Raw genomic sequence first — 57,671 nt, 5'->3', positions numbered from 1 at the left:
ACATGGAAACAACTGGCCTGGGAAAAGCAGGCCGGCTGGAAATGCGTGGCACGGAACAGCAGGTCCGCCGCGGGCGGGCGGTAGAAGCTGAAACTGCGCTCGCCCTGCGCGTCCAGCGCCACGAACGCCAGCGCGGTCTTGGCCGCATCGGTGCGGGCAATGAAGTCGGTGCCGACCCCCTGCTGCTGCAGGCTGTCGGCGAGGAAATCACCAAACATGTCGCGGCCCAGCATGCCGACGAACTGGGTATCCACGCCCAGCCGCGCGGCGGCCACCGCAACGTTGGCCGGGGCACCACCGGCGTACTGCAGGAACGCCCGCGGCTGCTCCGGGGAAGCCGGCGGTTGAGCTAGTAGATCGATCAAAATCTCGCCGAAACAAACAATGCTGCCCATCCCTGGCTCAGCCTCCCTGGGGTGTGTTGGCGGGCAGGCGGGCGCCTGACAGGCCGAAGAAGATGATGTAGCCGTAGCACAGCAGCGGCAGGATGAAGCTCGGCTGCAGGCCGATATGGTCGGCCAGCACGCCCTGCAGGTACGGCACCAGCGCGCCACCGACGATGGCCATGATCAGCAGGCTGGACGCCTTGTTGGTCAGCGGCCCCAGGCGTTCGATGCCCAGCGCGAAGATGGTCGGGAACATGATGGAATTGAACAGGCCGATGGCCACCACCGAGTACAGCGCGACCTGCCCGGAACTGGCCATGGTGGTACCCAGCAGCAGCACGTTGACGGTAGCGAACAGGGCCAGCATGTGCCGTGGCGAATAGCGCGCCAACAGCGCCGAACCGGCGAAGCGGCCGATCATGGCCATGGTCCAGTAGGCCGACACATAGTGCGTGGCTTCCTTCTCGCTGAAGCCACCGATGGTCGGCATCGACAGGTAGTTCACCAGGAAGCTGCCGATGGACACTTCGGCACCGACATAGAAGAAGATGCCCAGCACGGCGAACAGCAGGTGGCGGTGGCGCAGCGCGGCGCCATACCCCACCTTGTGGCCGTCATCCACCTTTTCGGTGTTCTCGCTCAGCGTCGGCAGGCGGAACAGGTAGACGAACAGCGCCAGCAGCACCAGCGCGATCGCCAGCCCGATGTACGGACCCTGCACCGACTGCGCTTCGGCCGCACGGTAAGCCGCCTGCTCGGCCAGCGGCAACAGCTCGATCTCATCGGCGCTCTTGACCGTGTTGGCCAGGATCAGCATGCCGCCGAAGATCGGTGCGATCGCCGTGCCCAGCGAGTTCAGGGCCTGTGCCAGCGTCAACCGGCTGGAGCTGGTCTCCACCGGTCCCAGCAGCGCAACGTACGGATTGGCCGCTACCTGCAGCACGGTGATGCCGCTGGCCAGCACGAACAACGCGCCCAGGAAGGCTTCGTACTGGCGCAGTTCGGCGGCGGGCCAGAAGCCCAGCGCGCCCACGCCGGCAATCAGCAGCCCGGCAACGATGCCTTTCTTGTAGCCCAGGTGCGCGACCAGCCGACCGGCCGGCATCGACATCAGGAAGTAGGCGCCGAAGAACGTGAACTGCACCAGCATCGCGCGCGCATAGTTCAGCTCGAACACCGCTTTCAGGTGCGGGATCAGGATGTCGTTGAGGCAGGTCAGGAAGCCCCACATGAAGAAGATCGTGGTGGCCACCGCCAGCGCGACGCGATTGTTGACCGTCGGTGCGCCACTTCCGGGCGTGGGATTCAGGCGGGGCGTTGATGAGATCGGCATGCGGGGTCGCGCCTCAATGCGCGTAGGTTCAATGGGGAAGGAAGTCAGGTCGGGCGTGCTGCGCTGCTTTCGCGGATACGCAGTTGCAGCGGGGCAACGGTCTGCCGTGGCGGCGCATCGGGCGATTGCACGCGTTGCAGCAGCAGTTCGGCGGCTTGCCGTCCGCGTGCGCGCGGATCCACGGTCAGCGTGGTCAGCGGCGGCACCGCAACGGCGGATTCTGGAATGTCATCGAAGCCGGTGACGGCGAAATCGCCACCCGGGCGGATCCCGCGCGAGGTCAGGCCCAGCATCAGCCCCAGCGCGACGGTATCGTTGTAGCAGACCGCCGCACTCGGGCGCAGGCCATCGGCAAACAGCTCGTCCACCCGCGTGGCCGCTTCCAGGCGGTTGGGCGCCGATTCGATCAGCCACTGCGGCGACACCGCCAGCCCGGCCTCGGCCAACGCCTGCTGGTAACCGGCGCGTCGCTGCGCGCAGGAACTGGACGCGGCGTGGCCGCCGAAGAAGGCAATATCGCGGTGGCCGCGTTCGATCAGGTGGCGGGTGGCCAGGTAGGCCCCCTGCTGGTTGTCCAGCGACAGGAAATCCCAGTCGGCGCCGTCCATCGTACGGTTGAACAGCAGCACGTTGGCGGTCGGACCCAGGGCCTGGCGCACCTCGGTCGCATCGCTGCCTTCGGCCGGCGACAGGATCATCCCGGCAGGCGTGTGCTCCATCAGCGTGCCCAGCACCGCCTGCTGGCGTTGCGGCGATTCGCCGGTGCTGCCCAGCAGCGTCACGTAACCCTGCTCACCCAGCGCCTCGTCCACCCCGGCGGCAAACTCGGCGAAGAACGGGTTGGACAGGTCGTTGATCACCAGCGCCACGCTGGATGACGTGCGCCGGCGCAGGTTGGCCGCCGCGCGGTTGTAGACGTAGCGCTGGCGCCGCAGTTCCGCTTCCACCCGCGCACGCGTATCGACGTTCACCAGCGGGCTGCCGCGCAGCACCAGCGACACGGTCGCCCGCGATACGCCGATCGCATTGGCGATGTCGGTCACCGTGACCGCGCGGTCTCCCCCCTTGCGCGGCGGCTTCGTGCTGGTGGCGTCATTCATGCTGGGATGTACCCTGCGCTGGGGGAAGTGCCTGAATCATAACGGGCGCAGCCCGCCGTGCCACTGGCAACCGTCGCGCATATCCGGCAATGGATCATTGCAGCACGCTGCCCGGGGCGGCGCAGAACGACACCGGCAGGTCCTGCGTGGCGGTGCCCCAGCCCTGTTCCGGCGCCTGCGAACCCAGCGTCCACTGGATGCTGGCGCCATCGCGCAACGTCTCCCAGTCCAGCCATACCGCGGCCTGCGCCTTCCCATCCACGCGCACGTCCTGCACGTACTGCAGGGTGCGGCCATCGGCGCCCGGCGCACGCAGCGTCAGCTGCCGGCCATTGCCCAATGCGACATCCACCTTGGCGAAGCGCGGCGCGTGCAGCAGGAACTGGCCGCTGCCCGGCACCGCCGGGTACAGGCCCAGCGCACTGAACAGGTACCAGGCCGACATCGTGCCCAGGTCGTCGTTGCCGGTAACGCCATTGGGCGCATTGGTGAACAACTGCTGCGCGGCCCGCACCACCGCGGCGGTCTTCCACGGCTGGCCGATCAGCGTATACATCCACGGCGCATGCAGGTCCGGCTCGTTGTTCGGGTTGTAGCGGTACTGGTTGTAATAGCTGTACGGCCCGACCACCCATTCGCGGCGCGCGGCCTGCAGCGGATCGGCCAGCAGCGCATCCATCGCGAAGAACGTATCCAGGCGCTTGCCGGCCTGCTCGCGGCCATGCATCGCTTCCACCAGCCCGGGCACGTCCTGCTGCACCAGCCACTGGTACTGCCAGGCGGTGCCTTCGTGGAAACCATGGTGCGAGCGCGGGCTGTAATGGCCGTCGGACGGGGTATACCACTGCTCGCCCTCGGTGCGTGGACGCGGGAAGCCGGTGAACCCGGTCTCCGCATCGCGCACCGAAGCGTCCCACACGTTGCGCCAGTTGCGGCCGCGCTGGCGCAGCACCGCCGCGTCATCGGCGTGGCCCAGGCCATCGGCCATCTGTGCCAGCGCGCAGTCGGCCAGCGCGTATTCCAGTGTCGCCGAACCGCCATGGTGCGGGTCCACGTCCATGCCCTTCGATGGGAACGCGCGGTCGTACACCACGTAGCCCTTGTCCAGGTAGGTGGGGTTGCCCGAACGGCCGGCAGCCCGCGAGTTGAGCGGCGGCACGTCGAAGGCATTGCGGCGCAACGCCGACCACGCCTCGCCCTCGCGTCCCTGCAGCGCACCGAAGCGCCACAGGTCGGCCATGAACGGCGTTACCGGATCGCCGGTCATGATGTTGGTCTCGAAGTTGGCATAGCCCCAGCGCGGCAACCAGCCACCCTGCGCATCGATAGCCAGCAGGGTGCGGCCGATATCGCGCGCCACCTGCGGACGGGTCAGCGCCAGCCACTGGTTCTGCGCGCGGTAGGTATCCCACAGCGAGAAATACTCGTAGTAGGTCCAGCCGTCGGCGCGGTGGATCGCATCGTCGTAACCGCGGTAGCGGCCATCGGCATCGCTGCCGGTCAGCGGCTGCAGCAGCGCGTGGTACAGCGCGGTATACAGCACGGTGCGATCATCCTTGCTGCCACCCTGCAGCTTCACCGTGGACAGTTCCTCGCGCCAGGCGTCCTGGGCCAGGCCGCGCATGCGGTCGAAGCCAAGCAGCTTGTCGCCCTGCATGCCCTCGCTGCGCAGGTTGTTGCGCGCACCTTCGGCATCCACGTGCGAGATCGCACTGGTGGCGGTCACGGCGCGGCCATCGGCCAGGTCGAAACTCAACCAGGCCCCGTTGGGCTTGGTTTCGCCCTCCATGCTGTGGCGCGCGCCAGGCAGGCCACGTTCTTCGCCCCAGGTACCGAATGCCTTGAACGGGCGGTCGAACTCGATGCGGAACCAGCTGGTGTACTGGTGGCCACCACAGAAACTCTTGGTGACCAGCTTGCCTTCCACGGCACGGTCGCCCACCACGTCCACCACGCTGCCGATCACCGAATGGCGTTCGTTGGCCTGACCGACATTGACCAGCACGTGCCCTTCCTGCTGCCCGGCCGCGAAGGTATAGCGTTCGGCGGCGGCGCGGGTACGCGCGGTGGCCTCGGCATCGATGCCGCCGTAGCCGGTCAGGCGCACGCGGTAGTAACCGGCCTGGCCGATCTCGCCATCGTGGGTATAGGCCGATGCATAGACCTTGTGGTCGAACGCCTTCGAACTGGCGGTGTCGAAATCCCCGCCCGGCCCGATGGTCCCCGTCACCGGCAGCACCGACACCTGCCCGCCCTGCTCCCAGCAGCCCGCGCCGGACAGGAACGAATGGCCGAAGCCGCGGATCTTCTCATCGTCGTAGCGCCAGCCGGCGTAATGGCTGCCGATGGGGCTCACCTGCACCAGGCCGAACGGGGCGGAGGCACCCGGGAACGTGTTGCCGTCATCCTTGCTGCCGATGAACGTATTGACCTCGCGCTCCAGCGTGGCCGGCGCGGCATGCAGGACGGGCACCACGGCCAGCGCGAACAGGCAGGCCAGCCTGGCCAGCGGCGTGGTGGCGCGCAGGGATGAACAGCGTCGAAAGGTCACGTTCGCAGGCTCCTTGGCGGGCGGTGAGGCAGCGGCAACCAGCGCGCGGGCGTCCCACGGCAGCAACGCGCCATGCGACCCCAAATCGCTGTTTCAGCTGATTTAGATCGATTGAAGTAAACATGAACGTTCAGGCCGATGCATTCTGCGCCGCAACATGGCGATGCCGGTCGAGGCAGCGCCATTCACAAACCCTTCATATTGCGGAGCAGCATGCCAGTTGCGCCCGGGCGTGCTAAAAAATGCGCGCCAATCGTTTAGATCGATCCAACTTCAAACGGTCACGATTGCCGGGTTCGGAGCCAGACGGTGTAGCCACCAGGCGCTCTGTCCCCCTGCCCCACGCTGGAGTTGTCGGCTTCATCCATTAGATCGATTCAAGTATTCCGCATCAGCCAACAGTTCGATCCAGGAGAGGGAGAGAATGAACTACATGTCATACAAGCACGGGCGCCATACCTTGTCGGCGGCCATCGCGTTTGCCCTGGCGACCAGCGTGGCGCCGGCCAGCGTCTTCGCACAGGACGCCACCCCGCCCACCACCGCCACCACCCCCGATGCGTCCACGCCCGCCTCGCCCAGTGCCACCACGCTGGACAGCGTCAACGTCACCGGCTACCGCTACGCCATCGAAAAGAGCCTGCAGCAGAAGCGCGATGCCAATGCCGTGGTGGAAGTCATCACCGCCGAAGACGTCGGCAAGTTCCCCGACAAGAACGTCGCCGATGCGCTGCAGCGCGTGCCCGGCGTGGTGATCACCCGCGACGGCGGCGAAGGCAAGAATGTCAGCGTGCGCGGCCTCGATGCCGACCTCACCCTGACCCAGTTGAATGGCAACTACATCGCCACTTCGGAAAGCAACGACGAAGCCACGCGTTCGTTCAATTACACCCTGCTGCCATCGAACATGCTGGAGAGCGCGGAGCTGTTCAAGTCGCCCGAAGCGCGGATCGACGAGGGCGGCATCGGCGGCACGGTGATCCTGCACACCCGGCGTCCGCTGGACATGGAAGCCAACTCCGGCTTCGTCAACATCGAAGGCGTGTCCTCCGACACCAGCGATGGCGTGGACCCGCAGATGTCGGCGATGTATGCCTGGCACAGCAAGGACGAACGCTTCGGCGTGCTGATCGGCGCGACCAAGCAGAAGCGCACCAACCGCAGCATGGAAGTCACCGTCGACGACTACCAGTGGTATGGCGCCGGCACCCAGGCGGTGGATGCCTACGGCAACACGCTGGGGCAGGACGGCATCCACTACTGGTGGGGCGAATCCGGCTTCAACAACCAGACCGGCGACAACTACAGCGAATTCTTCATGCCCACGTCGGTGAACTTCGGCGTGCGCGAAGAGGAGCGCGAGCGCACCGGCGGCCAGTTGACCTTCCAGTTCAAGCCGGTCGACAACGTCACCATCACCGCCAACTACTTCCGCTTCGAACTGCAGGGCGACTACACCCTCAACCAGGCCAAGATCCCGGAATGGAACATCGCCCGCTACAACGGCGATGGCAACTGGGCCGGTGGCCGCCTTGTCAACGGCATGGACTTCGATTCCAGCGGCAGCATCGTCACCGGCGCACAGTATGAAAAACTGGCCGGCAAGGCCTATTACTGCAGCGAAGACCAGGCCGCCGCCGCTGGCCTGCCCCCGGGCGGCTGGGGACCGGATGACTGCACCATCCCCACCCCGCAGCTGAGCGGCGCCTACAGCCGCGAAAAGGCCCTGTCGCAGACCGGCGACCTGACCGTGGACTGGGAAATCAGCCCGCTGTCCAAGGTCACCTTCAAGGGCGGCCGCACCTGGTCCGAAGGCGGCCCGTCGATCAACTTCCGCATGTCGGCCAAGCCACGCCGGCAGGTGGATGGCGTGTGGCAGGCCGGCAACAACTACAGCGCGTGGGACCTGACCGGCACGCCGTCGGCCACCTTCTCGCCGGACCTGCAGGACCAGTTGATGGCCGGCATCGCCGAGATCGATACCGGCTCCACCGACTCGTCGTGGACCGAAACCAGCATCGAACAGAACTACTTCCAGGCCGACTTCACCCGCCTGTTCGAAAGCGGCTTCATCGACTCGTTCCAGTTCGGCGTGAAGTACCGCGACGGCAAGGTCCACCGCAATACCGGCAACACCTACTGGGCCTGCCAGGGTGCTGACCCGAACGACTACGAGGCGCGCTACCAGGCCGGCAACTGCGCCGACCCGGAAAAGAGCGTGGCCCAGCCGGGCTTCTTCCTGTCCAACCCGATCGACAACATCGCCGGCGGTTTCAACGCCAACGTGCTGCCCGGCATCAACTACCCCGCCTACCTGGCCTACCTCAACGATCGCTATGGCGGCATGCAGAAGCGCATCGAGCCGGACTTCGTCTACGACGTCAACGAAAAGATCTACTCGACCTACTTCCAGGCCAACTTCCGCACCGAACGGGTGCGCGGCAACCTGGGCGTGCGCCTGGTACAGACCAAGCAGCACGCGTCCTCCAGCGATTCGGTCGAGCGCTTCATGGACTACTTCGTCGATGGCCCGGACGGCAATCCGCTGGCCTGTCCGCCCGGGGCACCGCCGGCCGGCACGGTCTGCGAATCCGGCTTCGTGCGCCAGGACGTGCGCGAGAAGACCTACACGCAGTCCTCGCTGGACAAGACCTACACCGACGTACTGCCCAGCTTCAACATCGCCTGGGACATCACCGACAAGCTGGTCCTGCGTGGCGCGGCATCGAAGGTGATCGCACGTCCGGGCTACACCAGCATCGCCTACCCGGGCGGCCTGGACTACATCAGCGAGGAATACAGCAACGACCGCCGCGTGGCCGGTGGCACCACCACCCCGGGCTGGTACGGATCGGGCAGCAACAAGGAACTTGAGCCGTTCGAAGCGCTGCAGTACGACCTCGGCCTGGAGTATTACTTCCAGCCGGGCGCAGTGGCCGGCGTGGCCCTGTTCCGCAAGGACGTGGACAACTTCACCGTACCGGTGGTGGCCGACCAGCAGATGACCGTCGGCGGCGAAACCGTGACGGTGCAGAACTACTCCACCCAGGCCAATGGCCGTGACGGCGTGTCGCAGGGCGTGGAAGTCTACGGCCAGTACACGTTCGATTTCGGGCTGGGCCTGCAGGCCAACTACACCTACAACGACACCAACCTGGCTTCGATCGTGCTCAATGGCGAAAACATCGGCGCCTCGCCGCTGGTCGGCAGCGCGAAGAACCAGGCCAACGTGACCGTGTTCTACGAGAACGAAAAGTTTCTGGCGCGCGCCTCGTACAACCGTCGCGGTGAAGTGGTGGGCGGGCTGAACAACGGCATGACCCAGTACACCGAGCCCTACGACCAGCTGGACCTCAACGCCGCGTACAACCTGACCGAGTCCCTGACGCTGACCGCCTCGGTGCTCAATGCCACCAAGTCCGAGCAGCGCATCCACCTGGGCGGCGACACCAAGGCCCGGCTGCTGTCCAACATCTACAGCGGCCGGCAGCTGTACTTCGGCCTGAACTACAAGTTCTGACGGTAGAGCGGGGCCATGCCCCGCTGTTGTTGCGCGCTGTGCGCGGGTGACGGGCATGGCCCGTCACTACCGGGTTCGGTGGGCACGGTAGAGCGGGGCCATGCCCCGCTGCTGTTGCGCGCCGTGCGTGGGTGACGGGCATGGCCCGTCACTACCGGGTTCGGTGGGCATGGTAGAGCGGGGCCATGCCCCGCCGCTGTTGCGCGCTGCGCGCGGGTGACGGGCATGGCCCGTCACTACCGGGTTCGGGGGGCGTGGTAGAGCGGGGCCATGCCCCGCTGCTGTTGCGCGCTGCGCGCGGGTGACGGGCATGGCCCGTCACTACCGGGATCGGTGGGCATGGTAGAGCGGGGCCATGCCCCGCTGCTGTTGCGCGCTGCGCGCGGGTGACGGGCATGGCCCGTCACTACCAAGGCTGATGCTGCGTGGTGACGGGCATGGCCCGTCACTACCGGGGACCGTCGTTACCTGGGCTGTGCGGCCTGCAGGGTGTAACGCGTGCTGGCGTTGAACACCGCGCCGTCCGGCTGGGTCGCACGCACTTCCACCTTGTGCTCGCCCGTGGCCAGGTCGGTCGGCAATGCACCACGCCACAGGTGCGGCGACGCGGTGGCTTCCGGCGAACGGTCATAGCCACGCAGTTCGGTGGCGATATCGTCTGCGACATTCTCCACCAGCAGCCGCGGGTCCGCCTGCCGCACCTGCTTCATCGGCTGCCAGGCCGCGCCGTCGACGCGGTACTCCACGCGGGTCGCGTCCTCGCCCATGTAGACATTGGCGAACACGCCCCATGCCGGGTACGCGCCCTGGCGCAGCACCTTCGGGGCATGCAGGCCGATCTGCTCGCTTTCCGGCGCGCCGGCCACGCGGTACTGAAGGCGGTAGGTACCGTTGCCCGCCACGTCCAGCAGCGCATAGCCCTTCGGCGTACCATCGCTCATTGTACTGTCCGGCACGCCGCGGCCATCCTTCACCCCGGACCAGAACGCGCCACAGTTGGCGCCCACGTTGTATTCGTGCAGCGGCTGGTCACCGTGCCAGCCGTCTGCCGCCGCATGGTAGTAATGCTGCTGGGCATGGCTGTGGCCGCTCAGCACCAGCACGTTGCGGAAATCCTTGAGCAGGGCGAACAGCCGTTCGCGGTCGGCACGGCGGAAGGTCTCGCGTCCCGGCGCCGCATCGAACAGCGGGATATGCATGCCGAGCACCAGCAGGCGATCACGGCGCAGGCCCTTCAGGTACTGCTCGATGAAGGCGAACTGGTCCTCGCGCAGGCCACCGATGTACCTGGGCATGGCGGTCGGCTCGTACACCACGTCATCGAGGAACAGGAAGCTGGCACCCCCCTCTTCCACCGCATAGGTATCCGGCCCGTAGACCGCGCGCCAGCTGTCCAGCGAATGGGCATCGCTGGCCGCGTCGAAATCCAGGTCATGGTTGCCCGGCACATGGAACCAGGGCACGCCCAGTTGGGTGGTGACCTTGTTGATCGCCGGATACAGCGCCAGGTCATCGTTGACGATATCGCCCAGCGTGACGCCCAGCCGTGCCTTGGTCCTGCCCACCAGCGGCCGCACGATGGACGTGTCGTAATAGCCGATATCGCCCAGTGTCGCGGTCTGCGGATCGGTGAACAGCAGCATCTGGAAACCGCGGCGGTTGTCGCGGCGTTCCGGTGCCAGCGCGAAATCATAGGCGTTGGCCGGCGTGGTGGTCGGCGCGATGCCGGCATACCTGAGCGCGGGCGACCCTTGCGGAACGTAATGGCGCCAGAAGGCCGGCAATCCATCGGCGGCGGCGGGAATCTGGAAGCCCTCCGGCTTGATCACGAACACCGTGTCGCCCTCCTCCACCTGCAGCCGATAGCTGCCATCGGCGCTGGTACGGGTGATCGTGCGGCCGTTGGACACCTGCACGCCGCCCATTCCGGGATCGGTGGGGCCGCGGCCGGGCTTGCGATCGCGCTCCTGGTAGACCTTGCCGCTGATCGTCACCGGCGCGGCCCATGCAGGCACGCTGGTCAGCATCAGGCAACACAGCCAGGCGGCAGGCAATTTCATCGACACGGTTCCCCGGGAAAAGTCGCGATAGTGTAGCGCCGAGCCGTGCTTGGCGGATTTCAATTCTGCCGCTGCGCTCGCCGGGCATGGCCCGGCGCTACTTCACATCGGGCATGGCCCGGCGCTACTCCACATCGGGCATGGCCCGGCGCTACTCCACATCAGGCATGGCCCGGCGCTACCGTTCCCGCGGCACATCACCGGTGCCGCGATTCCAGCAGCGTGCGCACGTCCTGCAGCGACAACCCGCGCGCGCGCAGCAGCACCAGCAGGTGGAACACCAGGTCCGATGCTTCGCCCAGCAGTTCCTCGTCGCCCTGTGCAACGGCCGCAAGCGCGGTTTCCACGCCCTCCTCGCCCACCTTCTGCGCGATGCGGCGGATGCCGCCTTCGAACAACGAGGTGGTGTAGCTGCCTGCTGGACGCTGCGCCTCGCGCGTGGCCACCAGTTGGTCCAGTTGGCCGATGAAATCCTTCGCGGCCTGCGGAAAGCAGCTTTCCGCGCCGGTGTGGCAGGTCGGTCCCGCCGGGCGCGCCCGCACCAGCAGCGTGTCGGCATCGCAATCCACGGCGATCGACTGCACCGCCAGCACGTTGCCCGACTGTTCGCCCTTGGTCCACAGCCGCTGCCTGCCACGGCTGAAGAAGGTCATGTGGCCGGTCTCCAGCGTCGCCTGCAGCGAGGCGGCATTGACGTAGCCCAGCATCAGCACCTGCAGGCTGTCCACGTCCTGCACCACGGCCGGCAGCAGGCCATCCCCCTTGGTCCAGTCCAGCGTATCCAACGCTGCCTGGCTGGGCAGCACTTCAATAGACATCCCGCACCTCGATCTGTTGTTCGCGCAGGTAGCGCTTCAATTCCGGGATGGCGATGGTCCCGCTGTGGAACACGCTGGCCGCCAGCGCACCGTCCACGTCAGCCTGGTCGAAGACCTGCGCGAAGTGTTCAGGGCTGCCGGCACCGCCAGAGGCAATCAGCGGCACCTGGCAGGCGGCCCGTGCATGCCGCAACTGCTCCACGTCATAGCCACGGCGCACGCCATCGCTGTCCATGCAGTTGAGCACGATCTCACCGGCACCGCGGCGCTGTACCTCGCACACCCAGTCCAGCGTGCGCCGTGCCACCGCCTGGGTCTTGGCCGGGTCGCCGGTGAAACGGCGCACGCGCCATTGGCCGTCGGCCTCGCGCACCGAATCGATGCCGACCACCACGCACTGCACGCCGAACGCATCGGCCAGTTCGGTAATCAGCTCCGGCCGGCCCAATGCCGGGGAGTTGATCGAAATCTTGTCCGCGCCGGCATGCAGCACCCGCCGCGCGGTCTCCACGTCGCTGATGCCGCCGGCCACGCAGAACGGGATGTCGATCAGCCGCGCGATGCGTTCGATCCAGCCCACGTCCACGCTGCGCCCGTCCGGGCTGGCGCCGATGTCATAGAACACCAGCTCGTCCGCGCCCTGTTCACGGTAGCGCAGCGCCAGCTCGGCGATGTCGCCCATGTCCACGTGGTCGCGGAAGCGAACGCCCTTGACCACGCGCCCATCGCGCACGTCCAGGCAGGGAATGATGCGGCGGCTCAGCATGCCAGTGCTCCGGCCAGGTCCATGCGCTGCTCCAGCAGTGCCTTGCCCAGCACCGCGCCGCTGCAGCCGGCAGCCCGGGCGGCGGCAACGTCGGCAACGTCGCGGATGCCGCCGGATGCCTGGATCGCCACGCCGGGCAGCAACGCGGCCAGGTGGCGATAGAGCGCCAGGTTGGGGCCGGCCAGCATGCCGTCGCGGGCGATGTCGGTACACAGCAGGTGGCGCATGCCGGCCGCCGCATAGCGTTGCGCCAGCACGTCCAAGGTGACGCCTGCGTCCTCGGTCCAACCGTGGATGGGCAACTGCCACTGGCCCGCCTCGTCCTGGCGTGCGTCCAGCGCGATGGTGATGCGTTCGGCACCGAACTCGGCCAGCCAGCCGATCACCGCCCCGGGCTCGCGCACCGCCAGCGAACCGACCACCACCCGGCTGGCGCCGGCATCAAGGATGCGCGCCACGTCATCGCGGCCGCGCACCCCACCGCCGGTCTGCACCTGCAACCCGGCCTGCGCGCGGATCTGCGCCAGCAACGGGGCCAGCGTGTAGCCGCCCGCCCGCGCCGCATCCAGGTCGACCAGGTGCATCCAGCGTGCACCCTGCGCGGCAAACGCCTGCGCGCGCGGCAGCGGATCATCGCCGTAGCGGGTTTCCTGGGCATAGTCGCCCTGGCGCAGGCGCACCACGCGGCCCTCGCGGATGTCTAGGGCGGGATAGACGATGAAACTCATGCGGCGGTGTCCTGCAGGAAGTTGCGCAACAGCAACGCACCGGTATCACCGGAGCGCTCGGGATGGAACTGGGCGCCGAAGTAGCGGCCGTGTTCGACCACTGCACTGAACAGGCCGCCATGGTCGCAGGCCGCCACCGTGTGGGCATTCAATGGCGCGGCATAGCTGTGCACGAAGTACGCACTGGCGCGCTCGGGCAGCCCCCTCAGCAGCGGCGAGGGATGCAACGGCAACAGCCGGTTCCAGCCCATGTGCGGTACCCGGATACCGGTGGCCGGCACCAGCTTGCGCACCGTGCCGGGTACCAGGCCCAGCGCTTCCACCCCGCCCTCTTCGGAACGTTCGAACAACAACTGCATGCCCAGGCAGATGCCCAGCAACGGTACCTGCAACTGGCGCAGTGGCTCGAACAGCCCCTGTGCGTGCAGGCGCTGCATGGCCGGGACCGCCGCGCCGACGCCGGGCAGGATCACCCGCGTCGCACCGTCCAGTCCGGCCGCATCGCGCACCAGCCTTACCTGCGCACCCAAACGCTCCAGCGCAAAACGCACCGAGCCCAGGTTGGCACCACCGGCATCGATCAGGGCGACGTCGGTCACAGCGCCCCCTTGGTGCTGGGCAGCTCGTTGCCCTGCCGCGCAACCGCAGTACGCAGCGCACGGGCCAGTGCCTTGAAGCAGGCTTCCACCTTGTGGTGGTCGTTGTCGCCGCGCACCTGCAGGTTGAGGTTCAGGCCTGCGGCATCACACAGCGAACGGAAGAAATGCGGCACCAGTTCGGTCGGCAGGTCGCCGACGCGCTCGCGCTTGAACTCGCCGTCGAACACGAAATACGGCCGGCCGCTGAAATCCAGCGCGGCACTGGCCAGGCTTTCGTCCATCGGCAGGGTGAAGCCATAGCGGCCGATGCCACGCTTGTCGCCCAGTGCTTCGCGCAGCGCCTGCCCCAGCGCCAGGCCGGTGTCTTCGATGGTGTGGTGTTCGTCGATATGCAGGTCGCCTTCGGCATGGATGCGTACCGAGATGCCGCCGTGCTTGCCGATCTGCTCCAGCATGTGGTCGAAGAAGGGCAGCCCGGTGTGGATCCGTGGCTCGGCTGCCGCGTCCAGGTCCAGCTCGACGCGGATGCGCGTTTCCCTGGTATTGCGCTGGACCACCGCCGTGCGCGGTGCATCGGCCAGCGCGTGGGCGATGGCCGGCCAGTCCCAGTCACCGCCGAACTCCTCGGTGCGCAGCTGGAAGCCGCGGATATTGAGGTTGTCGGCGAACTGGATGTCGGTAGCGCGGTCGCCCACCATCGCCGAACGCGCCCAGTCGATGCTGCGGTCCTGCAGGTAGGCCGTCACCAGGCCGATGCCGGGCTTGCGCGTCGGCAGGTTTTCATGCGGCCAGCTGCGGTCGACCAGCACGTCACGGAACACGATGCCCTGGCTTTCGAAGACGTGCATCATCAGCGCGTGCGGCGCATCGAAGACGGCCTGCGGGTAGGCGTCGCTGCCCAGCCCGTCCTGGTTGCTGACGATCACGAACTGCCAGCCCGCGTCGCGCAGCTTGATCAGGGCCGGAATCACCTCCGGCACGAAGCGCAGTTTCTCGTACGCATCGATCTGGTGGTCGGCCGGCTCCTCGATCAGGGTGCCATCGCGGTCGATGAAAAGAATGGGGGTCATGCGGCGGCCCTCCGGGCCGAAAGCGCGGCAAGCACGCGTTGGTTTTCCGTGGGGCTGCCGATGCTGATGCGCAGCGCGTCGCCAAGCTGCGGCGCGGCGCGCTGGTCGCGCACCACCACCCCGGCCGCCAGCAGCGCATCGAATGCTGCTTGGGCATCCTCGAAACGTACCAGCAGGTAGTTGCCCGCAGACGGGTAGACACGGCGCACGCCTGGCAGGTCCGGCAGCCGTGCGGCCAGTCGCTCGCGTTCAACCGCCACCTCGGCGATCCGCGCGCGGGTCTGTTCCAGCACGGCCGGCTGCAATGCGGCCAGGGCCAGTTCGGCGCAGGGCTGCGGCACCGGATACGGCGCCTGGCAACGACGCAGCGCAGCGATGACCTGCGGCGCGGCCAGCAGGCTGCCGATGCGCGCGGCGGCCAGCGCATGCGCCTTGGACAGCGTGCGCAGCACGGCCAGGTTCGGATGGTCGGCCAGCAGCGCGGTGGCCGACGCCTGCGTGCTGTATTCGATGTAGGCCTCGTCCACCACCACCAGCGCCTGCCCGGCCAATGCCCGTGCGGCACGCACGATGTCGCTGGTTGCGATTTCGCTGCCGGCCGGGTTGGACGGCGAGCACAGGAACACCAGCCGTGCGCCCTGCCCGCGTGCGGTGGCGATCACCGCATCGATGTCGGCCTGCAGCCCATTCGGGCCATCCACCAGCGGCACTTCCAGCAACGGCGCACCCTGCAGCCGCGCGCACACCGCATACATGCCGAACACCGGCGGAGTGGCCAGCACCGCATCCTGGCCGGGCCGGCAGAACGCGCGCACCAGCAGGTCGATGGCCTCGTCGCTGCCGCGGCCAACCAGCACCTGCGCCGGCGATACCCCGTACAGCGCGGCCAGCGCCTGCACCAGCGCCGCCGGCTGCGGATCCGGATAGCGGCGGCTGCTGCCGCGCGCATCAGCCGGATTCGGCCATGCCGATTCATTCGCGTTCAACCACACCTCGCCCTGCTGCGCGCTGCTGCGTGCGGAGCTGTAGCCGGCGAAGGACTGCAGGTCCGGGCGCAGCAGTTCCAGCACGTCCTGCACCTTGGCGTCGTTCATGCCACCGCCTCCATGCGCACGGCCACGGCGCGCTCGTGCGCATCCAGGCCTTCGGCGCTGGCAAGCACGCGCGCACAGCCGCCGATGCCGGCGATGCCTTCGGCGCTGGCACTCTGCACGCTGATCGTGTTCTGGAAACTGGATACGCTGACACCGCTCCATGCACGCGCCGCACCTGCGGTGGGCAGCACGTGGTTGGTCCCGCTGCAGTAGTCGCCCAGTGCCTCGGGGGTGTAATCGCCCAGGAAGACCGAGCCGGCGGCCTGCACCTGGCCCAGCCAGGCACGCGGCTCGCGCAGTGCCAGGATCAGGTGCTCGGGCGCATAGCGGTTGCTGATGTCGAACGCCTCCTGCAGCCGGCCGACCAGGATCAGGCGCGAAGCCGACAGCGCCTGGCGGGCGATGGCCTGCCGCGGCAACAGCGCGACCTGGCGCTCCACTTCGGCCTCGACCGCCTGCAACAGCGCCGGGTCATCGGTCAGCAGCAGCACCTGCGAATCCGGGCCATGTTCGGCCTGCGACAGCAGGTCGGCGGCAACGAAGGTGGGGTTGGCACCGGCATCGGCGATGACCAGCACCTCCGACGGTCCGGCCGGCATGTCGATGGCCGCCACGCCGTCCTGCGCCACCTGCTGCTTGGCTTCGGTGACGAAGCTGTTGCCCGGCCCGAACAGTTTGTCGCAGGCCGGCACGCTGGCCGTGCCGTATGCCATCGCCGCGATGGCCTGTGCACCGCCCAGCTTGAAGACACGTTGCACGCCAGTCAGCCGCGCGGCCACCAGCACCGCGGGATCGGCCGTGCCATCGGCACGTGGCGGAGTGCACAGGATCACCTGAGGGCATCCGGCCAGCCCGGCCGGCACACCCAGCATCAACGCAGTGGACGGCAACGGCGCGCTGCCGGCCGGGACATACAGCCCCACCCGGCCGATCGGGCGGATCACCCGTTCGCACTGCACGCCCGGCGCGGTTTCCACCGCGTAGCCCTGGCTCATGCCCGCCTCGTGGAAGCGCGTGATGCGTGCAGCCGCCTCTTCCATGGCCGTGCGCAGTTCGGCGGAGACGGCTTTGTCGGCTGCCTCGAATTCCGCGGCGGACACTTCGATATCGTCCAGCTGCACGCCGTCGAAACGCGCGGTGATCTCGCGCAGGCCCGCATCGCCCTGCGCACGCACCTGCGCGACCAGGGTGGCCACCGCTTCGCGCGTCCGTACGGCGACGGCCTGCACCGGGCGCAGCAACGCCTCGCTGCGTGCCGGTTCATCCAGTTGTGACCAGGTAAGACGATTCATGCCAGCGACCGCTCCACGCTCAAGACCATCAACTGCTGGGCGCCGGCGCGCTCCAGCTCTTCCATCCGCTGCCAGGTCAGCGGGCCCGGGCACATCGTCTGCAACCGCAGCGCACCCTCGTCGGCCGGCAGCCGCACCAGCGGTTCGGCGTCGGCCAGCAGTTTCTCCAGTGCGGGCACGTTGGCCTGCTCGGCGCGGAACATCAGCAGCTTGCGGTCCTGCACCTGCACCACGCCATCCAGGCGGCGCAGCAGCATCGCCATCAGCGCGCCGCGCGCATCGTCCGGGCTGCGCACCGCACCGGCCAGCACCGCCTCGCTGTCCAGCAGCGTTTCCACCGGCTTGAGCTGGTTCGCACGCAGCGTGGCGCCGCTGGATACCAGGTCGCAGATGAGGTCTGCAGTGCCAAGGCGCGGGGCGATCTCCACCGAACCGGACAGTTCCACCACCTGCGCATCGATCGCGCGCGCGGCCAGCCAGTCCTTCAGGATGGCCGGGTAGCTGGTGGCGATGCGGGTACCGGACAGCTGCGCCGGTCCCTGCCACTCCCATTCGTCGGGCACCGCCAGCATCAGGCGGCACTGGCCGAAGCCCAGCCCGCGCAGCGCATGGAACGCCGGCGCCAGGCCTGCCTGCACGCGTGCGGCACCCTGCTCGTCCAGTTCGTTGCGGCCGACGATGCCCAGGTCGCAGACGCCATCGGCGATCAGCCCCGGGATGTCATCGTCGCGCACCAGCAGCAGGTCCACCGGCAGCGATTCGCCGTAGCAGAACAGCTTGTCGCGGCTCTCGCGCCAGCTCAGGCCACAGGCGCTGAGCAGGGCGCGGGCCGGCTCGGCCAACCGCCCGTTCTTCTGGATGGCGATACGCAGCCGGTCGCGTGCCGGGGCTGCCTGGATTGCACTCATGGGGAAAGTCTCTTGGGAATTCGGTCGATGCGTGTGGGTCAACGCGCTGCAGTGCGGGCAATGGCCGCTGCATAGCCGCGATGACCGTGTTCCAGCGTGCGCGCCACCCGTCCGGTGGTGGTCACGCTGACGCCGGTGCGCTCGTGGATTTCACGGTACGGCACGCCCTGCTGCAGCAATGGCACCACTTTCCAGCGGTCGGCCATGGCTTCCAGCTCGGCCGGCGTGCACAGGTCACGCAGGAACGCACCGACCTCGGCCGGGTCGCGCAGGGCGGCAAAGGCCTTGGCCAATGCGGCCAGGTCGGCCTGGGTGTCTTTCTGGTCGGGGGCAGGACGGGCTTTCATGGGGGTCGCAATCGGTATTAATGTAATAGCGCGTTAGTACATTAGCGCAAACATCAACCCAGGTCAAACCGGGGAAACGAAAACGCCCACCGGATGGGTGGGCGTTCTACGTGCTACATGCGTGCGTAGCGCCGAGCCATGCTCGGCGGAATGCCTGACGGCCGCTGCGCTCGCCGAGCATGGCTCGGCGCTACAAAGGCGGACGGCTCGGCGGATGCCCGGCAGCCCCTGCGCCCTATGTACGTAGCGCCGAGCCATGCTCGGCGGAATGCCTGGCGGCCCCTGCGCTCTATGTGCGTAGCGCCGAGCCATGCTCGGCGGAATATCTGGCGACCGCTGCGCTCGCCGAGCATGGCTCGGCGCTACAAAGGCGGACGGCTCGGCGCTACCGGGCCAGGGCGTCAGATCACGCCATCGCGCGGGCCTGCTCCAGTTCCACCTGCAGGGTGGTGGCCAGCTCGTCGCGGGCTACTTCGAACTGCTGTTCGCGCAGCAGGTCCTTCACCGCCACCACGCCGCGCGCCAGTTCGTCCTCGCCCGCCAGCACCACGAAGCGGATGCCTGCCTTCGCCGCGTACTGGAACTGCTTGCCGATCTTCTTCGCTTCCATCTGCACTTCGGTGTTGATGCCACCGGCGCGCAACCGGCGTGCGATGTCCAGCGAATGCGCCATGCCCTGCTCGTCCATCAGTGCCACCAACGCGTGCACGCTGCTGGCCTCGATGCCCTCGATCAGGCCAGCCTCGCGCAGCTGCCAGAACAACCGGGTCAGGCCGATGGAAATGCCCACGCCCGGAAGCCGCGACTTGCTGTAATGGCTGGCCAGGTCTTCGTAGCGGCCACCGGAGCAGATCGAGCCGATCTGCGGGTGGTCGGTCAGCATCGTTTCGTACACGGTGCCGGTGTAGTAATCCAGGCCACGCGCGATGGAGAAATTCAGGCAGTACGCAGATTCGGGCACGCCCAGTGCCTTCACCAGCTGCAGCACCTCGCGCAGCTCGGCCACGCCGGTACGCAGGGTCTCCGTCGCGGCCACGTCGGCTTCCAGCACGGCCAGCTGCGCCAGCGCATCATCGTGCCCGGTCGAACGCACCGCCACGAAGGCCAGGATCCGTTCCACCTGCGCGGCCGGAATATCGAAGCCCTCGCCCACCAGCGTGTCGCGCACGTAGTCGGCGCCGCGCTTGTCCAGCTTGTCCACCTCGCGCAGCACGGCCAGCTGCCGCTCGCCCTCGGCCACGCCCAGGGTTTCAAAGAAGCCGCGCATCAGCTTGCGGTTGTTCAGCTGCACGGCGAAATCGCCGATGCGCAGCTCGGAGAACACGGCATGGATGACCGCCAGCACTTCGGCGTCATAACGGATGCTCAGCGCATCCTTGCCGATCACATCGATGTCGCACTGGTAGAACTCGCGGAAGCGGCCGCGCTGGGCGCGCTCGCCACGGTACACGCGCTGCATCTGGTAACGGCGGAAAGGGAACGTCAGGTCGTGTTCGTGCTCGGCCACGTAACGTGCCAGCGGCACGGTCAGGTCGAAGCGCAACGCCAGTTCCGGCAGCGCCTTGTCGGCGGCTTCGGCGGCGTTGGCCAGCGCACCGGTGGACTGCACGAAATACACCTGGCGCTCGGTCTCGCCACCGGATTTGGTCAGCAGCACGTCGGACAGCTCGAACACCGGGGTTTCCACCGGCAGGAACCCGAACCGCTCGTAATTGCGGCGGATGACGTCCAGCATGCGCTGGAACGCGATCTGCTCGCGCGGCAGCAGTTCCATGATGCCGGGCGGGGTTCGGGGCTTGATCACGAGGGGGCTCCTGCAGAAAACGGGGGAAGGGCAAGGGGCGATAGTGTAGCGGTACGGCCCACCCGTGCGCCCGCGCCAGGGCATTCCAGCGGCATGACGTATCATGGACACCTCTCCTGCTGCGCCCGCCCCCACCCCATGTCGCGGTTTGATTCCGGCCCTGCCGATGCCCCCCCTGCTGCCGCCACCGGCTGCGCGACCCTGGATTGCATGCACTGCTCGGTGCGGCACCTGGCCGTATGTTCGGCGCTGTCACCGGACGAAGGGCTGGCCCTGGAAGCGGTCACCGTCTCCCAGCAGGTGGCCATGGGCAGCACGCTGGCACGCAGCGGCGAGCCGCGCCAACATGTATATACCTTGACCCAGGGCGCGTTGCGGCTGGTGCGGACCTTGTCCGACGGTCGCCGCCAGATCAATGGTTTCGTGCTGCCGGGCGATTACCTGGGCCTGAGCGGCAGCGACCACCACCGCCACGACGTGGAAGCCATCGCCGACAGCCGCGTGTGCCGGGTATCGCTGCCGCACATGCGTGAGCTGCGCCAGCGTTTCCCGCACCTGGAACGCAAGCTGCTGCAGCGGGCCTGCCAGGAGCTGGATACGGCGCAGGATGCGGCATTGGCGCTGGCACGCCTGCAGCCGATGGAAAAGGTCGCCGATTTCCTGCTGCGCCTGGCCGAACGCGAAGCGCGGCTGGGGGGCGAGGCATTGCGGGTGATGCTGCCGATGGGGCGTGGTGATATCGCCGACCATCTTGGCCTGACGATGGAGACGGTCAGCCGTACATTCACCCGGTTGCGGCAGCAGGGGTTGATCGCCCTGCCCCATTTGAACGTGGTGGAGATCGTGGATGAGCCGGGGTTGAGGGTGTTGGCGGAGGGGTGATCGGGGGGGTGGATTGACGGTGACGGGCATGGCCCGTCACTACCGAAGCGGCGCTGTCGCCCCCTGGTAGAGCGGGTCCATGACCCGCTGCCTTTCGCGCGCGGCGCGGTGACGGGCATGGCCCGTCACTACCGAAACGGCGCTGTCGCCCCCCCGGTAGAGCGGGTCCATGACCCGCTGCTTTTCGCGCGCCGGGGTCACCGACGCAATATCTCGCGCAGTGCGGGGTAATCCGCGGGCAGCGGTTCGGCGTGGGCTGGGCGCTGCAACAGGGCGGCCAGCGCGGGCGGGACGTCCAGCGGTTGGTCGATCAGCGGCTCCACCACGGATTCGAACTTGGCCGGGTGCGCGGTCGCCACCACCGCCCAGTCGCCGCGGGTGCCCTGCGCGCGCAGGTCGTCCAGCACTTTCACTGCCGTGGCCGTGTGCGGGCAGAACACGTCGCCGCTTCCCGCGAATGCGCTGGCGATGGTCGCGCGGATCGCTACGTCGTCCACTGCGCTTGCCGTGAACGCTTCGCGCAGCGCGGCGTCATCGCCGGCATACAGCCAACGCAGGCGCTCGAAATTGCTGGGCGCGCCCACGTCCATCGCGTTGGCGGTGGTCGCCACGCTGGGGGCTGGCTGGTAATCCGCGCCGGCGAAATAGCGCGGCAGCACATCGTTGGCATTGGTGGCCAAGGCGATGCGGCCGATCGGCAGGCCGATGGCGCGCGCCAGGATCGCCGCCATCGCATTGCCCAGGTTGCCGGTGGGAATGACCAGGTTGAGCGCGCTGCCTCCAGCCTGCTGGTGCTGGAGCGCGGCATGCGCGTAATAGCTCATCTGCGGCAGCAGCCGCCCCAGGCTGATGCTGTTGGCCGAACTCAGCGGAACCTCAGCCTGCAGCGCAACGTCACCCAGCGCCTGCTTGGCCATCGCTTGGCAGTCATCGAACGATCCGGCCACGCGGAACGCCTGCACGTTGTCGCCGAAACAGCCCAGCTGATGCGCCTGGCGCGGCGAGACGCGGCCATCGGGATACAGCACCACCACGCGCAGGCCGGGTTGGCCATGGAAGGCTGCCGCCACGGCTGCGCCGGTATCGCCGGAGGTGGCCACCACGATGGTCAGTGGCCGTGCCTGTCCCGCACGCAGGCGGGCCAGCGCCGCGGCAAGGAAGCGCGCACCCACGTCCTTGAATGCCGCGGTGGGTCCATGGAACAGCTCCAGCACGTGGTCGCCACGGCGCGCCAAGGGCCGCAACGGCACCGGGAAATCGAAGGCTTCCTGGCAGATCGCCGGTAACGCTTCGGCCAGCGCGTCGCCTTCGAAGAACGGTGCCAGCACCTGCGCGGCGGTCTGCGCCAGGGTGGGCGTGGGCGACCATTGGCGTGCGTCGGGCAGGCGTTCGGGCACATACAGTCCGCCATCGGGGGCCAGGCCTGCGGCGATGGCCGCGCTCAGGGAAACCGGTGCGGACTGCCCACGGGTGGAAACAAAGTGCATCACTACATCCTTTGAAGACAGGAAAGTCACAGCAGCACCGCAGCCGGCGCTGCCAGCGAAGACACCCATGCCTGGCTGCCCAGGCCGGCCGCATCGAACGCGGCCTGCACCGGCGCGGCGGCAGCCTGCGCGCTGGCCTGGTCCTCGAACCAGGCAAACACGCTGGGGCCGGCGCCGGAAATGCTGGCCCCCATCGCCCCGGCCGCCAGCGCGGCATCACGCGCCGCATCGAAGCCTGCAATCAATGGCGCACGCCTCGGCTCCACCAGCACGTCACGCAACCCGGCCCGCACCAGCGACGCATCGCCCTGGAAGCAGCCGGCCAGCACCAGCGCAAGGTTGGCGCTCTGTGGCACGAAATCGCCCAGCGCATAGCTGCCCTGCAAAGCGGCGCGCGCGCGGCGGGTTTCCAGCACCGCATCGGGGTGCACCAGCAGGCTGTGCCAGCGGGCCGGCACCGGAATCGGCACCAGCCGGTCGGCCGTGCTCAGCACCAGCCCACCCAGCAGCATCGGCCCCAGGTTGTCGCCATGGCGGCCGCCACTTGCCACCATCTCGCCCTCCAGCGCGAAGGGATACAGCGCGTGCCGGTCCAGCGGCGCATCCAGCAGCGCATTGGCCGCCACAAGCGCGGCCACGCAGGATGCCGCCGATCCGCCCATGCCCGATCCCAACGGAATGCCCTTGTCGATCTCCAGCGCGAAACCGAACGGCAATTCCAGCGCCTGGCACAGCGCCAGCAACGCGGCACCGGCGGTATTGAGCGCGGCCTCGCGCGGCAGCGGCAGGTCGGTGCCACGGATCGCCTCGATGCGCACCTCGCGTTCGGCGATGCGCCGCACCGCCACCGTATCGCCAATCCCGGCGATGGCATGGCCCAGGATATCGAAGCCCACGCCGACATTACCCACCGACGCCGGTGCAAACGCACGTGCAATCACAGCCGCGCTCCTTCTCCGGCGGCCACGCGCAGCAGGTCGGCGAACACGCCTGCCGCGGTCACCTCCGGACCGGCACCCGGCCCCTGCACCACCAGCGGGTTGTCGCAGTAACGCCGGGTACGGAACTGCACCACGTTGTCGGTCAGTTTCAGGTTCGCGAAGGCATGGTCGGCCGGCACTTCCACCAACCCCACTGAGGCATGCCCCGGCGACAGCGCGGCGACATAGCGCAGCACCGCACCGCGCCCCTGCGCCTGCCGCAGGCGCTGCAGCAGGGCATCGTCGTTGTCGCCAAGGCGTGCCATGAACGCATCCACGCTGCCGGCACGCAGTGCTTCGGGCACCAGGCTTTCCACCTGCACCTGTTCCAGGCTAAGCGCATGGCCGGCCTCGCGGGCGAGGATGACCAGCTTGCGGGCCACGTCGATACCGGACAGGTCATCGCGTGGATCCGGCTCGGTATAGCCCATGCCGCGCGCCTGCTTCACCAGCGAAGAGAACGACTGGCTGCCATCGAAGCGATTGAACAGCCACGCCAGCGTGCCGGAGAAAATGCCTTCGATGGACAGCACCTCATCGCCGGTGTCGACCAGGTCGCGCAGCGTGGTGATCACCGGCAGGCCCGCGCCCACGGTGGCCTCGTAGCGGAAACGCGCTCCGCTGGCTGCCGCTGCCGCACGTATCTGCTGGTAACGCGGCAGCGGCCCGGAGCCGGCCTGTTTGTTCGGGGTCACCACGTGGATACCCGCCGCCAGCCAGCCGGCGTAGCGCTCGGCCACTTCGGCGCTGCCACTGCAGTCGATCACCACCGCATGCGGCAGGTGCGCGGCCAGCAGGTGCGTGGTGAAGCTGTCCAGGTCGCTGTCCACCGAAGCGGCGCGTACTGCATCGCGCCAGTCGCCCTGCACCGCACGCGGCGCCAGGTGCATGCCACGGCGCGAGGCCACCGCACGCAGCCGCAGGTCGATGTTGGCCTTGCCCAGCAGGTGCGGTTGCGCGGCCTGCAACTGGTCCAGCAGCGCCGCACCCACGTTTCCCGGCCCGATCACGCCCACCGCGAAGGTCTGCGGCGACAGCCAGAAACCGGCATGGGCGGCGCGCAGCGCGCGGGTGGCGTCCGCACTGTCGATGGCCACCGAGATGTTGCGCTCCGACGAACCCTGCGCGATCGCCAGGATGTTGACCTGCGCGCGCCCCAGCGCCTCGAACAGGCGCGCGGCCACGCCGGGCTGGCCGGCCATGCCGTCGCCCACCGCGGCCAGCACGCTCACCCCGCCGGTCAGCTGCACGCGCTGCACCTGGCCCACCGCCAGCTCATGGGCGAAGGCCTGCAACAATGCGTCGCGACCGCGCTCGGCTTCATTGCCACGCACCACGCAGCAGATCGAATGCTCCGACGAGCCCTGCGAGATCATCACCACCGATACCTGCGCCTGGCGCAGCGCGGCGAACACCCGCTCGGCCGTGCCCGGCACGCCGATCAGGCCGGTACCTTCCAGGTTCAGTACCGCCAGCTCCGCACTCAGGGTCAGGCCCTTGATCGGCCCGCGCACGGAGCGCTCGGCGGTGATGCGGGTGCCGGGATGGTCGGGCTGGAACGTGTTGCGGATCAGGATCGGCAAGCCGCGCTGGATGGCCGGCGACATCGTCTGCGGATGCACCACCTTCGCACCGAAATACGCCAGCTCGCAGGCTTCGTCGTAACTCAATGCTTCCAGTTGCACGGCCTCGGGCACCAGCCGCGGGTCGGCCGACAACACCCCGTCCACGTCGGTCCATATCTGCAGTTCTTCGGCGTTGAACAGCGCGGCGAAGATCGCCCCGGAATAATCGCTGCCGTTGCGGCCAAGCGTGGTGACACGGCCCTGGCGGTCGCGGGCGATGAAGCCGGTGGCCACCACCCTCGCCTGCGGGTTCAACTGCCGCCACGCTTCAAGCCCCCGCGCGCTGGCTTCCCAGTCCACGTTGACGCCCAGCTCGCCATGCTCCACCACCAGCACATCGCGTGCATCCAGGGTCGCGCACTCCACCCCGCTGGCGATGAAATGCTGGCCCAGCAGGTGCGCCGAACAGACCTCGCCCAGCCCCTGCACGCGGTCCAGCGCCTCGGCGGGCAATCCGCCGATGACCGCCAGCGCACCCAGCAATTCGGCCAGTTCCTCGAAACGCGCGTCCAGCCACTCCACGCTGGCGCCGGCATGCTCGCCGAGCAGCGAGGCGGCGGCACCGCGATGGCGTGCGCGCAGTCCATGCCATGCCTCCTGCCACAGCGGGGAGCCGGCCGCGGCCAGCCTGGCCAGCTCGATCAGGGCATCGGTGACGCCCTTCATCGCCGATACCACGGTGACCTGCACTGCCTCCGGACGCGCCAGCAGCAGGCGGGCCACGTGGCGGTAGCGCTCGGCATCGGCAACGGAGGTGCCACCGAACTTGTGCACCACCACGCGCGGCACGACGGCGGCGCCAGGCAAGGCAGGATCGGCGGGAGATACAACGGCGGCAATGGACATGGTGACCTCGGTGGGAGGCCCCGCATCGCGTCAGTGGAAGGTTTCCCCGCCACCTGGTTCGGTGCGGGGCCGTGGTTTTCGTGAGTTACGCGAAGACGACGGACCGCACCCGGCGGGTGGTGACGGTGGTGGTAATGGTGGTAATGGTCGTGTTGCCGCCTGCGATCGGCCGCGCGCCCGCATGCGCCGCTGGGGCGGTGTGGGCAGTGGCGAAGGCGGAGGAGGCAAGGACCATGCGGTTAGAAAACACTGCCGCGCATGACGCTGTCAAGTGCTGCATCGCAAAAAAACATCACGGGAATAGTTGCATCAGCGACCATGCCGCAACCCCGGGCGTTTGGTCTCCGTAATGCCTGACGTTTGCCTTCCGTAGCGCCGGGCCATGCCCGGCGGGAAACCAAAAACGCCGCGCTGCGCGCTCGCCGGGCATGGCCCGGCGCTACCCCCCACCGGCCATCATCCGACGTGTCCATCACCGGTCATGCACCATCCGACGCGTACGGCACCGGCCACCATCCGGCGCGTACGGCGCCGCCATGCATCATCCGGCGTGTTCGGCAATGGCCGCCGGCGCACGATGTGCATGTGCGCACAGCAATACGCCCGCCACCAGGCAGACGATGGCCAGCGCTTCCAGCAGGGTCGGCCAGCGGCGCTGCCAACCGAAGCCATATAACAGCGCAAACAGGGTCTCGAACACGATCATCTGCCCGGTCAGGGTCAACGGCAGCAGCCGGCTGGCGCGGTTCCAACACGCATTGCCGAGCAGCGAGGCGAGCACCGCCACACCGCCACTGATACCCCAGAACAGGCCCCACTGCCCGCCACTGTGGGCGCTGTCGTTGAACAGGAACGCCGTAGGCACCAACAGCAACGCCAATGCCCCGGTCACTACGCCGGTCAGCAACGACCAGTCATGCGCGGACAGATCCGGGCGGCGCGCCAGCCAGCGGCTGTTGCCCACCGAATATGCCGCCCAGGACAGCAACGCCCCGAACGCACACAGCAGCCCCAGCACGCGCTGCCGCCATGGCGTGGCAACGTGTTCGGAGGCCAGCGATTCGTAACCCACCAGCCCCACGCCCAGCAGGCACAGCAGCAGCGCGGGCAACAATGGGCGCAACGGCACCGCGCCGGCATCGCGTACGCCGACCAGCGTCACCACCACGGGAATCAGGCCAACGATCAACGAGGCCGCCGCGCCACCGGCCCATTGCACCGCCGTCGCCAGCAACAGGAAGTACACCAGGTTGCCGGCCAGGCTGAGCCACAGCAGGCCCCGCCATTCGGCCGCGCCCAGGCGCGGTGCCAGCCGCTTCCAGCGCGGCCACAGCAATGCCAGCGCGACGGCACCATAGATCAGGTAGCGTCCTGCCGACAGCTGCACGGCATTGAAGGCGATCAACACCGCCGGGGCCAGGAACACCACGCCCCACAATGCGCCGGCCAGCACGCCGTTGCCGATCCCCACGCCCATCGAACGATTCATCACGCACCTATGCGTACAGACAGGGCGCGAAGTCTAGGCGGTTGCCATGCCCTTCGTCTTGACCCGGACTACGATTGCCGCTGGCGCCAAGTCGTTGGCGTGCGGCCGGTTTCGCGGCGCAGTGCGCGGGTCAGCGCGCTTTGTTCGGAATAGCCTGCGGCCTGCGCGATATGGCTGATCGGCAACGACGTGGTGCGCAGCAGGTGGCGCGCCCAGCGTAGCCGCAGCGCGCTCAGCCATGCCTGCGGCGGCATGCCGAACTCGCGCAGGAAGCGCGCGTGCAGGTGGCTGCTGCTCAGGCCGGCGATGCGTGCCATGCGTTCGACTGTCCAGGTCTCGCCGGGCGCGGCCTGCATGCGTGCACACAGTGCCTGCAGGCGCGCGCCGCTGCCATCCGGGGCGAACGCCTGCAGCAGGATGGGCAACAGCGCGGTGCCGTCGGGTTGTTGCTGCAGGGCATTGCGCAATGCCAACGGCAACGACAGCCAACGCTGCCCGCGCAGGTGTTCCAGCGTATTGTCATCGAACCACTGCGCGTCGCAGTCGATGATCAGGTGCTGGTTGTGGCCTTGTCCCACCTGGTCATGGTCCTCGCCGGGCGCCACGAACACGCCCTGCAGGGCGGTCAGGCGCGCCGCATGGCCGTCCAGTTCGAACTGCAGCTCACCCTCTAGCGGCAACACCCATTGCGCGAAGTCATGGCGGTCGCCCCCCCAGGCATCACCATAGCTGCGGACGTGGAAGCGCGGTGCGTTCATGCATGAAGTGTAGCGCCGGGCCATGCCCGGCGGAAAATCAAAGGCGCCGCGCTGTGCGCTCGCCGGGCATGGCCCGGCCGAAAATCAAAGGGCGCCGCGCTGCGTGCTCGCCGGGCGATGCCCGGCGGAAAATCAAAGGCGCCGCGCGGGGCGCTCGCCGGGCATGGCCCGGCGCTACGGAAAACCCGGGTTACGGAAAACCCGGACGGCGCGACCGGGGGGCTTTATCACCATGCACGCGGGATTGGCTGATCCTCGCCCATCCCTGGGCCGACGACACTGCTGCCATGTCCAGTCGCCATCTCCAGCGTGGTCGTTGCTCCTTTCCGGGTGGCGTCTATGCCCTGACTACCGTGACCCACGGCCGCAGGCCGATCTTCAAGACCCCAGGCAACGCCGAGATAGTGATCGCGTCGTTGCGCTACCTGGAGCGTTCGGGAGTCAGCCATTCATTTGCATGGGTGGTCATGCCAGATCATGTGCATTGGCTGCTCCAATTGCGGAAAGGCAGCCTTGCGAGCTGCATGCTGTGCTTCAAATCCCGCAGCAGCCGGCTGCTGGGCCAGGCTTCGGGTCTGACCGGGCGCCTTTGGCAGCCCAGCTACTTCGACCAGGCAGTGCGATCCGAGGCGTCGCTGCGTGAGCATGCGCTCTATATCGCCGCCAATCCGGTCCGTGCCGGGCTGGCGAACGCGCTGGGTGACTATCCGTTTGCGTGGTGCAGATGGCCGCTTGGGTAGCGCCGGGCCATGCCCGGCGGGAATCAAAAACGCCGCGCGGAGCGCTCGCCGGGCATGGCCCGGCGCTACAGAAGCATGGCCCGGCGCTGCAGAGGCATGGCGGGGCGTTCGTCGGGCGTGGCGAGCCGGTCGCCCATGACGAGCCGGTGGTCGGGCATGGCGGGGTGTTCGCCGGGCATGACGAAATCGCCGCCAACCCGGTCCGTGCCGGGTTGGCGAACGCGCTGGGTGACTATCCGTTTGCGTGGTGCAGATGGCCGCTGTAGCGCCGGGCCATGCCCGGCGGGAATCAAAAACGCCGCGCGGGGCGCTCGCCGGGCATGGCCCGGCGCTACAGAGGCATGGCGATGCGTTCGTCAGGCGTGGCGATGCGTTCGTCGCGCGTGGCGGGGTGTTCGCCGGGCATGGCCCGGCGCTACAGAGGCATGGCGATGCGTTTGTCGGGCATAGCGGGGTGTCCGCCAGGCTGGCCCGGCGTTAGCCGACCAGCGGGCGAACTACGTCGTCCAGCAGGTCGATGGCGCTGGGCGCGTCGCGGCCGGCGTCCATGTGCCGGCTGAAACCCAACCAGTCGGCCTGGGACAGCAGGCGCACGCGTTCGGCGTCGACGGGTAGCCAACGCATCGCCCAATACGGAAATTGCCGGTGGCCAACGGCGCCGCGCGCCAGTTCGATCACCCCGCCATGGCTCCTGGATTGCAGTATCCGCTCGTACACCAAGTCCACGCCGTCGGCCGGGCCTTCGAAATACTGCAGGAAGCGCGTGCCGTCATGCAGCAGCACGCCGGTGACGCCCGCAAGCCGGTTGAAACGGGCCGCATCGTCCACGATTTCGTCCAACCTGCCTGCCAGCCTGGCGGGCAATGCCTCGCTGACATAAGCGATGGCTCTCAACGGCATGATGCTTCCTTCACCTGACGAACACATACGGTAACAGGTGCAGCACACGCGTGCCGATAGCCGCTCAGCGAACCTGAAAACTTCAGGTTCGCGTTGTTCCGTTCAGCCGCGGCGTGGCAGCCGCGCCTCGAACACCACGTCCTGTGCATCGTTGCGCGCGTGCAGCGTGCCGCCATGTGCACGCACGAACTGGTCGGCGATATACAGGCCCAGGCCCAAGCCCTTGCTGGCATGGAAACTGGCCTTGAACGGTTCGAACAGGCGCGGCAACAGGCTTTCGCCAATCTGTCCGCGGTTGCGCACGCGCAACGCCACTTCGGCAGGTTCCTGCCCATCCACCTCCACCTGCACCACGCCACCGCCGCCATGCGCCAGTGCGTTGCCGATCAGGTTGGAGGCCACCTGGGCAAGACGGTCCACGTCACCGTGCAGGTCCATGTCTCCCTCGGCACGTACCTCGATGGTTGCACCGGCATGGCCCTGTTCGACTTCCTGCACCACAGCGGCCACCACCGTGGCGGCGTTGCAGGGCACCCGCTCCAGCCGCAGGCCACCGGAGCGGATGCGGGAGAAGTCCAGCAACTGCTCCACCATCCGTGCCATCCGCAGCGTGCTCGACTCCAGGTGGCGCAGCGTCTGCTGCGCACTGGCATCGGACGGGATATCCAGCGCCAGCTTGTCGGCGCACAGCAGGATCGCCGACAGCGGCGTACGCAGGTCGTGCGTCAGCACCGCCACCATCGTTTCGTTGAGCGTCAGCGCACGTTCCAGCGCTTCGTTGCGCTCCTTGAGCAGGCGCTTCTGCTGGTGCAGTTCGATGAAGACGCCCATCTTGCCGAGGATCACCTGCGCCTCGATGGGCTTGTACAGGAAGTCCACCGCACCGGTTTCGTAGCCCTTGAACGAGCGCACCGGGTCCTGCGGCGATGCCGTCAGGAAAATGATCGGCACATGCCGGCTGCGTTGCGAACCGCGCATCAGCTCGGCCAGCGTAAAGCCGTCCATCTCCGGCATCTGCACATCCAGCAGGGCCAGCGCGACGTCATGCTCCAGCAGCAGTTCCAGCGCCTCGTTGCCGGAGGATGCGCAGAGGATGCGCAGGCCATCGCGGCGCAACAGCGCTTCCATCGCCACCAGGTTCTGCGGCACGTCATCGACGATCAGCACGCTGACCGGCTCCGATCCAACACCCGCCACAGGGGGAAGCAGATTCATTTCAGCTCCTTCAAACGTTCACATATCCGGGACAGCACCAGCACGGCATCGGCACCGGCGCGTTGCAGCGCCGAGGCCGGCATCAGCGATGCTTCGGCATCATCGGGGCACTGCAGCCAGGCCTGCCCGCCCGCATCACGCACGGCGGCCACGCCTTCGCTGCCGTCGCTGCTGGCGCCCGTCAACAGGATCGCAAGCACCTGCTCGCCGAACACCGCCGCGGCCGACTCGAACAGCGGATCGATCGCCGGCCGCGAGAACAGCACGGGGGCATCCATGGACAGCGCGATCATCGTGGTGTCTTCCACCAGCAGGTGGTAGTCCGGCGGGGCGAAGGTCACCGTGCCGGGCTGCAGCGGCTGCTTGTCTTCTGCTTCACGCACCACCAGCGCGCAGTCCGGATCCAGCAGCTCGGCAATGCGGCTGGGGCGGTCGCGCGGCAGGTGCAGCACCACCAGCACCGGCATCGACAACCCTGCCGGCAACGCACGCAGCACGTGCTGCAGCGCCGACACGCCGCCGGCCGAGGCACCGATCACCACTATCCGTGGAGGCACGGGCACGTCCATCATGCGGCCTTCCGGTACAGGCGCTGTTCGCGCGAACACACTTCAAAGGCGTTGCCGTGCTCGCCGAACTGCAGCGACTCCTTGCTACCCAGGCCAAGGAAGCCCCGGTGCACCAGCGCCTCGCGGAACAGGCCGACGGCGCGGTCCTGCAGCGGGCGGTTGAAATAGATCAGCACGTTCCGGCACGACACCAGCTGCACTTCGGAAAACACCGTGTCGGTGGCCAGGCTGTGGTCGGCGAAGACCACGTTGCGCCGCAGCCGCCGGTCGAACACCGCGCCGTTGTAGTCGGCGGTGTAGTAGTCCGACAACGATCCCTGCCCGCGTGCCTGCAGGTAGTTGCGGCTGAACTGGGCGATGCGGTCGATGCCATAGGTGCCCGCCTCCGCCGCCGACAGCGCGGCCGGATTGATGTCGGTGGCATAGATGATGCTGCGATCAAGCAGCCCCTCTTCCTGCAGCAGGATCGCCAGCGACCAGACTTCCTCGCCGGTACTGCAGCCGGCCACCCACAGCTTGATCGACGGATAGGTACGCAGCACCGGCATGGCATGCTCGCGCAGCGCCACGAAATACGCCGGGTCGCGGAACATCTCCGATACCTGCACGGTGAAGAACTGCATCGCCTGGGCAAACAGGTCCGGCTCGTGCAGCAGGCGGTGCTGCAGGTCCGCCAGGCGCTCGCACTCATAGCGCTGCATCGCCTGGCGCATGCGCCGGCGCAGCGACGACACCGCATAGTTGCGGAAGTCGTAGTGGTAACGCTGGTAGATCGCCTCCACCAGCACCTTCAGTTCAAGGTCGAACAGCTCGGCCTCGTTCATTGCCGCGAGCACCACACCCGGCACAGGGACACCAGCTTGTCCACGTCGATGGGCTTGGCGATGTAATCGTTGGCGCCGGCCTGCAGGCAGTGTTCGCGGTCGTCCGGCATCGCCTTGGCGGTCAACGCGATGATCGGCAGGTCCTTGAACTGGCGCTGGCTGCGGATCTCGCGCATGGCCGCCAGGCCATCCATCTCCGGCATCATGATGTCCATCAGCACCAGGTCCACCTCGGTGGTGGCCAGGCGTTCGACCGCCTCGCGGCCGTTGCGCGCGATCTCCAGCTTCACGCCCAACGGTTCCAGCACGCTGGACAGCGCGAAGATGTTGCGCACGTCGTCCTCGGCCAGCAGCACGGTGCGCCCGTCCAGCACCGAATCACGGCGCCGCGCCTCGCGCAGCAGGCGCTGCTGGTCGGTGGGCAGGCTGGCTTCCACGCTGTGCAGGAACAGGGTCACTTCGTCCAGCAGGCGTTCGGGCGAACGCGCGCCCTTGATGATGATGCTCTTTGAATAGCGGCGCAGGCGCTGCTCTTCCTCGCGTCCCAGCGCACGGCCGGTATACACGATGACCGGCGGGAAGCCGACTTCTTCGCTGCGCGCCATGTATTCCAACAGGTCATAGCCGCTGCCGTCGGGCAGCGCCAGGTCGGTCACCATGCAATCGAAGGTGGCGCTGCCCAGCAGTTGCACCGCCTCGGCGATGGTGCCCACCGCGGTGATCTCCAGCTGCTCGCGCCCCAGCAGCAACTGCAGGTTGGCGCGCAGTTCGCTGTCGTCCTCCACGATCAACAGGCGGCGCACGTCGCGCTGGCTGGTCGCCTCCAGTTGCTGGATGGCCTCCACCAACCGTTCGCGGGTGGCCGGCTTGATCACGTAACCGATCGCCCCCAGCTCCAGCGCCACCTGGCTGCGTTCCATGCCCGATACCACGTGCACGGGAATGTGGCGGGTCTGCGGGTCGCGCTTCAGGCGCTCCAGCACGCTCAGCCCGGAAACGTCCGGCAAGCCGAGGTCCAGCAGCACGCCACTGGGGCGCAGCTCGCGGGCCAGGCTCAGCGCTTCCTCGGCCGTGGTGGCGACCACGCAATCGAAGTCCAGTTCGGCCGTCAGCCCCACCAGCGCCTCGGCGAAGGTCGGGTCGTCCTCCACGGCCAGGATCAGCCGTTCGCTGCGCGCGGCACCGGCACGCCGGATGACCGGCGCGGCAGCCGCCATGGCAGGCGCGGGCGGGTTTGCGAACGAGGCCTCGGCCTGCACCGGAAGGGGGGCGGCGGCCGGGGCCGGAGCCCCACTGCCATGCCCGCTGCCCAGCAGCGGCGCGGCATCGACCTGTTCCGGCGCGCCGTCCAGCGGCAGCTCCAGCACGAAGGTACTGCCGCGGCCCAGCTCGCTGTCCACGCGGATGTCACCGCCCATGCGCGACGCCAGGTCGCGCGAGATCGACAGGCCCAGGCCGGTACCGCCGTAGCGGCGGCGGGTGCTGCCATCGGCCTGGCGGAACGCTTCGAAAATCGCATCCAGCTGCTCGGCGGCAATGCCGATGCCGCTGTCGCGCACCACGAAACGCACCCTGTCGCGTCCCACGGCCTGCACCTGCAGGCTGACCGAACCGTGCTCGGTGAACTTCAAGGCATTGGCCAACAGGTTCTTCAGTATCTGCTGCAGGCGCTGGCTGTCGGCGATGAACTGGCTGGGCGCACCGGCGTCGGCGACGACCTCCAGCCCCAGGCCCTTCTCCCGCGCCAGCGGCTCGAAGGTTTCGCGCAGCCGCTGCAGCGCGCCTTCCACCACCACCACTTCATCGGCCAGCTCGACATGGCCGGCCTCGATGCGCGCCAGGTCCAGGATGTCGTTGATCAGCGCCAGCAGGTCGTTGTTGGACGACAGGATCGCCTGGGCATACTTGACCTGCTCTTCGCTGAGCGTGTCATCGCGGTTGTCGGCCAGCAGCTTGGCCAGGATCAACGAACTGTTCAGCGGCGTGCGCAGCTCGTGCGACATGTTGGCCAGGAACTCGGATTTGTAGCGCGATGCCACGGTCAGCTCGTTGGCATTGCGCACCAGTTGAGACTGCGCCACCAGCAGCGCCTGCTTCTGCCCTTCCAGTTCGTGCGTGCGCTCTTCCAGCTGCACGTTGGTCTGCTCCATCTCCGCCTGCTGCTGCTCCAGGTTCGCCTGCGAATGCAGCAGGCTGCGGCTCTGTTCTTCCAGTTCTTCGTTGGCCACGCGCAGTTCTTCCTGCTGGGCCTGCAGCTCTTCGCCCTGGCGCTGTGATTCCTCCAGCAGTTCGGCCAGCCGCGCGCGCAGTACCGCCGCACGCAATGCGATGCCGATGGTGTCGGCGCAGCGCTCCAGCAGGACGCGGTCCAGTTCCGGCGAGTGCCCGGGACGAATGCGGCCCAGCTCCACCACGCCGACGATCTGCTCATCGCTGAGGATGGGCGCCAGCAGGCGTTCGCGGATGGCGGTGTCGCCCAGGCTGCTGCTGATCTGCAGCACGCTGCCCTTGCCCTCGCGCAGCAGCCGCACGCGGCCGTCCTTGATCACCTGCCCCAGCTGGCCCTCTTCCAGCGCCAGCGAGGCCGGGATGGAGGCCGGCAGTGCCACCCCGCCGGTCATCAGCAACTGATGGTTCTCGATGCGGTACATCACCCCGGTCTGCGCATGGAGCTGCTCGGCCAGGGTGGTCATTGCCGCCTCGGCGATACGCTCCGGCCCCAGGTCGCCGCGCAGGCTCATCGCCACCACGTTTTCGCTTTCCTGCAGCCACAGTGCTTCGGAGGCCGCCCGGCGCGCGTGGATGGCCCGGTTGACGATCAGCGCGATCATCAGGAACCCGAACGCGCCAATGGTGCGGTTGATGAACGAAAACGCTGAATTGGCACTGTCCGGCGCGATGTTGTAACCCACCACGAGGAACACGCAGGCCGCCACCGCAACCAGCACCGGCAGCGCCGTGTGGCGCTGGAAGACCGTCACGCCGACCGCCAGGAAGTACGCCAGCCACACCGCGTAACCCAGCGGCACAACCAGCTCCAGCGCAGCCGTAGCGGCCAGCAGGGACCCCGACAGGGCCCAGATCCACGGATCACGCGTGCCTGAAACGGTTGTCATCATCGAAGGTCCAGACCCAAAGGAGCCCGATGGTAACTGAATGCATGTCGTTTCCGGCACGACTTCTGGCACGTGCCCGCCTACACAGATCCTTCACACTGTCGCTTCTAGCTTCACCCGCTTCAGGGGGAGAAAGTGCAGTCCCGTGGTACACGCAGTCACCAAGCTCACCGCACAGACCGATTCATCACGCCAGCTGAAACTGCTTTTCGAAAGCGTCAGTGACCACGCACTGTACCTGCTCGATACCGATGGGCTGGTCTGCAGCTGGAATCCAGGCGCGCAGCGCATCAAAGGATACAGCGCCGAAGAAGTCATCGGCACCCATTTCGGTCGCTTCCACTGCCCGGTCGACCGCGACGCCGGCGAGCCGGAACGTTCGCTGGTCATCGCCATGCGTGAGGGCCGCTACGCCTGTGAAGGATGGCGCCTGCGCAAGGATGGCAACCGCTTCCGCGCCAGCGTAGTGATCGAGCCGGTGTTCGAGGGCGACGAGCTGGTCGGCTTCGTCAAGGTCACCCGGGACATCACCGAAAGCTACCAGGCGCAGACCCTGCTGCGCGACGCGCAACGGGCGCTGGCCAGCACCCAGCAGTTCGAGAGTGTCAACGTGCTCAGCCGCGGCCTGGCCCATGAGTTCAACAACCTGCTGACCACCGTGCACAACGCGCTGGACCTGATCGCGGTGCGCAGCGCCGACGATGCGGCCACCATGCGGCTGATCGAAAATGCACAGGCAGCGGCCGACCGCGGCGCCATGCTCACCCGCCAGTTGCTGGCCTTCGGCAGCGGCCAGACGCTGGTGCGCGAGCGCGTGGACGTGGCCGCCTGGCTGGCCCGCACCCTGCCCGCGCTGCAGGGCGCCTGCCAGATCGGCCTGGTGCTGAAGGCCGAATTGCGCCCGCAGTTGCCGGATGTGCTGCTGGACCCGGCACAGCTGGAAAGCGCACTGCACAACCTGGTACGCAACGCCTGCGATGCCATGCCCGATGGCGGCAGTGTCTGTATCATCGGCGAGGTGGAACGCCGGCTGGATCCACAGGCCGACGTGCCCACGTACCGGAATTATGTTGCGCTGCGCGTGCTGGACGATGGACACGGCATGGCGCCGGAGATCGCCGCCCGCGCCAGCGAGCCCTTCTTCACCACCAAGGACATCGGGCAGGGCAGCGGCCTGGGCCTGAGCCAGGTGTTCGGATTTGTCACCCAATGCGGCGGCTTCGTCGATGTATCCAGCACCGAAGGTGGTGGAACGACGGTCAGCCTGCTGCTGCCAGCCCTGGAGGTTCCCGCCAATGACTGAATCCATCCGCGTGCTCATGGTCGAAGACCAGGAGGACCTGCGCGACATGATCGGCCTGGCCCTGCAGGACATGGGCATCACCGTAGACACCACCGCCGATGGCCACGAAGCCATTGCAATGATGGAACGCGACCAGGCCTACGACGTGGTGTTCAGTGACATCAGCATGCCCAACGGCATGTCCGGCATCGAACTGAGCGAGCACGTGGCACGCGTCCAGCCCGGTGCGCGGATGATCCTTTCCTCCGGCTATGCGCGCTCGCAACTGCCGCCGCTGCCGGGGCATGTTGAATTCCTGCCGAAGCCTTATCGGCTGCGGCAATTGGTTGAATTGTTGACGCGTGGTTGAACGGTGGCCGGTGACGGGCATGGCCCGTCACTACCCATTCAAATGCGAAACGGCCCGCCACCCGTTCAAATCCCGCCATCCCGACCACGGCCCGGCAAAACGGCCGGCCGGCCATGTAGCGCCGGGCCATGCCCGGCGGAACGACCCGTCACCCATTCAAATCCTGCCATCCGGACCACACCAGCTGGATGCCGATGCACAACAACACGAACGCCACCAACTGCTGCATCACCACCGCGCCAGCCGGACCCAATCGCGTTACCACCACGATTGAATTGCGCAGGATCAGGTAAATCACCACCGCCACCATCAGCGCACCGCCCACGGCCACGATCGCCCCGGACAGGAAGTGCAGCGGGTTCATCGATTCCCCGTGCGCGCCCAGCGTGATGCATGCGGAAATCACCCCCGGCCCGGTAGTCAGCGGAAACGTCAGCGGATAGAAACTGCGCTGCATCAGCTGGTCATCCGCTATCCCCGCCGCCTCGGTTTCATGCGCCGTCGGCGCCGCATCCGAACGCGCGGCCAGCATGCGCCACGCACTGGCCGCCACCAGCAGCCCGCCGCCGAAACGCACCACCGCCAGCGAGATGCCGAAGATGGTGAGCACATACGTGCCCACCAGCATCGAGGCGATGATCACCCATGCCACGTTCATCCCGATCTGCCTGGCCAGCATGCGCGCCAGGCCATGCTTCGTCCCCACGCTGGACACGAAGATGGACGCGATGCTGAGCGGGTTGATGATCGGCAACAGGGTGACCGGCACAAGGAACATCTCCTTGGCCAGGGCAGTCAGGTATTCCATTCCAAGCCCCATCGGCACGCGTGATCAGAACGACCAGCGGGCTCCCAGATAGACTTCGCTGGACACCACGTTTGCACGCATGTATTCGTCCTGCAGCATGCGGGCGTTGGTGAACGCGTTCCATCCGCTCTGGGCCTGGCCCATGTCGGCATAGCGGTAGCCCAGGTCCAGCGTCAGCTTTTCGATCGGCGAATAGGCCACGCCGGCACCCAGCGACCAGGTCAGGTTGTCCTGGCGGCCAACGTTGTAGGTACGGGTGGGCATGCCCTGCCAGCCATCGGATTTGATGCGGGCGATGCCCAGGCCAGCGGAGGCATACAGCGACACCTGGTCGGTGACGGCGAAATCGCGGTAGACATTGGCCATCAGGCGCTGGGCGCGGATGTAGTTGACGTTGTTGCTGGCCGGGAACGCGGTGGAGCCGCTGGTGAACGTATCGCGCTTCGGCAGGGTGTACTCCCCTTCCACGCGCCAGCCATTGCCGAACTGGTAGCCCAGTGCCAACGAACCGGTGGTGAACTTGTCCTTTTCCTGGCCCGGCACGAACGCACCGATACCCGGACGCGCACTGGCGTCCATGCTGCGCGCCTTGTGCTCGGCACCGATGACACGGCCGCCGACGTAGTACCCGGCATCAGCCGCGAACGCAGCCGTGGACTGCATGCCGGCCAGGGCCAGCAGCGAGAGCGAAACAAGCTTCAACTTCGACATCAGGTCTTCCAGATAAGAGTGAACAGCCAGCACGCACTCTAGGGCCGTGCCTTGCTGGTCCCCTATCAGACGGAGCTGATGTTGGTGTTCGGCGGGGTGGCGGGCGCGCTGGGTGACGGGCATGGCCCGTCACTACCAATCGTGCCAATCGTTCTGCTTGACGGGCATGGCCCGTCACTACAGGTCGTGTCGTTCCGCGTGGCGGGCATGGCCCGTCGCCACCTGAGTCATTCTTCGTCGTGCCAGCCTTTCCGGCCGTAGGCCACGCTGCGCAATCGCGACATTCGCCAACCACCATGCGAACGAAGCCGCCCGCTGTCCCCAGTGAGCACAAAACGACATGCGCCCCATACAGCCGTCAGCAGGTCAACATGCCAACTGCGGAGCTTGCGAAAGGCATAACGGAAACGGGCACGGTACATAGGAATGCGCGCTGGAACGGGCAGCCATTCGCTGCCACTCCACGCTAGAGGCGGATGCCCGACACCTCAATGAGACAAATCCGAAAATGCCACGTCAGCCGTAGTGCACGGCGAACGCCCACACCTCACTCGTCTTCGTCGCTATGCCCCCGGCGCAGCCGGGAAACGCGCCAGCCGGCGTGCGAACGGAAGCGACCGGTATCGCCGGTCAACCCGTAACGCAGCGCCAGCCAGCCTGCCTGCACTGGCCCTACGTGCCAGCCGCGCACCTTCCTGAATGCATAAGAGAAACGGTGCAGGCATTTGTCCTGATCGTGCGCGGTGCGTCGCGAAGAGGGCGGTTCCCCATGCATGGCAGGCCTCAGCTTCCAGGGACGTGCTGGGTGACGGTGCGGGTCTGGTGGCCCATCCGGCTATGGCGCTTCTGCTTCTGCCACGCCCATACACTGAATTGGGCCAGGCCAATGACACAAGCAAAGATTGCCGCAACTTGCAGCAGGCTGAAAATAAGGTTCATGGCGCGCTACCAGATCGGGGGAGAGGGGGGACCCGCCAAGTGCGAAAAACACCACACCGAACGGCTCAGTGCCAGATTACCGTCATTACGTTATTCCCTTTTGTGAACCGTATCACATTTTTTGGCCAGCGCAAATGATAGTTCGTCAGCTCTTTGACGCACGTCCCATATAAGCGCTCCCTACCCCACCGCACTGACGGAACGGATCACCCGCCTGGTGCCTCGGGCCTCGTGATGGCCTACGCAGGATGACGTCATCGGGGAGCCGTTGGTTTCGCACTCCCCCACTCACATCCCACAGCAAAACCGCACATTTCCTCATGTACGCGGGCGGAAATCCTGCGCACGATGGTTGGGCTGGCGCATTCAGCGCCAGCCGGGATTGGCGTCCCGATCAATTTTCGTCCGTTCGGCTCTGTTGTCGCCCATTGGGCACGGCGGAGAATGCATTGCCTTGCCGGTTACATGGCGGGCGATGCGCGGGGATCGTTTTCCCGATCCGCCGGTTTTTGGACGAAAATTTTCCGGTACGCCAACCCGCATCGTCCGCCACCTTGCGCCACGGCGCAGGTGGCCTCCACGAGATGCCGAGGGCTACCGATGACCGATCCCACCCCCGCCAGTGAGCGCCTGCAGGCCCTCATAGGCGATGCCATTCACGACCTCTCACCTCATTTCGTCAGCAAGCTCGACCGCATCCTGGCCGGCCAAGATGGCATGGAGGCTACCAGCGACCGTGTGGTGGATCTCTTCGGCGACCGGAGGGGCAACACGCGTCCCGGAGGAAAGCGGGCATCCGCCAGCCGGCTGGATGAGGCGGCCTCGATCAGCCGCAAGCTCGCCGGGCTGGGCGCCATCATGCAGATCCTGGAAGCGGCGCATCACTGCCGGGAAGACGACACCAACGAGCCCGTGCTTGGCGTGCACCTGGTGGAAGGGCTGCTGATGGCTGGCCGGGAGTTGTTCGATGCGGTGGATGAGGGCATGAGCGGGGCGCTGTAACACGAGGTCATGACCCGCTGCTCCTGGCGATGACCTGCCGGTGACGGGCATGGCCCGTCACTACCGGGGCCATGCCCCGCTGCTTCCGCCCCACGGGCCCCACAAACGAAAAGGCCCGGTGCAATGCACCGGGCCCCTCAATACCAGATCAAACGCAGGCCTCAGCCTTTGTCGTCCGAAGCGTACTCGTAGTAGCCATAGCTGTAATAGCCGGTAGCGCGCTTCTCAACCGCGTTGAAGATGGCGCCCTTCACCTGCACGCCGTTCTGCTCAAAGCGCTGCATGGTCAGCAGGATCTCCTTCGCCTGGTTCACGCCAAAGCGGGTGACCAACAAGGTGGAGCCTGCATGGGTCGACACCAGCGCAGCATCGGTAACGGCCAGGATCGGCGGCGTATCCACGATCACCAGATCGTACTGCTGCGACAGCGACTCCAGCATCTGCTGGAAGCGTGGGTGCATCAGCAGTTCTGCCGGGTTGGGCGGAACGTCGCCACGCACCATGTAGTGCATGTTCTCCTGGCCTGGCAACGCATGAATCGCTGCCTCTACCGCAAGCTTGCCGCCCAGCACGTCTGAAAGTCCGTTCTGGTTGGAGGTGCCCAAAATCTTATGCAGGGTGCCCTTGCGCATGTCCGCATCGATCACCAGCACGCGCTGGCCCGCCTGGGCAATCACCGCAGCAAGGTTGCCGGACACGAAGGTCTTGCCCACGCCGGGACGCGGACCAGAGATGGCCAGGACGTTGTTCTTGGCTTCCAGCATCGCGAAATGAAGGCTGGTCCGCAGGCTGCGCAGGGCTTCCACGGCGGGATCCGCCGGATCAGTGACTGCCAAGAGATGCTGGCGGCCGTCGGCCACCACGCGGGTGCCGTGCTTACCCTTGCGCAGCTTGGGCATGGCACTGGACACGCTGAGCGGGATGGCGGCGTAGATCGGCAAGCCGAGTTCTTCGATGTCCGCGGGATCTTCGATACCCGGGTTGAGCATGCGCTGAAGCAAGACGAAAGCGACGGAGAAGAAGGCACCGAGCAGCGTGGCGATAGCCACGATCAGCGCCTTGCGCGGCTTCACCGGGTTGGCAATGTCTACCGCGGCCGGATCGACAATCCGTACGTTACCCACCGCACCCGCACGCGCCACGTCCAGTTGTTGGGCCTGATTGAGCAACGCGGTGTACATCTCATTGCTGACCTGCAGATCGCGGGTCAAGCGCAGCAGTTCCTGCTGGGTGTCGGGCAGGTTGCCAACATCACGCTGGAAGCCAGCCTTGCGCCCTTCCAGACTGGAAATCTGCGAGAGGAGCGCCCGATAAGCCGGATGTTCGCGGGTGAAACTACGATCCATCTCCGCCTGCTTCAGGCGCAACTGCTGGATGCTGGCCTCCACTGCCACTTCCTGATCCAGCAGCCCCTTGGTCTGCATGGTGATATCCACGGAGTTTGCCTTGGACTGGTAGGCGGTCATCGCCACCTGAGCCTCTTCCACCTGGCGGCGGATCACCGGCAATTGCTCCTTGACGAACTCCAGCTGTGACGCCGCTTCGGCCGAGCTGCGCTCCACGTTCTGGCGGACATAAGCATCGGCAACTCGGGCAACTACCGCCTCGGCAGCGACTGGATCTTCGTTCTCATAGCCGAGCTGCAGAATGCCAGACTCCTTGCCCTGCTCAGCCGCTTGTACAGTCTGCTGCAATTGGGAGACCACATCAAAGCGACGCAGCTTGACCAGATCAAACCGGGTATCCGGGTTGGCTCGCAACGCCAACACATCCAAAGTCACGCCTTGGCCTGTGGCAGATTTGCCTGCCTGCCCGCGGAGAATCTCTTCGCCGTCATCGTTGTACAGCACAAAGCTGCCGGCAGCGCCCGACTGCAGCACCAACGGCGCACCAATGAGTTCATTCGGCACCTCAAGACGATGAATCTGCAGCGACTCGCCGCCCCAACCATAGCTGCTCGCCCCGAAGCGCGGAGGCGCAACCGCATCTGGAGTCTCAGGCTCAAACCGACGCGCGAAATAGTTGCCAAGAATCGGAAAGCGACGCGGCGTTGCAACGATGTCCAACTGCAACTGATCCACGGCCGTCCCTATGACAGTCCGTGAAGTCAGCAGCGCGACCTCAGTGGTCGCAGCGGCACTGGTTGTGCTGCCCATGGAAGCAAGATCGGAAATGCCTGGGATGGCCGGCAATTTTGATTCGACCTGGACCATGGATTGCGCCCGATACACTGGCGAAGCCAGCAGCGCATACAACGCACCCACGATGAGAAACACCGCGGTGGTACCGATGATCAACCACTTCCGATCTATGAGAACACCAAGCAGTTCCCGCAGATCGATCTCATCATCCCTGCTGACCGCACGTGAATCCGTTTGTTTTGTCATCGCTTCCACTTAATTCAGGAACAGCCCAACTTGGCGTCTGGCTGCTCGGTCAAATTTCTACAGCAAGGCAGTCATCGGTACACTTTCCGGCAACCAAAACGATGTCTCGATAAGCGAAAGCAGGTCTTAGGAGCGAGCCCAGGCCTTTACTTATCAATGACTTGGCGATTCTTAACTATTGCCGAGCGCGTCAGTCTACGCGGATCGCATCGCCCGCGCGACCCTAAGCATGCTCCGACGCGATGGGTAAAGTACGATGCGATTCGGATTCAGGGCGTGAAGATGCATCAGTAGCACTAGCTCCCCAGCAACACCTCCCGCCGTCCTTCGCTGTTATCATCCCCGCCCCCAACTGCCACCGCAGGGAGCCGTGACAGGGATTGGGTGCAGCCTCACGTTTGTGAGGATCAATACGACTGAAGGAGCAGCGGAATGATGCACAGGGAGGCTTTGCTATTGGCCTTGAGCGCCGGGGCCGCTGGTGGGTACCGCCCAGCATGAGTCCCTCGATTCTCCCCGACATCCGTGTGGGAAATTGCCCGCCCTCTTGTAGTACGATCCCCTACGCCTGCAGGAATGGCCCCCACAAGTCGGTCTTGCGGACTGAGTTCCATATCATTGTGGGGCGGCGAACAGTAGCGCGCTTGAGGGGAAGCGCATGCTTGCTGGATGCGCCGCCCCCGTCCTTCACCTACAGCGCGCTTGAGATACAAGGATCCCCTCAATGAAGATTGCCGTGGCCGGGACAGGCTATGTAGGCCTGTCCAATGCGGTTCTGTTGTCCCAGCACCACCAAGTTGTTGCATTTGATATCAATGCTGAGCGGGTCGAGAAGATCAACACTCGACAGGCGCCACTTGAAGATCGGGAAATCGAGGATTTCCTGGCCAACAAAACGTTGAACCTGGTGGCCACGCTGGATCGTCGACAGGCTTACGAAGGCGCGGCCTTCGTGATCATCGCCACGCCGACCGATTACGACCCCCAGACCAACTATTTCAATACCGGCTCGGTGGAATCGGTGATCCGAGACGTGCTGGAGATCAACCCGGATGCGGTAATGATCATCAAGTCCACCGTGCCAGTTGGTTGCACTGCGGAGTTGCGCAAGCGCTTCAACACCGAGAACATCATCTTCTCGCCGGAGTTCCTGCGTGAAGGCAAGGCGCTATATGACAATCTGCACCCCAGCCGGATCATCGTGGGCGAACGCTCCGACCGGGCGGCAGTGTTTGCTGAATTACTGAAGGAAGGTGCCATCCGCAAGGACGTACCGGTGCTGTTCACCGATGCGACTGAAGCCGAGGCGATCAAACTATTCGCGAATACCTACCTGGCTATGCGTGTTGCGTACTTCAACGAACTGGATACATATGCGTCCGCGCATGGAATGGATACACGCCAGATCATCGAAGGCGTCAGCTTGGATCCGCGCATTGGCGGGCATTACAACAACCCATCATTCGGGTACGGCGGCTATTGCCTGCCGAAGGACACCAAGCAGTTGCTGGCTAACTACAAAGAAGTTCCTCAAAATTTGATACACGCGATTGTGGAGTCCAATCGCACTCGCAAGGACTTCATCGCAGACGAAATCATTCGTCGCAGCCCCAAGATTGTTGGTGTCTATCGCCTAGTAATGAAATCCGGTTCCGACAACTTCCGTGCGTCTGCAATTCAAGGCGTCATGAAGCGCGTCAAAGCAAAGGGAATCGAGGTGATTGTTCATGAGCCAGTCCTCACGACCGGCGATTTTTATCGCTCACGTGTAGTCAATGACCTTGCCTCCTTCAAAGAGCAGGCGGACATAATCGTCGCCAATCGTGTTACACCAGACCTACACGATGTCCGGAACAAGGTTTACACCCGCGATCTTTTCGGCGCGGATTGACAACCAGAATGTCCACAGAAGAGACCACCACCGACTTAAAGAAGAAGGCGGTTCGCGGCGGCGCAATCTCCATGGCAGCGCGACTGAGCACGATCATGATCCAGATCTGCTCCATCGTCGTGCTTTCACGGCTCCTCGCGCCTGATGATTTCGGCATCATCGCAATGATCACGGCGATCACTGCGTTCATGGGACTCTTCCGGGATATGGGCTTGTCTGCAGCCTCGATCCAAAAGGGGGAGCTCTCTGACGAACATACCAATGCACTTTTCTGGTTAAACGTGGCTGCCGGAGGGCTACTAACCCTGCTGACCATGGCCTCTGCGCCATTGATTGCATGGTTCTACGATCGGCCTGAGTTGCAACCGGTGACCCTTCTGCTCGCGACTACCTTCGTAATCTCTAGCATTGGTGCCCAGCACTCGGCACTGATGCAGCGAGAGTTACGCTTTGGGCCAAAGGTAGCAGGAGATGTCGCAGGCGCGCTGCTCACGCTTGTCGTTTCAATCACTCTTGCCCTGTTTGATCAGGGCTTCTGGTCTCTGGCCTGGGGAACCGTGCTGGGCGCTGCTCTAACCACGTTGATGTACCTGAAAGGATCGAAATTCAGACCCAGCATGCCCAAAAGGACAGGAGGCATCAGAGAGCTACTCGGATTCGGCGCAAATGTAACTGCTTTTGAACTCGTGAACTATTTCCATCGAAATCTCGATAGCGTACTCATCGGCCGCGTATGGGGAGCGGAATCTCTTGGCCATTATAGTCGCGCCTACCAAATGATGATGCTTCCGATCAGCAGCCTCAGGGCGCCGATCAATGCAATTGCATTTCCTGTCCTCAGCCGCCTACAACATAATCCGGCGGAGTTTCGAACTTTCTACTGCAGAATCGCGTCACTGCTTGCATTCCTCTCCATGCCACTCATGGCGTTCCTGATAATCAATTCAGAAAATGTAGTTAGCATCGCGCTCGGCAAACAATGGATCGCTGTCGCACCTATATTTGCCCTTTTAGGGATAACAGGATTCATTCAGCCCGTCGCCAGCTTAAGGGGCCTTGTGCTTTTGAGCCTGGGACAGACAAGGCTCTATCTGGCATGGGGGATCGTTAATGCTGCTGTAGTCAGCGTGGCATTTCTCATCGGAGTGAGTTGGGGCCCGACAGGCGTGGCGCTTGCATACGCTATTGCAAACTACCTGATTCTCTATCCATCTCTGGTCTACTTTTTCAGAGAGACACCGTTAAGGCCATTAGACTTCTTCTCCTCAATAGCCATTCCGCTGACGGCAACGATAGTGGCCGCAATCGGGGCTTTCATTTCCACCCAATATTTGGTGATGACCGCCTCCAATTGGATCCAATTGGGTTCCTCCGCCGCAGTCTTCCTTGCCCTCTTTCTGGTTGCCGTATTACTACTTCCCGGCGGCAAGAAGACGCTCAAGGACTACTACACCATGCTACGGATGATTAAGAAATGACAACATCGTCAAGCAGGATAAAGGCCGCACTGCGACCCGTAAAGCGCACCATAAAGTGGATCATTGGAACCGTCGACTCGTCAGCTGCCCGCCTCGCTGCTGGGAGTCGCCCGCTTTCCAATCTGTATTATGCGCTTCAGGGCAACTTTGGCCGCGAGCATCGCGCGGTTCTACATGGACGCCGCCGGTATCTTGAATCATTGCGGAACCCGTCTGGCAATACCAGTCTCTTGCGCCGCAATGTCCATCGACTTGAAAAGGGCCTTCTAATGCGGCCCAGGCGCCTTCCATTTGGCCTTGACTACATCAAGGAAACGGTACTTGCATATTCGCGCGCGGCCAACGCCGGTGCCGAGATCAATGAGCTGCTTTGGGCGCGTGATGTGCTCGAAGAGTACATGTCAATTACTCCCCAACACGCCATAATCGATCCATTGCGCGAGGTCGTTTCACAGACCACGGCGTCCATTCTGCACACTGCAGACCCTCATCCGCGGACACCATATCTGCGCTCGCGCAGTGAGCAACCAACCGTTAGCTATGAGCAGCTTCTCAAGTTGGCAGAATATCGCCGCTCGGTCCGGTGGTTCATGCCCGACGCCGTGCCCAGGCACCTGATTGACAAGGCAATTGAAGTCGCAGCATATTCACCAAGCGCCTGCAACCGCCAACCGTTTGAGTTTCGCGTCTTTGACAACCCAGACCTCGTCTCCAAGATTATCAAGCTACCCATGGGGACATCGGGCTTCGGGCATCAGGTTCCGGCCTTGGCGGTTGTGATAGGCAAACAGCGAAACTACTTCAGTGAGCGCGATCGTCATCTCATCTACATTGATGGCTCTCTTGCGATAATGTCGTTCGTTTATGCCCTAGAGGTCCAAGGCTTGGGTTCTTGCTGCATCAATTGGCCAGATATTGAGGACCGTGAGCAGAAGATGCAGAAGTTGTTGGATCTTCAGCCCGATGAGCGGCCCATCATGTTGGTCGCCCTGGGTTACCCAGACGCCGAAGGCATGGTCGCCAACTCGACCAAGAAGAGCCTTTCGATCATGCGACGCTATAACTTTGAGGAGCCGTCGCCGCCTGCCCCCGCCCAATCCGAACGGAATCCCGCGCAATGAAAGTCATCGAGATCAAAGGCATTGGTATCCCAAACAAGGGGGCCGAACTCATGCTGCATTCGGTTCTTCAGCACTTCGAGTCCGAGCATCCCAGTATGTTTGTCGTCGAGCCGAATACGGGATACGTTGGACGTGCGCGCTACGGCCTGTGGCAAAAAACGAGCTTCGAAGTCCGGGGCCGCGCAGTAGATGCGTCCTGGATCTTCCGACTTATCCCACGCACCTTGCGCCGCAAGTTCGGCCTGGTCCTTGACAGCGAGATCAACACGATCATCGATGCCTCGGGCTTTGCCTATGGTGACCAGTGGGGCGCGCGCAAGGCGCGCGAACGCTTGGGTAAGCGTTTGCGCAAATGGAAGGCGGCGGGAAAGAAGGTCATCTTGCTCCCTCAAGCCTTTGGCCCCTTCACAAGTGACGCTATCCGCTCGGAAATGGCGACGATCCTTGAACATGCCGATCTCGTCTTCGCGCGAGACAATCAGTCTTTCTCCCACCTCGAGAAAGTCAGTCCGGGAAAAGCTTTCAAGTCGCCCGACTTCACCAACCTCGTCAAGGTCCCTTCGTACCCTGGAAGAGAGGCCTTCGCAGGCAGGCCGTGCGTGATCCCGAACAGCAAGATGATCCAGATGGGACGCATATCGGAGGAAGCATACGTCGTAGGCCTTACAGAGGCTGTTCAAACACTGCTGGAGAACGGGATGAATCCCTTTCTACTTTTGCATGAGGGTGCCGCCGACTTGCGTCTCGCAGAGTTGGTCAATCAGAAGCTTGGAAACGCTTTGGAGATCCTCCGAACAGATGATGCGCTGGAGATCAAGTACGTCATCGGGAAATGCTCCATCGTCATTAGCTCCCGTTTTCATGGGCTGGTCAGCGCTCTATCCCAAGGCATTCCCGTTGTAGCCATGGGTTGGTCTCACAAATATGAAGAGCTACTTGCAGACTATGGCTCGGCAGACCTTCTGGCAGACCCCCAAGTAGCCGGCTCGATCGCTGACAAAGTGCGACTTCTCCTCCAGCCTGGGCAAATAGAGAAAGCGACGGAAATCATAGAAGGACATGTGGAGACCCAAAAGTCTCTGGTAGCTGAGATGTGGAAGCGCGTTGACGCCACGCTTGCCTAAACTTTCATAGCTCCCAATTTGCAGCCGAGGTGCGAATGTTCATTAGCGTCATCATCCCGACCTACAACAACAACACCGAGCTACGGCTCTGTCTTGCATCACTCGACGCACAAAGCATTGGGAAAGATGCGTTCGAAGTCGTGGTCGTCGATAATGGCTCCAAGACACCGGCCAGTGAGATCACCCGGCTCTTTCCATTCTGTCGATGCGTGCAAGAGTCAAAGCCAGGCTCCTACAATGCCCGCAACACAGGCGTCGAGCACGCCAAGGGCGATGTGCTAGCGTTCACGGATGCTGACTGTCTGCCCGACAGCGACTGGCTGAAAAATTCCCACCGACTCATGGCCCAGAATCCCAACTGGCAAGCAATAGGTGGGGATATCGAGGTCACTCTGAGTGAGACCCCTAATTCTGCCGAGATATATGAATCTATATTCTCTCTGAAGCAGCGCATCTACGTTACCGAGCTAGGTTTTGCAGCTACAGCAAATCTAATCGTTCGGCGAGACGCCTTTGACGCCACAGGACATTTTGACGGCGGACTACTCTCTGGCGGCGACTATGATTGGAGTCGACGATATGCAATGGCCGGAGGTCAGCTCCATTTCGCACCAGATGTACTTGTTCGGCATCCTGCCCGTGCGTCCTATCGCGGGCTCGTGAAGAAGCGCCGTCGCGTGATCGGAGGAAGGCGCCTCGTAGATGGTCGGTATCCGAACCATTCCTCCCAGCGCACTATCAACCAGCAGTACGGGGCGAGCCAAAACCTAAAGCTACTGATGAACTCGGCAACTGAACACGTTAGTCTCCTGCGCTCGTGGCAGGTGCTGGCGATGAAGCTGAGCTTAGGAATTGTCGCCCGATATGAGAAGGCTCGCCTCGCCCTCGGCGGAACACCTCTACGCTGAGCGGACGTCACTTGCAGCGAAATGGAAGTGCCTTTGAAAAATATTAACTTTGTAGTCCTCCCATATCGTGACCGCTACTTTGCCGAGCGGTATGGCGTGGCAGTGCGCGACCTCCATATCATCCAGGCATTAGGAGCATCTCCAGACGTTGCCTCTGTGAATGTCTTCAATCGCCCCGTATCATTGCATGAGCGCATTCTCGGCGTTAAAAGTCAACATATTGGGCAATCACCATCGGCCGAATTCCCGGGCGTCGAATGGATCGATGTAACTTCGCCCGATCCAATTGGCCCCCTCTTCAAACGTCGCTGGGTTGCCGGCTGCTATAGCGGATGGGTAGAGAGAATTTCAAGGTTGAAGAAGAAAGGCCATCTCAATGTCCTTCTTGACTTTACTCCGCTATCCCGAATTCCATACCATCTGCTAGATTTCGATGTCATCTGGTATGATTTGATCGACAACTTCGCCAAGCATAATCGTTTCTCCAACCAAGAGAGAAATATTGTTGCGACCAAGTATCGGACAATAAGTACAAGTGCAGATCTGATTACTGCTGTCTCCCAGGGAGCGTTGAATGCCGTCGATAGGGCATCATCGGCATGCTTCAACGTCCTCCCCAACGGTTTGCCGCTGCTGCGTCAAGAAGCTGGACTGGATCAGGCAATCAACCCGGAACATGACTTTGGCTTCATGGGTTTTGTAACCGACAAATTCGATGTTGCCTTGGTAGCCAGGCTATCGGGATTGGGCTACAGCACCGCGATTCACGGCGAAGTCTACGATGCAAGCGTCGGCAATCAACTCGCGAGCCTTTCTGGCGTGACGCTATTCGGTGGTTTCAATGCCGCTGATGCATACACAAAGGCAGCAAGCTTCCGAGTGGGCTTGATCCCTTATTTAGCCGACAAGCGCCATGACGAATCTCCACTAAAGCTATACCAATATCTCGCCTGGGGACGCCCCGTAATGACCTCAGCAGAGTTCGAGATTACAAATAAATATATTTCCGACTATAGCGGCCTTGATGAAGAAGCCCTCAGGGAGCTTTGCGTCTCAATGTTGGCCACTGCGAGTGACGACACCCTCGTGCCCAACATCCGTAACAGCGTTGATCACTCGGTCAGATGGGACACGAAGATTGCTGGTCCGCTTTCCGCCATACGAAACATAGAAGCCCAAGCCCTTGAAGATATCGGCCAGCATGTACCTTAGAACTAAAAATCTGCCACTCTATATCTTCATTGCTATCGCCTTTTTGATAGGTGGACCATTGCAATTTTTGGGCATCGTCAGCCCTACGCAAACCAATTACGTCGCGCTACTTGCTTGCCTTGTTTACCTCGTATCCAATGGCATAACCATGCCATCCCGTAGTGAAATGCTGCTCTTTGGCATCGCACTGTTCATCTACGCCGGCATCGTATACAACGGCAGCAGTCTACCGGGCGTACTCGTTTACACCTACTACCTCGCTTGCCCCCTGATCGCAGTCAGAACAGCAAAAATGGCCGTCTCCAAGGGCGCGATCGGTTCGTATAGAACCGTCTACATGATCCTGATAGCGACCTTGGCGTTGCAAGCAGTGGCAGTCATCATACAAAGCTTCTTCGCTGACCAGCTAATCTCCATCGCCGCTGGCGATATCAGCCGCACTGACATCACATCTGGCACTTTTTTTGTGAAGTCAGATGGCTCTTTGGCTGTTTTCTGCGCTATTTCAACAGTGCTTTTTCTCTCATCGCCTTTGCGCCTTAGATGGAAGTTGGCCGCAGTTGCATTCTCTGGCCTAGTTGTTTACATGTCCGGATCAAAAGCAGCCCAAGCCTATTTCCCACTCGCCATCATGGCGACACTTTTCTATAGAGGCACAGCAGCAAGTAGATTCCGTATTCCGCTGCGCGCGCTGGCCGGCCTATTCCTCATCATTATAGTGGTCATCCTAGCTACAAAAGCCCAAGAGGTCTACGCCGCCTTTATGAGCAACCTTCACGACACATACGACTACCGCTACGGAGACAACCAGGCGCAGCGTTTCGCGCCACTAGGGGATATGATTTTTTCACCCACATCATATCTTGGCAATGGCGCATTGCATTATTACAACCCACTAACTGGCGAATGGCTCTACTATTCCGGATTTAGTCTAATTTATTCATTTTATTATGACTTCGGCTTGATTGGGCTAGTACTAATAAGCCTCTACGTCGGCACAATGCTAAGGGAGTTGTCAGGAAGCTGGGTAGTGACGGGCTTCGCGTTCTCAGCGTTCACCGTCTTCTCAATCACCGCATTCTCACTCACGGATCTTTCCTTCTTCTTCTTTCTGGCGTACGCATGTCTCCATCAGAGAAATTTGCAACAGCCAGACTCATCTGAAATGAGGTCGCTGCATTGAGCAAGTCATTGAGAATACTCGGTATAAGAGGCGTGCCAGCTGCGCACGGCGGATTTGAAACGTTTGCTGAGTACCTTTCGCTTTATTTGGTAGAAAAAGGTTGGAACGTCACCGTCTATTGCCAAGAAGATGGTCACGGCAAGCCTTGGACCGACTCATGGGAGGGCATCACTCGCGTGCACTTCCCTGTTTCCCAGACTGGCCCCGCTGGGACTATCGCCTTCGATCTCAAGTCGACGCTACATGCTGCTGCCGCGGCTGAACCGTGCCTCATTCTCGGATACAACACTGCGGTTTTCATGTCCTTGCTACGGCTGCGCGGAATACCATGCCTGATTAACATGGATGGCATAGAATGGGCCCGCGCAAAGTGGGGCTCCATGGCTAAATTATGGTTCTGGATGAACGACTGGGCTGGCTGCTGGCTGGGCACCCATTTGATCGCAGATCATCCAGAAATTAAGCGCCACCTAAGTTCGCGCGCCCGTGAAAGTAAGATTACGACTATTCCGTATGGCGCACCCCACGTCTTAGAGGCAGAGACAACTGCCTTGGAGCAGTGGGGATTGCAATCTGGAAAATATCTGACTGTAATTGCGCGGCCAGAGCCAGAGAACTCGATTCTCGAGATCGTCCAAGGATTTTCAAGCCGTAGCAGGGATCTAAAGTTACTTGTTCTAGGCAATTACGATAGAAGCAACTCCTATCAAGCAAGTATCCTGGATGCCGCAAGTGATGACGTGATCTTCGCCGGCGCGATCTACGATGGCGAAATCGTCCGCGCCATCAGATACCATTGCCTGGCATATGTACATGGCCATCAGGTTGGCGGCACCAACCCTTCTCTGGTGGAGGCGCTTGGAGCAGGAAATGCTGTAATTGCGCACGACAACCGTTTTAATCGATGGGTCGCTGGAGATTGCGCAGAGTATTTTACTGATGCTGAATCTTTGGGCGTGATACTAAACAACATTGACGCGACGATGATTGATCGGATGCAAGGCGGTAGCCGCCGCCGATTCCAAGACGGACTAACCTGGCCACAGGTACTTTCCGAATATGAATTATTGATTGCCACGCACACAAAATGACTCTACCAATCCCACAGTCAGCCACCACATCCACGTCCACTCCAAAGTTTCGTTTGGATATCAATGGGCTGCGGGCCATCGCGGTAATGATGGTAGCCATCTATCATTTTAAATACCAGTTCGGCTATGGCGGCTATGCAGGCGTAGATGTTTTTTTTGTCATTTCCGGATTTCTCATGAACGAGATCTATCGGAAGTCTGCTCCGTTCTGGGCGGGAGCGATGGATTTCTACTCTCGCCGCCTCAATCGCATCTATCCAGCCCTGGCCTTTTTTTCCGCAGCGACGTTTCTTCTGTTATTGCCATTCTCAGCTCCGAGCGCATTATCTTCCGTGGCTAGAGAGGTGCTTGCGGCCCTTACGTTCACAAGCAACATCTTCTATTGGAAGTCCACAAGCGGATACTTTGGCGCTGCAGCCGACTCCTTCTCGCTGCTTCACACATGGTCGCTTTCTCTTGAGTGGCAGTTTTACATATTCTTCCCCCTGATAATTTTTTCTGGCAACATCTTTCGCCGCATCATTCCGTTGTGGGCAATCTACCTATTACTCGCAGTTGGATCGCTCGTCGCATGCCTGATTCTGGCTCCGCGGTTTCAGAATCCAGCCTTCTATCTTCTTCCGACGCGCGCATGGGAGCTGCTGATTGGCGCCTTCGCATCCGCAGTTCCGCTTCGAAACCGCTTTCCTCGCCTATCCGAGGTGACAGGATTAATCGGCATAGTACTTTTTTTCCTTGTATCGAAGAGCTCTGTGGGCTGGCCTGGCCCTTGGACGCTCGTTCCGACCATTTCCGCAGCATTACTACTCCACGCAAACATTGGTAACGAACGAAGTTTTCTTCGGTTTCAACCATTTCAGAAGCTGGGAAATTCTTCTTATTCAATTTATTTGGCGCACTGGCCCATTGCCCACCTTTTCCATGTAAAGCAAATTGCTTTCACACCCATATCGTCGGGAATTGGGCTGGTTATATCCGTCATCCTAGGCATGGCAGGCCATCATTTTATCGAGAGGAGATTCAGGCCGCGCTTTCTGTCGATGATCGCAATTGGACTTGTCATCATCGCGACAGCGTTTCTGGTCTCAAAGCTTGAATTATCTAAGCACTGGCTTCCAAAGCAGGTCATAGAGCTGGATAGCTACGCCAACTATGTTGGCACTACGCGTCATCGAGACCAATTCGGAAACCTCAATGCCACCTGCTTTCTCAGCAGTTCCCGTAATGGCGTTGATCTCTTCGATGACAAATGTATCCCGCGAGGAAGTAAGCCACGGCTTCTGATCCTGGGCGACAGCCATGCGGCCCAGTTATCCAGATCATTGAAGGACGAGTTCACTGAATTTGACGTATCACAGGTGACAGCTTCGGGCTGTCTTCCCGTCCCGAGTTCCCATGGTGCTCAGCGCTGTACTGAGTTAATGAACAAGTTCTACAACGAAATACTTCCATCAACGCACTTCGACATCGTACTAGTGACGGCTCACTGGTTCTCTTTGGCCCCTGACATTAAGCCCTTACCTAAGCTTATTGCGTCAGCCACCGACCGCTTGTCCATGAATGCAGGGCAGGTCTATGTGATTGGCCAAACGAAGGTTTATGACCATCCGCTGTTCAAGCTACTCCAAGTCGGTGCTGACCCGGCTTCTCATGAAGTTGAGGGCGCGCAACGCCTTAATGACTTCCTGGCTAAAACTTTTGCTACAGGTAACACACGATATCTCAACGTGTATGAGCTCAATTGCAAGGCAGTAGGATGCAGCTATATTGATGATAAGAATGAGCCATTCATGTTTGACGACAATCATCTAACACCTGGCTGGGCGGCGGCAGAGGCGAAGCTGCTCCGAGAATTGATGAGGGAGGAGATCGCACCCTCGCCTTCGCATGATGAGCTGGCGGGCAGCCCTGTCAGTGATTGATATGCGCAAGTGGCGGCAGCGATTTCTGCCGTCACGTTGATTTTGATTGATCGACGGAACCTGTCGACACTCCACTACCACTACCATCTTTTGATCGGCTGGACACGCTGCCCAACTCCCTATTGCTTTCAATAGTGTTTTTTGCGTGAACCTCAATACTCTCACGGCTGTTAACGTGGTTCTTTCAGAACCCGCGCGCGATAAGGAAGGCCGTTAGGAACAGTAAAGTTGTTGCCACCCTGCTCCGTGGCCAACTGACTCCCTTGGCTCCGCAACGAATCAAATCCGACAGACCCCTTGGCTGCGGAGGATCCGCGATTATCACGAACCACTGCAGTGCCGGCCAAGACACTAATTCCATATCGGGGAAAATCTCGAATTACATTTCCTCGAACGCTGCCACCGCGGGGAGTTACTACTGTGGGCGTTTTCGGCGTTATCAACTCACCGGACGAGTTGCGCAACCCATTCAGAGTCCCTTTGCCAACGCGAATACCCCCGATCCGCCCTCCATATAATTCAAACCCTGTAATATCCAGGTCCCAAAGCCCTAGCCAACTTACGCAGTACCCAGGCGCACGATTGGCGAAATCCCGAATTTTAACGTTTTTTATTTCTATATTTTCAACATATCCGCCACTTGTAGCCGTGAATACGACAACACCGTCCAGTCCACGCGCCCAACTTTCAGTTGGAGGGTTTAAGTTATTAATTCTACTATCGTGTATTCTTATGTTTTTTGTTACACCACATGTGAATAGACGATGGGTGCCGAGCGGGACCCTTCCCAACTGAGCGGCCTTGCCTGCAACTGCGTCCTCTTTACTTGAGGCCAGGCGGATATGGTCAGAGTCGACTACAATCACAAACCAATAATTTGCTCGAGGAAGTCCCTCCACGCCCTCTTTTGCGTCCATGCGTGCGTAGATCAGCGGGTGTGCTGGAGATAACCCATGTCCAATCAATTGAATTGAATCGGAATCCACCTGAGCTGCCGTAAAGTCCTTGCAGCCCAAGCAATAGGGCTCAATCCCAATCACTTCCCGCACACAGTTCTCGGCAATGACTTGGATCGACCCACCCGAAACATTGCCATATTGCACACCGAAGTTTGCCGAATTACTCAGACGAGCCTTCACATTCACGTTCTTGGATGGTCGATTGTTGGGCTGAAAAGCAGATACTCCAATAGCGCCGCCTCTAATCTCCCCATCCGCAGCAGCGCTTGCCGTGATCCAGCCATCGAAATCAAATGCTGCCATGTTATCGATTAAGATTCCGTGCTCCGCATGCGGCCCGCATCGATGGAAGCGCAAACCCGAGATGGACGCCTTTTTCATTTCTTGCTCGCGCGATCTTCCTATAATGCGTTTGCCCCGCGATGTGAACCACCCGAAGATCACTGGGGGATCAGCCATATCCCCCGTCCAACTCATGTTGTGAATCGGGATCTGCCTAGTCGTCTTGTATTGCTTGCCTTTTGCGAACTCCACCGAATCGCCAGACTCCCCGGCTTTCACTGCAAGATCAAATGCATTTGCATTGTCAGTGCCCGCTCCGGTATGGATATCGCCATCGCCAACTCCCCCCAACTGCTCGAATGGAATTATTTTCATACAATGGCTTTCCTTCTAGTGCTGCCGCTTAGTTAATTTTTCTTAATGAAGAACGAAGGCTCGCCCTATAGCAGGCGCTTGCGCACCAAACTCCATCGGCCATCCCCCTATTGGGAGCCGCAATGTCAAGAGCAAGCTAGAAATACCACGTCCCACTTTAAGCATGGGCACAGCGTCATTGATAGATTGCTACATCGTTCGGCTCCTTGCTATGTCATTGGTGAATGCCAGATTAGTTAGAGCATTGCCATCCGCCGTTTCTTGCGCTCGGCAGGCCGCCTCATTGCCCCGGCAATGAGGCGGCCTGCTATGCTCGGTTCGGTCTAATATTGCCTTTTCGAGGAGATCACTTATTGCTACTTGGCTAGTCACCGGCGGTGCCGGATTCATTGGCGGCAACTTCGTCCTCGAGGCGGTTGCCCGCGGCGTCAAGGTCATCAACCTGGATGCCCTGACCTACGCCGGCAACCTGAAGACCCTCTCCAGCCTGGAAGGCAATGCCAACCACGTGTTCGTGGAAGGCGATATCGGCGACAGTGCGCTGGTGTCGCGCCTGCTGGCCGAGCACCAGCCCGACGCGGTGCTGAACTTCGCCGCCGAGAGCCACGTGGACCGTTCCATCGACGGCCCGGGCGCGTTCATCCAGACCAACGTGGTCGGCACCCTGGGCCTGCTGGAAGCGGTGCGTGATCACTGGAAGGCACTGCCAGCCGACAAGGGCGAGGCATTCCGCTTCCTGCACGTGTCCACCGACGAGGTCTACGGCACCCTGGGCGAGACCGGCAAGTTCAGCGAAACCACCCCGTATGCCCCGAACTC

The 57,671-nt window shown here is 63.5% G+C and carries 48 protein-coding genes (1 of these 48 running past the window's edge); 17 read left to right on the top strand and 31 right to left on the bottom strand.

The features are described 5' to 3' along the window. From H4O11_RS17445 to H4O11_RS17430, 4 genes are all read right to left on the bottom strand, one after another. Positions 1 to 395, bottom strand: partial view of a carbohydrate kinase family protein gene (locus H4O11_RS17445; protein ID WP_182341499.1) — the beginning only. It extends 601 nt beyond the left edge of the window; only the first 395 of its 996 coding nucleotides appear in the window; the start codon lies at positions 393 to 395; its stop codon lies off the left edge, out of view. A gap of 7 nt (positions 396 to 402) precedes the next feature. Beyond that, entirely contained in the window at positions 403 to 1,719 is a 1,317-nt protein-coding gene (gene fucP / locus H4O11_RS17440; RefSeq protein ID WP_182341496.1) for an L-fucose:H+ symporter permease, read from the bottom strand. Between the two features lie 44 nt (positions 1,720 to 1,763). Beyond that, positions 1,764 to 2,819, bottom strand: a complete 1,056-nt coding sequence (locus tag H4O11_RS17435) for a LacI family DNA-binding transcriptional regulator (protein WP_182341493.1) — start codon at positions 2,817 to 2,819, stop codon at positions 1,764 to 1,766. 94 nt (positions 2,820 to 2,913) lie between these two features. Continuing rightward, a complete protein-coding gene (locus tag H4O11_RS17430; RefSeq protein WP_246333592.1) occupies positions 2,914 to 5,310 on the bottom strand; it encodes a GH92 family glycosyl hydrolase in 2,397 nt (798 codons plus the stop codon). Between the two features lie 484 nt (positions 5,311 to 5,794). Between H4O11_RS17430 and H4O11_RS17425 the strand changes: the two genes are divergently transcribed. Continuing rightward, positions 5,795 to 8,890, top strand: a complete 3,096-nt coding sequence (locus tag H4O11_RS17425; RefSeq protein WP_182341491.1) for a TonB-dependent receptor — start codon at positions 5,795 to 5,797, stop codon at positions 8,888 to 8,890. Between the two features lie 464 nt (positions 8,891 to 9,354). On the opposite strand, the gene H4O11_RS17420 is transcribed toward H4O11_RS17425, so the two are convergent. The 11 genes from H4O11_RS17420 to hisS all read right to left on the bottom strand — a co-directional run bounded on the left by H4O11_RS17420 (position 9,355) and on the right by hisS (position 20,376). After that, positions 9,355 to 10,950, bottom strand: coding sequence for a calcineurin-like phosphoesterase C-terminal domain-containing protein (locus H4O11_RS17420; protein WP_182341488.1), 1,596 nt, complete (start codon positions 10,948 to 10,950; stop codon positions 9,355 to 9,357). Positions 10,951 to 11,147: 197 nt separating this feature from the next. Continuing rightward, complete coding sequence (gene hisIE, locus H4O11_RS17415) at positions 11,148 to 11,768, bottom strand: bifunctional phosphoribosyl-AMP cyclohydrolase/phosphoribosyl-ATP diphosphatase HisIE (protein WP_182341485.1); 621 nt, start codon at positions 11,766 to 11,768, stop codon at positions 11,148 to 11,150. Further along, entirely contained in the window at positions 11,758 to 12,534 is a 777-nt protein-coding gene (hisF, locus tag H4O11_RS17410; protein WP_182341482.1) for an imidazole glycerol phosphate synthase subunit HisF, read from the bottom strand. Before hisF ends, hisIE begins: the two co-directional genes overlap by 11 nt. After that, the gene (gene hisA, locus H4O11_RS17405; protein WP_182341478.1) at positions 12,528 to 13,262 is read right to left on the bottom strand and encodes a 1-(5-phosphoribosyl)-5-[(5-phosphoribosylamino)methylideneamino]imidazole-4-carboxamide isomerase; all 735 of its coding nucleotides are present in this window, start codon (positions 13,260 to 13,262) and stop codon (positions 12,528 to 12,530) included. Before hisA ends, hisF begins: the two co-directional genes overlap by 7 nt. Continuing rightward, positions 13,259 to 13,861 (bottom strand): imidazole glycerol phosphate synthase subunit HisH, encoded by a 603-nt coding sequence (gene hisH, locus H4O11_RS17400; protein ID WP_182341475.1) that lies wholly within the window; start codon positions 13,859 to 13,861, stop codon positions 13,259 to 13,261. Before hisH ends, hisA begins: the two co-directional genes overlap by 4 nt. Beyond that, the gene (hisB, locus tag H4O11_RS17395; RefSeq protein WP_182341472.1) at positions 13,858 to 14,931 is read right to left on the bottom strand and encodes a bifunctional histidinol-phosphatase/imidazoleglycerol-phosphate dehydratase HisB; all 1,074 of its coding nucleotides are present in this window, start codon (positions 14,929 to 14,931) and stop codon (positions 13,858 to 13,860) included. The genes hisH and hisB overlap by 4 nt, the downstream gene beginning before the upstream one ends. Beyond that, positions 14,928 to 16,025: a histidinol-phosphate transaminase gene (gene hisC / locus H4O11_RS17390; RefSeq protein ID WP_182341469.1), complete on the bottom strand. Its 1,098-nt coding sequence runs from the start codon at positions 16,023 to 16,025 to the stop codon at positions 14,928 to 14,930. The genes hisB and hisC overlap by 4 nt, the downstream gene beginning before the upstream one ends. Continuing rightward, on the bottom strand, positions 16,022 to 17,317 hold the full coding sequence (gene hisD / locus H4O11_RS17385; RefSeq protein ID WP_182341466.1) for a histidinol dehydrogenase: 1,296 nt from the start codon (positions 17,315 to 17,317) through the stop codon (positions 16,022 to 16,024). Before hisD ends, hisC begins: the two co-directional genes overlap by 4 nt. Continuing rightward, positions 17,314 to 18,225, bottom strand: coding sequence for an ATP phosphoribosyltransferase (gene hisG, locus H4O11_RS17380; protein WP_182341463.1), 912 nt, complete (start codon positions 18,223 to 18,225; stop codon positions 17,314 to 17,316). Before hisG ends, hisD begins: the two co-directional genes overlap by 4 nt. 38 nt (positions 18,226 to 18,263) lie before the next feature. Then, positions 18,264 to 18,572 (bottom strand): YerC/YecD family TrpR-related protein, encoded by a 309-nt coding sequence (locus H4O11_RS17375; protein ID WP_182341460.1) that lies wholly within the window; start codon positions 18,570 to 18,572, stop codon positions 18,264 to 18,266. A gap of 406 nt (positions 18,573 to 18,978) precedes the next feature. Then, positions 18,979 to 20,376 (bottom strand): histidine--tRNA ligase, encoded by a 1,398-nt coding sequence (gene hisS, locus H4O11_RS17370; RefSeq protein ID WP_182341457.1) that lies wholly within the window; start codon positions 20,374 to 20,376, stop codon positions 18,979 to 18,981. Between the two features lie 210 nt (positions 20,377 to 20,586). Here hisS and H4O11_RS17365 point away from each other — a divergent pair, with 210 nt between their 5' ends. Further along, entirely contained in the window at positions 20,587 to 21,258 is a 672-nt protein-coding gene (locus H4O11_RS17365) for a helix-turn-helix domain-containing protein (protein ID WP_425506085.1), read from the top strand. A 197-nt stretch (positions 21,259 to 21,455) separates the two neighbouring features. Here H4O11_RS17365 and thrC read toward each other — a convergent pair whose 3' ends face one another. The 5 genes from thrC to H4O11_RS17340 form a co-directional block, all read right to left on the bottom strand. Beyond that, positions 21,456 to 22,745: a threonine synthase gene (gene thrC / locus H4O11_RS17360; protein WP_182341451.1), complete on the bottom strand. Its 1,290-nt coding sequence runs from the start codon at positions 22,743 to 22,745 to the stop codon at positions 21,456 to 21,458. A 26-nt stretch (positions 22,746 to 22,771) separates the two neighbouring features. After that, positions 22,772 to 23,686 carry a homoserine kinase gene (locus tag H4O11_RS17355; protein ID WP_182341448.1) on the bottom strand — a complete coding sequence of 305 codons (915 nt, stop codon included), beginning with the start codon at positions 23,684 to 23,686 and terminating at the stop codon, positions 22,772 to 22,774. Further along, positions 23,683 to 26,196, bottom strand: coding sequence for a bifunctional aspartate kinase/homoserine dehydrogenase I (gene thrA, locus H4O11_RS17350; protein WP_182341445.1), 2,514 nt, complete (start codon positions 26,194 to 26,196; stop codon positions 23,683 to 23,685). Before thrA ends, H4O11_RS17355 begins: the two co-directional genes overlap by 4 nt. A gap of 541 nt (positions 26,197 to 26,737) precedes the next feature. Beyond that, positions 26,738 to 27,685, bottom strand: coding sequence for a DMT family transporter (locus H4O11_RS17345; protein ID WP_182341442.1), 948 nt, complete (start codon positions 27,683 to 27,685; stop codon positions 26,738 to 26,740). 68 nt (positions 27,686 to 27,753) lie between these two features. Then, on the bottom strand, positions 27,754 to 28,443 hold the full coding sequence (locus H4O11_RS17340) for an AraC family transcriptional regulator (RefSeq protein WP_182341439.1): 690 nt from the start codon (positions 28,441 to 28,443) through the stop codon (positions 27,754 to 27,756). 287 nt (positions 28,444 to 28,730) lie between these two features. Between H4O11_RS17340 and H4O11_RS17335 the strand changes: the two genes are divergently transcribed. Together H4O11_RS17335 and H4O11_RS17330 are read left to right on the top strand one after the other, a co-directional pair. Beyond that, positions 28,731 to 29,183, top strand: a complete 453-nt coding sequence (locus H4O11_RS17335) for an REP-associated tyrosine transposase (protein WP_182341437.1) — start codon at positions 28,731 to 28,733, stop codon at positions 29,181 to 29,183. Continuing rightward, positions 29,168 to 29,449: a hypothetical protein gene (locus H4O11_RS17330; RefSeq protein ID WP_182341657.1), complete on the top strand. Its 282-nt coding sequence runs from the start codon at positions 29,168 to 29,170 to the stop codon at positions 29,447 to 29,449. Before H4O11_RS17335 ends, H4O11_RS17330 begins: the two co-directional genes overlap by 16 nt. A gap of 211 nt (positions 29,450 to 29,660) precedes the next feature. On the opposite strand, the gene H4O11_RS17325 is transcribed toward H4O11_RS17330, so the two are convergent. The 5 genes from H4O11_RS17325 to H4O11_RS17305 all read right to left on the bottom strand — a co-directional run bounded on the left by H4O11_RS17325 (position 29,661) and on the right by H4O11_RS17305 (position 35,807). Next, positions 29,661 to 30,083: a BLUF domain-containing protein gene (locus tag H4O11_RS17325; RefSeq protein ID WP_182341434.1), complete on the bottom strand. Its 423-nt coding sequence runs from the start codon at positions 30,081 to 30,083 to the stop codon at positions 29,661 to 29,663. Between the two features lie 102 nt (positions 30,084 to 30,185). Continuing rightward, positions 30,186 to 31,298 (bottom strand): hybrid sensor histidine kinase/response regulator, encoded by a 1,113-nt coding sequence (locus tag H4O11_RS17320; protein WP_182341431.1) that lies wholly within the window; start codon positions 31,296 to 31,298, stop codon positions 30,186 to 30,188. Beyond that, positions 31,295 to 31,867 (bottom strand): chemotaxis protein CheB, encoded by a 573-nt coding sequence (locus tag H4O11_RS17315; RefSeq protein WP_182341650.1) that lies wholly within the window; start codon positions 31,865 to 31,867, stop codon positions 31,295 to 31,297. The genes H4O11_RS17320 and H4O11_RS17315 overlap by 4 nt, the downstream gene beginning before the upstream one ends. Beyond that, positions 31,867 to 32,691 (bottom strand): CheR family methyltransferase, encoded by an 825-nt coding sequence (locus H4O11_RS17310; RefSeq protein WP_182341428.1) that lies wholly within the window; start codon positions 32,689 to 32,691, stop codon positions 31,867 to 31,869. Before H4O11_RS17310 ends, H4O11_RS17315 begins: the two co-directional genes overlap by 1 nt. After that, complete coding sequence (locus tag H4O11_RS17305; RefSeq protein ID WP_182341425.1) at positions 32,688 to 35,807, bottom strand: hybrid sensor histidine kinase/response regulator; 3,120 nt, start codon at positions 35,805 to 35,807, stop codon at positions 32,688 to 32,690. Before H4O11_RS17305 ends, H4O11_RS17310 begins: the two co-directional genes overlap by 4 nt. A 145-nt stretch (positions 35,808 to 35,952) precedes the next feature. Here H4O11_RS17305 and H4O11_RS17300 point away from each other — a divergent pair, with 145 nt between their 5' ends. Further along, positions 35,953 to 37,110: a two-component system sensor histidine kinase NtrB gene (locus tag H4O11_RS17300; RefSeq protein ID WP_343042854.1), complete on the top strand. Its 1,158-nt coding sequence runs from the start codon at positions 35,953 to 35,955 to the stop codon at positions 37,108 to 37,110. After that, entirely contained in the window at positions 37,103 to 37,459 is a 357-nt protein-coding gene (locus H4O11_RS17295; protein ID WP_182341420.1) for a response regulator, read from the top strand. The genes H4O11_RS17300 and H4O11_RS17295 overlap by 8 nt, the downstream gene beginning before the upstream one ends. 148 nt (positions 37,460 to 37,607) lie before the next feature. On the opposite strand, the gene H4O11_RS17290 is transcribed toward H4O11_RS17295, so the two are convergent. From H4O11_RS17290 to H4O11_RS17275, 4 genes are all read right to left on the bottom strand, one after another. Then, positions 37,608 to 38,267, bottom strand: a complete 660-nt coding sequence (locus H4O11_RS17290) for a MarC family protein (protein ID WP_182341417.1) — start codon at positions 38,265 to 38,267, stop codon at positions 37,608 to 37,610. Positions 38,268 to 38,291: 24 nt separating this feature from the next. Beyond that, complete coding sequence (locus tag H4O11_RS17285; RefSeq protein ID WP_182341414.1) at positions 38,292 to 38,978, bottom strand: outer membrane protein; 687 nt, start codon at positions 38,976 to 38,978, stop codon at positions 38,292 to 38,294. Positions 38,979 to 39,525: 547 nt separating this feature from the next. Beyond that, positions 39,526 to 39,669 (bottom strand): hypothetical protein, encoded by a 144-nt coding sequence (locus H4O11_RS17280; protein ID WP_182341411.1) that lies wholly within the window; start codon positions 39,667 to 39,669, stop codon positions 39,526 to 39,528. A 92-nt stretch (positions 39,670 to 39,761) separates the two neighbouring features. Then, the gene (locus tag H4O11_RS17275) at positions 39,762 to 39,917 is read right to left on the bottom strand and encodes a hypothetical protein (RefSeq protein WP_182341408.1); all 156 of its coding nucleotides are present in this window, start codon (positions 39,915 to 39,917) and stop codon (positions 39,762 to 39,764) included. 600 nt (positions 39,918 to 40,517) lie between these two features. Between H4O11_RS17275 and H4O11_RS17270 the strand changes: the two genes are divergently transcribed. Continuing rightward, positions 40,518 to 40,919: a hypothetical protein gene (locus H4O11_RS17270; protein WP_182341405.1), complete on the top strand. Its 402-nt coding sequence runs from the start codon at positions 40,518 to 40,520 to the stop codon at positions 40,917 to 40,919. A gap of 161 nt (positions 40,920 to 41,080) precedes the next feature. Here H4O11_RS17270 and H4O11_RS17265 read toward each other — a convergent pair whose 3' ends face one another. Next, the gene (locus tag H4O11_RS17265; protein WP_182341402.1) at positions 41,081 to 43,306 is read right to left on the bottom strand and encodes a polysaccharide biosynthesis tyrosine autokinase; all 2,226 of its coding nucleotides are present in this window, start codon (positions 43,304 to 43,306) and stop codon (positions 41,081 to 41,083) included. A 724-nt stretch (positions 43,307 to 44,030) separates the two neighbouring features. On the opposite strand from H4O11_RS17265, the gene H4O11_RS17260 reads away from it, so the two are divergent. Genes H4O11_RS17260 through H4O11_RS17220 form a run of 9 tightly spaced genes read left to right on the top strand, consistent with a single transcriptional unit; the run spans position 44,031 to position 55,236 of the window. Further along, positions 44,031 to 45,197: a nucleotide sugar dehydrogenase gene (locus H4O11_RS17260; protein WP_182341399.1), complete on the top strand. Its 1,167-nt coding sequence runs from the start codon at positions 44,031 to 44,033 to the stop codon at positions 45,195 to 45,197. 8 nt (positions 45,198 to 45,205) lie between these two features. Beyond that, positions 45,206 to 46,675: a lipopolysaccharide biosynthesis protein gene (locus H4O11_RS17255; protein ID WP_182341384.1), complete on the top strand. Its 1,470-nt coding sequence runs from the start codon at positions 45,206 to 45,208 to the stop codon at positions 46,673 to 46,675. Then, on the top strand, positions 46,672 to 47,796 hold the full coding sequence (locus tag H4O11_RS17250; RefSeq protein WP_182341382.1) for a nitroreductase family protein: 1,125 nt from the start codon (positions 46,672 to 46,674) through the stop codon (positions 47,794 to 47,796). The genes H4O11_RS17255 and H4O11_RS17250 overlap by 4 nt, the downstream gene beginning before the upstream one ends. Continuing rightward, the gene (locus H4O11_RS17245) at positions 47,793 to 48,920 is read left to right on the top strand and encodes a polysaccharide pyruvyl transferase family protein (RefSeq protein WP_182341379.1); all 1,128 of its coding nucleotides are present in this window, start codon (positions 47,793 to 47,795) and stop codon (positions 48,918 to 48,920) included. The genes H4O11_RS17250 and H4O11_RS17245 overlap by 4 nt, the downstream gene beginning before the upstream one ends. A 35-nt stretch (positions 48,921 to 48,955) precedes the next feature. Continuing rightward, entirely contained in the window at positions 48,956 to 49,828 is an 873-nt protein-coding gene (locus H4O11_RS17240) for a glycosyltransferase family 2 protein (RefSeq protein ID WP_182341376.1), read from the top strand. A 21-nt stretch (positions 49,829 to 49,849) separates the two neighbouring features. Further along, positions 49,850 to 51,040 carry a glycosyltransferase family protein gene (locus H4O11_RS17235; RefSeq protein WP_182341373.1) on the top strand — a complete coding sequence of 397 codons (1,191 nt, stop codon included), beginning with the start codon at positions 49,850 to 49,852 and terminating at the stop codon, positions 51,038 to 51,040. Continuing rightward, entirely contained in the window at positions 51,012 to 52,223 is a 1,212-nt protein-coding gene (locus tag H4O11_RS17230; protein ID WP_182341370.1) for a hypothetical protein, read from the top strand. Before H4O11_RS17235 ends, H4O11_RS17230 begins: the two co-directional genes overlap by 29 nt. Continuing rightward, positions 52,220 to 53,314, top strand: coding sequence for a DUF1972 domain-containing protein (locus H4O11_RS17225; protein WP_182341367.1), 1,095 nt, complete (start codon positions 52,220 to 52,222; stop codon positions 53,312 to 53,314). The genes H4O11_RS17230 and H4O11_RS17225 overlap by 4 nt, the downstream gene beginning before the upstream one ends. Positions 53,315 to 53,367: 53 nt before the next feature. After that, positions 53,368 to 55,236: an acyltransferase family protein gene (locus H4O11_RS17220; protein ID WP_182341365.1), complete on the top strand. Its 1,869-nt coding sequence runs from the start codon at positions 53,368 to 53,370 to the stop codon at positions 55,234 to 55,236. Positions 55,237 to 55,406: 170 nt separating this feature from the next. Here the strand turns inward: H4O11_RS17220 and H4O11_RS17215 are convergent, their stop codons facing one another. Continuing rightward, positions 55,407 to 56,852, bottom strand: a complete 1,446-nt coding sequence (locus H4O11_RS17215; RefSeq protein ID WP_182341362.1) for a hypothetical protein — start codon at positions 56,850 to 56,852, stop codon at positions 55,407 to 55,409. A gap of 352 nt (positions 56,853 to 57,204) precedes the next feature. Here H4O11_RS17215 and H4O11_RS17210 point away from each other — a divergent pair. Continuing rightward, the coding region (locus tag H4O11_RS17210; RefSeq protein ID WP_182341647.1) for a GDP-mannose 4,6-dehydratase at positions 57,205 to 57,671 on the top strand (467 nt) is incomplete at its 3' end.

It is taken from the genome of Stenotrophomonas tumulicola, from assembly GCF_014117215.1.
Taxonomy (GTDB): Bacteria; Pseudomonadota; Gammaproteobacteria; order Xanthomonadales; family Xanthomonadaceae; genus Stenotrophomonas; species Stenotrophomonas tumulicola.
Note: the sequence above shows the minus strand (reverse complement) of the source record. Positions and strands in the feature narration are given on the sequence as shown.

Excerpts from the sequence above, each read along its gene's own strand:
- fucP (WP_182341496.1), bottom strand. The coding sequence starts at position 1,719 with ATGCCGATCTCATCAACGCCCCGCCTGAATCCCACGCCCGGAAGTGGC.
- H4O11_RS17435 (WP_182341493.1), bottom strand. The coding sequence starts at position 2,819 with ATGAATGACGCCACCAGCACGAAGCCGCCGCGCAAGGGGGGAGACCGC.
- H4O11_RS17425 (WP_182341491.1), top strand. The coding sequence starts at position 5,795 with ATGAACTACATGTCATACAAGCACGGGCGCCATACCTTGTCGGCGGCC.
- H4O11_RS17420 (WP_182341488.1), bottom strand. The coding sequence starts at position 10,950 with ATGAAATTGCCTGCCGCCTGGCTGTGTTGCCTGATGCTGACCAGCGTG.
- hisIE (WP_182341485.1), bottom strand. The coding sequence starts at position 11,768 with ATGTCTATTGAAGTGCTGCCCAGCCAGGCAGCGTTGGATACGCTGGAC.
- hisF (WP_182341482.1), bottom strand. The coding sequence starts at position 12,534 with ATGCTGAGCCGCCGCATCATTCCCTGCCTGGACGTGCGCGATGGGCGC.
- hisA (WP_182341478.1), bottom strand. The coding sequence starts at position 13,262 with ATGAGTTTCATCGTCTATCCCGCCCTAGACATCCGCGAGGGCCGCGTG.
- hisB (WP_182341472.1), bottom strand. The coding sequence starts at position 14,931 with ATGACCCCCATTCTTTTCATCGACCGCGATGGCACCCTGATCGAGGAG.
- hisC (WP_182341469.1), bottom strand. The coding sequence starts at position 16,025 with ATGAACGACGCCAAGGTGCAGGACGTGCTGGAACTGCTGCGCCCGGAC.
- hisD (WP_182341466.1), bottom strand. The coding sequence starts at position 17,317 with ATGAATCGTCTTACCTGGTCACAACTGGATGAACCGGCACGCAGCGAG.
- hisG (WP_182341463.1), bottom strand. The coding sequence starts at position 18,225 with ATGAGTGCAATCCAGGCAGCCCCGGCACGCGACCGGCTGCGTATCGCC.
- H4O11_RS17375 (WP_182341460.1), bottom strand. The coding sequence starts at position 18,572 with ATGAAAGCCCGTCCTGCCCCCGACCAGAAAGACACCCAGGCCGACCTG.
- H4O11_RS17365 (WP_425506085.1), top strand. The coding sequence starts at position 20,587 with ATGCACTGCTCGGTGCGGCACCTGGCCGTATGTTCGGCGCTGTCACCG.
- thrC (WP_182341451.1), bottom strand. The coding sequence starts at position 22,745 with ATGCACTTTGTTTCCACCCGTGGGCAGTCCGCACCGGTTTCCCTGAGC.
- thrA (WP_182341445.1), bottom strand. The coding sequence starts at position 26,196 with ATGTCCATTGCCGCCGTTGTATCTCCCGCCGATCCTGCCTTGCCTGGC.
- H4O11_RS17345 (WP_182341442.1), bottom strand. The coding sequence starts at position 27,685 with ATGAATCGTTCGATGGGCGTGGGGATCGGCAACGGCGTGCTGGCCGGC.
- H4O11_RS17340 (WP_182341439.1), bottom strand. The coding sequence starts at position 28,443 with ATGAACGCACCGCGCTTCCACGTCCGCAGCTATGGTGATGCCTGGGGG.
- H4O11_RS17335 (WP_182341437.1), top strand. The coding sequence starts at position 28,731 with ATGTCCAGTCGCCATCTCCAGCGTGGTCGTTGCTCCTTTCCGGGTGGC.
- H4O11_RS17330 (WP_182341657.1), top strand. The coding sequence starts at position 29,168 with ATGGCCGCTTGGGTAGCGCCGGGCCATGCCCGGCGGGAATCAAAAACG.
- H4O11_RS17325 (WP_182341434.1), bottom strand. The coding sequence starts at position 30,083 with ATGCCGTTGAGAGCCATCGCTTATGTCAGCGAGGCATTGCCCGCCAGG.
- H4O11_RS17320 (WP_182341431.1), bottom strand. The coding sequence starts at position 31,298 with ATGAATCTGCTTCCCCCTGTGGCGGGTGTTGGATCGGAGCCGGTCAGC.
- H4O11_RS17315 (WP_182341650.1), bottom strand. The coding sequence starts at position 31,867 with ATGGACGTGCCCGTGCCTCCACGGATAGTGGTGATCGGTGCCTCGGCC.
- H4O11_RS17310 (WP_182341428.1), bottom strand. The coding sequence starts at position 32,691 with ATGAACGAGGCCGAGCTGTTCGACCTTGAACTGAAGGTGCTGGTGGAG.
- H4O11_RS17305 (WP_182341425.1), bottom strand. The coding sequence starts at position 35,807 with ATGACAACCGTTTCAGGCACGCGTGATCCGTGGATCTGGGCCCTGTCG.
- H4O11_RS17295 (WP_182341420.1), top strand. The coding sequence starts at position 37,103 with ATGACTGAATCCATCCGCGTGCTCATGGTCGAAGACCAGGAGGACCTG.
- H4O11_RS17290 (WP_182341417.1), bottom strand. The coding sequence starts at position 38,267 with ATGGAATACCTGACTGCCCTGGCCAAGGAGATGTTCCTTGTGCCGGTC.
- H4O11_RS17285 (WP_182341414.1), bottom strand. The coding sequence starts at position 38,978 with ATGTCGAAGTTGAAGCTTGTTTCGCTCTCGCTGCTGGCCCTGGCCGGC.
- H4O11_RS17275 (WP_182341408.1), bottom strand. The coding sequence starts at position 39,917 with ATGAACCTTATTTTCAGCCTGCTGCAAGTTGCGGCAATCTTTGCTTGT.
- H4O11_RS17270 (WP_182341405.1), top strand. The coding sequence starts at position 40,518 with ATGACCGATCCCACCCCCGCCAGTGAGCGCCTGCAGGCCCTCATAGGC.
- H4O11_RS17265 (WP_182341402.1), bottom strand. The coding sequence starts at position 43,306 with ATGACAAAACAAACGGATTCACGTGCGGTCAGCAGGGATGATGAGATC.
- H4O11_RS17260 (WP_182341399.1), top strand. The coding sequence starts at position 44,031 with ATGAAGATTGCCGTGGCCGGGACAGGCTATGTAGGCCTGTCCAATGCG.
- H4O11_RS17255 (WP_182341384.1), top strand. The coding sequence starts at position 45,206 with ATGTCCACAGAAGAGACCACCACCGACTTAAAGAAGAAGGCGGTTCGC.
- H4O11_RS17250 (WP_182341382.1), top strand. The coding sequence starts at position 46,672 with ATGACAACATCGTCAAGCAGGATAAAGGCCGCACTGCGACCCGTAAAG.
- H4O11_RS17245 (WP_182341379.1), top strand. The coding sequence starts at position 47,793 with ATGAAAGTCATCGAGATCAAAGGCATTGGTATCCCAAACAAGGGGGCC.
- H4O11_RS17240 (WP_182341376.1), top strand. The coding sequence starts at position 48,956 with ATGTTCATTAGCGTCATCATCCCGACCTACAACAACAACACCGAGCTA.
- H4O11_RS17235 (WP_182341373.1), top strand. The coding sequence starts at position 49,850 with ATGGAAGTGCCTTTGAAAAATATTAACTTTGTAGTCCTCCCATATCGT.
- H4O11_RS17215 (WP_182341362.1), bottom strand. The coding sequence starts at position 56,852 with ATGAAAATAATTCCATTCGAGCAGTTGGGGGGAGTTGGCGATGGCGAT.